Annotated in this window: 53 protein-coding genes; 35 read left to right on the forward strand and 18 right to left on the reverse strand. The window is 68.1% G+C overall.

Annotated elements, in window-relative coordinates; genetic code table 11:
• A partial coding sequence (locus FSZ13_RS18360) for a hypothetical protein (RefSeq protein WP_222116593.1) occupies positions 1-270 on the forward strand: 270 nt, incomplete at its 5' end.
• 50 nt (positions 271-320) lie between these two features.
• On the opposite strand, the gene FSZ13_RS04865 is transcribed toward FSZ13_RS18360, so the two are convergent.
• Entirely contained in the window at positions 321-779 is a 459-nt protein-coding gene (locus tag FSZ13_RS04865; RefSeq protein ID WP_145478552.1) for a copper chaperone PCu(A)C, read from the reverse strand.
• A gap of 34 nt (positions 780-813) precedes the next feature.
• On the opposite strand from FSZ13_RS04865, the gene FSZ13_RS04870 reads away from it, so the two are divergent.
• The 4 genes from FSZ13_RS04870 to FSZ13_RS04885 all read left to right on the forward strand — a co-directional run bounded on the left by FSZ13_RS04870 (position 814) and on the right by FSZ13_RS04885 (position 4,697).
• Positions 814-1,593 (forward strand): enoyl-CoA hydratase/isomerase family protein, encoded by a 780-nt coding sequence (locus tag FSZ13_RS04870; RefSeq protein WP_145478256.1) that lies wholly within the window; start codon positions 814-816, stop codon positions 1,591-1,593.
• A gap of 213 nt (positions 1,594-1,806) precedes the next feature.
• Entirely contained in the window at positions 1,807-2,715 is a 909-nt protein-coding gene (tesB, locus tag FSZ13_RS04875; RefSeq protein WP_145478257.1) for an acyl-CoA thioesterase II, read from the forward strand.
• 6 nt (positions 2,716-2,721) lie between these two features.
• Positions 2,722-3,237: a putative signal transducing protein gene (locus tag FSZ13_RS04880; protein ID WP_145478258.1), complete on the forward strand. Its 516-nt coding sequence runs from the start codon at positions 2,722-2,724 to the stop codon at positions 3,235-3,237.
• 248 nt (positions 3,238-3,485) lie between these two features.
• Positions 3,486-4,697, forward strand: coding sequence for an RNA polymerase sigma factor (locus FSZ13_RS04885; protein WP_145478259.1), 1,212 nt, complete (start codon positions 3,486-3,488; stop codon positions 4,695-4,697).
• A gap of 88 nt (positions 4,698-4,785) precedes the next feature.
• On the opposite strand, the gene FSZ13_RS04890 is transcribed toward FSZ13_RS04885, so the two are convergent.
• The gene (locus FSZ13_RS04890; protein ID WP_145478260.1) at positions 4,786-5,352 is read right to left on the reverse strand and encodes an EF-hand domain-containing protein; all 567 of its coding nucleotides are present in this window, start codon (positions 5,350-5,352) and stop codon (positions 4,786-4,788) included.
• A 156-nt stretch (positions 5,353-5,508) separates the two neighbouring features.
• Between FSZ13_RS04890 and FSZ13_RS04895 the strand changes: the two genes are divergently transcribed.
• On the forward strand, positions 5,509-6,264 hold the full coding sequence (locus FSZ13_RS04895; protein ID WP_145478261.1) for an arginyltransferase: 756 nt from the start codon (positions 5,509-5,511) through the stop codon (positions 6,262-6,264).
• Positions 6,265-6,301: 37 nt separating this feature from the next.
• Positions 6,302-7,507: an endonuclease/exonuclease/phosphatase family protein gene (locus tag FSZ13_RS04900; protein ID WP_145478262.1), complete on the forward strand. Its 1,206-nt coding sequence runs from the start codon at positions 6,302-6,304 to the stop codon at positions 7,505-7,507.
• A gap of 305 nt (positions 7,508-7,812) precedes the next feature.
• On the opposite strand, the gene purT is transcribed toward FSZ13_RS04900, so the two are convergent.
• On the reverse strand, positions 7,813-9,000 hold the full coding sequence (gene purT, locus FSZ13_RS04905; protein WP_145478553.1) for a formate-dependent phosphoribosylglycinamide formyltransferase: 1,188 nt from the start codon (positions 8,998-9,000) through the stop codon (positions 7,813-7,815).
• Positions 9,001-9,215: 215 nt separating this feature from the next.
• Here purT and FSZ13_RS04910 point away from each other — a divergent pair, with 215 nt between their 5' ends.
• From FSZ13_RS04910 to FSZ13_RS04940, 7 genes are all read left to right on the forward strand, one after another.
• Positions 9,216-10,085 carry an SPFH domain-containing protein gene (locus FSZ13_RS04910; protein ID WP_145478263.1) on the forward strand — a complete coding sequence of 290 codons (870 nt, stop codon included), beginning with the start codon at positions 9,216-9,218 and terminating at the stop codon, positions 10,083-10,085.
• Between the two features lie 2 nt (positions 10,086-10,087).
• Positions 10,088-10,267: an Arc family DNA binding domain-containing protein gene (locus FSZ13_RS04915; RefSeq protein ID WP_145478264.1), complete on the forward strand. Its 180-nt coding sequence runs from the start codon at positions 10,088-10,090 to the stop codon at positions 10,265-10,267.
• Positions 10,264-10,440, forward strand: a complete 177-nt coding sequence (locus FSZ13_RS04920; RefSeq protein WP_145478265.1) for a DUF4177 domain-containing protein — start codon at positions 10,264-10,266, stop codon at positions 10,438-10,440. Before FSZ13_RS04915 ends, FSZ13_RS04920 begins: the two co-directional genes overlap by 4 nt.
• Position 10,441: 1 nt before the next feature.
• Entirely contained in the window at positions 10,442-11,728 is a 1,287-nt protein-coding gene (locus FSZ13_RS04925; RefSeq protein WP_145478266.1) for an alpha/beta hydrolase, read from the forward strand.
• The gene (locus tag FSZ13_RS04930; protein WP_145478267.1) at positions 11,725-12,261 is read left to right on the forward strand and encodes a PH domain-containing protein; all 537 of its coding nucleotides are present in this window, start codon (positions 11,725-11,727) and stop codon (positions 12,259-12,261) included. Before FSZ13_RS04925 ends, FSZ13_RS04930 begins: the two co-directional genes overlap by 4 nt.
• 9 nt (positions 12,262-12,270) lie before the next feature.
• A complete protein-coding gene (locus tag FSZ13_RS04935; protein WP_145478268.1) occupies positions 12,271-13,074 on the forward strand; it encodes a M15 family metallopeptidase in 804 nt (267 codons plus the stop codon).
• A 143-nt stretch (positions 13,075-13,217) separates the two neighbouring features.
• The gene (locus FSZ13_RS04940) at positions 13,218-13,727 is read left to right on the forward strand and encodes a hypothetical protein (protein WP_145478269.1); all 510 of its coding nucleotides are present in this window, start codon (positions 13,218-13,220) and stop codon (positions 13,725-13,727) included.
• A gap of 22 nt (positions 13,728-13,749) precedes the next feature.
• Here FSZ13_RS04940 and FSZ13_RS04945 read toward each other — a convergent pair whose 3' ends face one another.
• From FSZ13_RS04945 to FSZ13_RS04965, 5 genes are all read right to left on the reverse strand, one after another.
• A complete protein-coding gene (locus FSZ13_RS04945) occupies positions 13,750-14,424 on the reverse strand; it encodes a DNA-3-methyladenine glycosylase family protein (RefSeq protein ID WP_145478270.1) in 675 nt (224 codons plus the stop codon).
• Between the two features lies 1 nt (position 14,425).
• Positions 14,426-14,797 (reverse strand): DUF423 domain-containing protein, encoded by a 372-nt coding sequence (locus FSZ13_RS04950; protein ID WP_145478271.1) that lies wholly within the window; start codon positions 14,795-14,797, stop codon positions 14,426-14,428.
• 78 nt (positions 14,798-14,875) lie between these two features.
• Positions 14,876-15,955: an SRPBCC family protein gene (locus FSZ13_RS04955; RefSeq protein WP_145478272.1), complete on the reverse strand. Its 1,080-nt coding sequence runs from the start codon at positions 15,953-15,955 to the stop codon at positions 14,876-14,878.
• Positions 15,956-16,236: 281 nt separating this feature from the next.
• Positions 16,237-16,878, reverse strand: a complete 642-nt coding sequence (locus tag FSZ13_RS04960; RefSeq protein ID WP_145478273.1) for a response regulator — start codon at positions 16,876-16,878, stop codon at positions 16,237-16,239.
• Positions 16,878-18,077: a sensor histidine kinase gene (locus FSZ13_RS04965; RefSeq protein ID WP_145478274.1), complete on the reverse strand. Its 1,200-nt coding sequence runs from the start codon at positions 18,075-18,077 to the stop codon at positions 16,878-16,880. Before FSZ13_RS04965 ends, FSZ13_RS04960 begins: the two co-directional genes overlap by 1 nt.
• 137 nt (positions 18,078-18,214) lie before the next feature.
• Between FSZ13_RS04965 and FSZ13_RS04970 the strand changes: the two genes are divergently transcribed.
• From FSZ13_RS04970 to FSZ13_RS04990, 5 genes are read left to right on the forward strand one after another with little or no spacing between them, the layout of a single operon-like run.
• Positions 18,215-18,811, forward strand: coding sequence for a GNAT family N-acetyltransferase (locus FSZ13_RS04970; protein ID WP_145478275.1), 597 nt, complete (start codon positions 18,215-18,217; stop codon positions 18,809-18,811).
• A gap of 13 nt (positions 18,812-18,824) precedes the next feature.
• Entirely contained in the window at positions 18,825-19,607 is a 783-nt protein-coding gene (gene minC, locus FSZ13_RS04975; protein WP_145478276.1) for a septum site-determining protein MinC, read from the forward strand.
• 35 nt (positions 19,608-19,642) lie between these two features.
• Positions 19,643-20,452, forward strand: coding sequence for a septum site-determining protein MinD (minD, locus tag FSZ13_RS04980; RefSeq protein WP_145478277.1), 810 nt, complete (start codon positions 19,643-19,645; stop codon positions 20,450-20,452).
• Between the two features lie 2 nt (positions 20,453-20,454).
• Entirely contained in the window at positions 20,455-20,715 is a 261-nt protein-coding gene (gene minE, locus FSZ13_RS04985; protein ID WP_068850125.1) for a cell division topological specificity factor MinE, read from the forward strand.
• A gap of 46 nt (positions 20,716-20,761) precedes the next feature.
• A complete protein-coding gene (locus tag FSZ13_RS04990; protein WP_145478278.1) occupies positions 20,762-21,244 on the forward strand; it encodes a hypothetical protein in 483 nt (160 codons plus the stop codon).
• A gap of 182 nt (positions 21,245-21,426) precedes the next feature.
• Here the strand turns inward: FSZ13_RS04990 and FSZ13_RS04995 are convergent, their stop codons facing one another.
• The 3 genes from FSZ13_RS04995 to FSZ13_RS05005 all read right to left on the reverse strand — a co-directional run bounded on the left by FSZ13_RS04995 (position 21,427) and on the right by FSZ13_RS05005 (position 27,005).
• Positions 21,427-22,659, reverse strand: coding sequence for a DUF819 domain-containing protein (locus FSZ13_RS04995; RefSeq protein ID WP_145478279.1), 1,233 nt, complete (start codon positions 22,657-22,659; stop codon positions 21,427-21,429).
• A 140-nt stretch (positions 22,660-22,799) separates the two neighbouring features.
• Positions 22,800-24,863, reverse strand: a complete 2,064-nt coding sequence (locus tag FSZ13_RS05000; RefSeq protein ID WP_145478280.1) for an alpha/beta hydrolase family protein — start codon at positions 24,861-24,863, stop codon at positions 22,800-22,802.
• A gap of 174 nt (positions 24,864-25,037) precedes the next feature.
• Positions 25,038-27,005 (reverse strand): OPT family oligopeptide transporter, encoded by a 1,968-nt coding sequence (locus tag FSZ13_RS05005; protein WP_145478281.1) that lies wholly within the window; start codon positions 27,003-27,005, stop codon positions 25,038-25,040.
• Between the two features lie 246 nt (positions 27,006-27,251).
• Here FSZ13_RS05005 and FSZ13_RS05010 point away from each other — a divergent pair, with 246 nt between their 5' ends.
• The 3 genes from FSZ13_RS05010 (at position 27,252) to FSZ13_RS05025 (ending at position 33,298) form a co-directional block, all read left to right on the forward strand.
• Positions 27,252-28,400 carry a DUF1624 domain-containing protein gene (locus FSZ13_RS05010; RefSeq protein WP_145478282.1) on the forward strand — a complete coding sequence of 383 codons (1,149 nt, stop codon included), beginning with the start codon at positions 27,252-27,254 and terminating at the stop codon, positions 28,398-28,400.
• A gap of 236 nt (positions 28,401-28,636) precedes the next feature.
• Entirely contained in the window at positions 28,637-30,394 is a 1,758-nt protein-coding gene (locus FSZ13_RS05015) for a peptide MFS transporter (RefSeq protein WP_145478283.1), read from the forward strand.
• Between the two features lie 225 nt (positions 30,395-30,619).
• Positions 30,620-33,298 (forward strand): hypothetical protein, encoded by a 2,679-nt coding sequence (locus FSZ13_RS05025; RefSeq protein WP_186308836.1) that lies wholly within the window; start codon positions 30,620-30,622, stop codon positions 33,296-33,298.
• Positions 33,299-33,330: 32 nt separating this feature from the next.
• Here FSZ13_RS05025 and FSZ13_RS05030 read toward each other — a convergent pair whose 3' ends face one another.
• The 3 genes from FSZ13_RS05030 to FSZ13_RS05040 form a co-directional block, all read right to left on the reverse strand.
• Positions 33,331-35,274 (reverse strand): alpha/beta hydrolase family protein, encoded by a 1,944-nt coding sequence (locus tag FSZ13_RS05030; protein WP_145478286.1) that lies wholly within the window; start codon positions 35,272-35,274, stop codon positions 33,331-33,333.
• Between the two features lie 81 nt (positions 35,275-35,355).
• Entirely contained in the window at positions 35,356-37,341 is a 1,986-nt protein-coding gene (locus tag FSZ13_RS05035; protein ID WP_145478287.1) for a prolyl oligopeptidase family serine peptidase, read from the reverse strand.
• Positions 37,342-37,502: 161 nt separating this feature from the next.
• Positions 37,503-38,138, reverse strand: a complete 636-nt coding sequence (locus FSZ13_RS05040) for a LysE/ArgO family amino acid transporter (protein ID WP_145478288.1) — start codon at positions 38,136-38,138, stop codon at positions 37,503-37,505.
• Between the two features lie 132 nt (positions 38,139-38,270).
• Between FSZ13_RS05040 and FSZ13_RS05045 the strand changes: the two genes are divergently transcribed.
• From FSZ13_RS05045 to FSZ13_RS05105, 13 genes are all read left to right on the forward strand, one after another.
• The gene (locus FSZ13_RS05045) at positions 38,271-39,176 is read left to right on the forward strand and encodes a LysR family transcriptional regulator ArgP (RefSeq protein ID WP_145478289.1); all 906 of its coding nucleotides are present in this window, start codon (positions 38,271-38,273) and stop codon (positions 39,174-39,176) included.
• A 113-nt stretch (positions 39,177-39,289) separates the two neighbouring features.
• Positions 39,290-39,877 carry a hypothetical protein gene (locus tag FSZ13_RS05050; RefSeq protein ID WP_145478290.1) on the forward strand — a complete coding sequence of 196 codons (588 nt, stop codon included), beginning with the start codon at positions 39,290-39,292 and terminating at the stop codon, positions 39,875-39,877.
• A gap of 217 nt (positions 39,878-40,094) precedes the next feature.
• A complete protein-coding gene (mqo, locus tag FSZ13_RS05055; RefSeq protein WP_260844084.1) occupies positions 40,095-41,855 on the forward strand; it encodes a malate dehydrogenase (quinone) in 1,761 nt (586 codons plus the stop codon).
• A gap of 322 nt (positions 41,856-42,177) precedes the next feature.
• Entirely contained in the window at positions 42,178-44,370 is a 2,193-nt protein-coding gene (locus FSZ13_RS05060; protein WP_145478291.1) for a TonB-dependent siderophore receptor, read from the forward strand.
• Positions 44,371-44,532: 162 nt separating this feature from the next.
• Entirely contained in the window at positions 44,533-46,176 is a 1,644-nt protein-coding gene (mdcA, locus tag FSZ13_RS05065) for a malonate decarboxylase subunit alpha (RefSeq protein WP_145478292.1), read from the forward strand.
• 11 nt (positions 46,177-46,187) lie between these two features.
• Positions 46,188-46,508 carry a malonate decarboxylase acyl carrier protein gene (gene mdcC / locus FSZ13_RS05070; protein ID WP_145478293.1) on the forward strand — a complete coding sequence of 107 codons (321 nt, stop codon included), beginning with the start codon at positions 46,188-46,190 and terminating at the stop codon, positions 46,506-46,508.
• Positions 46,505-47,413, forward strand: a complete 909-nt coding sequence (locus tag FSZ13_RS05075) for a biotin-independent malonate decarboxylase subunit beta (protein ID WP_145478294.1) — start codon at positions 46,505-46,507, stop codon at positions 47,411-47,413. Before mdcC ends, FSZ13_RS05075 begins: the two co-directional genes overlap by 4 nt.
• On the forward strand, positions 47,410-48,120 hold the full coding sequence (mdcE, locus tag FSZ13_RS05080; protein WP_145478295.1) for a biotin-independent malonate decarboxylase subunit gamma: 711 nt from the start codon (positions 47,410-47,412) through the stop codon (positions 48,118-48,120). The genes FSZ13_RS05075 and mdcE overlap by 4 nt, the downstream gene beginning before the upstream one ends.
• Complete coding sequence (gene mdcG, locus FSZ13_RS05085) at positions 48,113-48,751, forward strand: malonate decarboxylase holo-[acyl-carrier-protein] synthase (RefSeq protein WP_145478296.1); 639 nt, start codon at positions 48,113-48,115, stop codon at positions 48,749-48,751. The genes mdcE and mdcG overlap by 8 nt, the downstream gene beginning before the upstream one ends.
• A complete protein-coding gene (gene mdcB / locus FSZ13_RS05090; RefSeq protein ID WP_145478297.1) occupies positions 48,748-49,602 on the forward strand; it encodes a triphosphoribosyl-dephospho-CoA synthase MdcB in 855 nt (284 codons plus the stop codon). Before mdcG ends, mdcB begins: the two co-directional genes overlap by 4 nt.
• Complete coding sequence (gene mdcH, locus FSZ13_RS05095; RefSeq protein WP_145478298.1) at positions 49,599-50,519, forward strand: malonate decarboxylase subunit epsilon; 921 nt, start codon at positions 49,599-49,601, stop codon at positions 50,517-50,519. Before mdcB ends, mdcH begins: the two co-directional genes overlap by 4 nt.
• A gap of 85 nt (positions 50,520-50,604) precedes the next feature.
• Positions 50,605-51,960 carry an SLC13 family permease gene (locus FSZ13_RS05100; protein ID WP_145478299.1) on the forward strand — a complete coding sequence of 452 codons (1,356 nt, stop codon included), beginning with the start codon at positions 50,605-50,607 and terminating at the stop codon, positions 51,958-51,960.
• Between the two features lie 63 nt (positions 51,961-52,023).
• Entirely contained in the window at positions 52,024-52,743 is a 720-nt protein-coding gene (locus FSZ13_RS05105) for a GntR family transcriptional regulator (RefSeq protein ID WP_145478300.1), read from the forward strand.
• Positions 52,744-52,755: 12 nt separating this feature from the next.
• Here the strand turns inward: FSZ13_RS05105 and FSZ13_RS05110 are convergent, their stop codons facing one another.
• From FSZ13_RS05110 to FSZ13_RS05125, 4 genes are all read right to left on the reverse strand, one after another.
• Positions 52,756-54,036: an MFS transporter gene (locus FSZ13_RS05110; RefSeq protein ID WP_145478301.1), complete on the reverse strand. Its 1,281-nt coding sequence runs from the start codon at positions 54,034-54,036 to the stop codon at positions 52,756-52,758.
• Between the two features lie 63 nt (positions 54,037-54,099).
• Positions 54,100-54,828: a DNA-formamidopyrimidine glycosylase family protein gene (locus tag FSZ13_RS05115; protein WP_145478302.1), complete on the reverse strand. Its 729-nt coding sequence runs from the start codon at positions 54,826-54,828 to the stop codon at positions 54,100-54,102.
• Positions 54,821-55,549 (reverse strand): DUF72 domain-containing protein, encoded by a 729-nt coding sequence (locus tag FSZ13_RS05120; RefSeq protein ID WP_145478303.1) that lies wholly within the window; start codon positions 55,547-55,549, stop codon positions 54,821-54,823. The genes FSZ13_RS05115 and FSZ13_RS05120 overlap by 8 nt, the downstream gene beginning before the upstream one ends.
• Before the next feature lie 9 nt (positions 55,550-55,558).
• Complete coding sequence (locus tag FSZ13_RS05125; RefSeq protein ID WP_145478304.1) at positions 55,559-55,993, reverse strand: pyridoxamine 5'-phosphate oxidase family protein; 435 nt, start codon at positions 55,991-55,993, stop codon at positions 55,559-55,561.
• Positions 55,994-56,028: the final 35 nt, after the last annotated feature.

The following is a 56,028-nucleotide window of genomic DNA, read 5'->3' on the forward strand; positions in this document are numbered from 1 at the left end:
CCGCGCCCGACCCGCATCACCGACGCGGCGGGTCCGCGCCCGACCCGCATCACCGACGCGGCGGGTCCGCGCCCGACCCGGATCACCGACGCAGCGGGTCCGCGCCCGACCCGTATCACCCACACGGCGGGTCCGCGCCCGACCCGGATCACCGACGCGGCGGATCCGCGCCCGACCCGCATCACCGACGCGGCGGGTCCGCGCCCGACCCGCATCACCGACGCGGCGGGCATGGCGCCGGTAGGGTCGGTTCCCAAACGACTGCACTGAACTCGTCTACGTGCGACGAACGCATGACGTTTCCCCGAGGCTAACGCTGTCTACCGCGCTGCCGGCCTGGGAGCGTCGGCACGGACGGCAAGCATCGCGTCCACCTTGCGGCCGTCTTCCAAACTCAAACGCAACGGCACCTGCCCGCCCTTCGCAAGCGGCACTTCCGGCTGCATCAACATCAGGTGCAGGCCGCCGGGCTTCAACGCTACACTCGATCCCGGCGCGATCGGCAGCCGCTCCACCGCACGCATGCGACTGACGCCGTCGACCAGCGTGGTTTCGTGCAGCGACACATCGCCGAACGCCTTGCTGCCCGCAGCCACCACCGCCACCGGCGCCTTGCAGCCGTTGTGGATCACGCCGTACCCGGCCGCCATGGGTGCACTGCCCGGCGGCAACCGCACCCAGCCCTCGCGCACCGTCACACACGACGCCTCCGCCGCTGTGGCCGATGCTGCGGCCGCACACATCGCCAACAATACGCACACGAATGGTTTGGTTATCATCGCCTCAGTTCCCTGCCCGCAACGAGACCGCAGCATGACGACGCTTATCGAGGTGATCAACCATGGCCCCATCCGCGAGCTGCGGCTGGCCCGCCCGCCGGTCAATGCGCTGGACACCGAGCTGTGCCGTCAGCTGATCCACGAGGTGGAGCTGGCCATGGCCGAGGACGCGCACGGGATCATCCTCTCTGGCAGCGAACGCATCTTCACCGGCGGCATGGACGTGCCGCACCTTCTGTCGCACGGCGAGGACAAGCACAAGCTGCTGGACAGCTGGAACGCGTTCTTCGGCGCGGTGCGCACCATCGCGCAGAGCCGCATTCCGGTGGTGGCCGCGCTGACCGGGCACGCCCCGGCCGGTGGCTGCGTGTTGGCGCTGTGCTGCGATTACCGGGTGATGGCGCGCAGCGTGGATCCGGCCAAGCCGTATGGGATCGGGTTGAACGAGGTGCAGGTAGGGCTGGTGGCGCCGGAGGGCATCCAGCGCCTGCTGCGCCGCGTGGTCGGTCCGCACCGGGCCAGCGTGCTGCTGACCACCGGCGCGCTGGTGCCGGCCGAGCAGGCGCTGCAGATCGGGTTGGTGGACGAGCTGGCCGACGGCGACCAGGTGGTGCCGCGGGCGTTGGCCTGGCTGCAGCGGCTGCTGGCGCAGCCGCGCCAGCCGATGCTGCTGACCCGCGCTACCGCCCGTATGGACCTGCATGAGGCGCTGGACCCGGAGCTGATCCAGCTGCACCGGTTCGTCGAGGCCTGGTTCGCGCCGGATGCGCAGAATGCCCTGCACGCGTTGGCGACGCGGCTGGGGAAGGGGTGAAAGCCCGGCGCCGGGCGCCGCCGCACGACCAACGGTCGTGCGCTACCCCGGTCGAACGACCAACGGTCGTGCGTCACCCCGGCCTGACGGCCTACGGTCGTGCGTCACCCCGGTCGAACGGCCTACGGTCGTGCGTCACCCCGGTAGGTGCCGACCGTTGGTCGGCACACCGCCCGGCTATAATCGGCGCCTGCTCCCTATTGGCCCCGTCCCTTGAACGACACGCACGAACCCGTCGTTTCCGAGCTGATCGACCTGCTCACGCTCGAGCGCCTGGAAGACAACCTGTTCCGCGGCCAGAGCCGCGACATCGGCACCAAGTACGTTTTTGGTGGACAGGTCCTGGGCCAGGCATTGTCGGCGGCGCAGGCCACGGTGGACAACGGTCGCCACGTGCATTCGCTGCACGCCTACTTCCTGCGCGCGGGCAACATCGACCACCCCATCGTCTACGACGTGGACCGCACCCGCGACGGTGGCAGTTTCTCGGTGCGCCGGGTCACCGCGATCCAGCACGGCAAGGTGATCTTCTTCTGCGCGGCCTCGTTCCAGCAGGCCGAGAGCGGCGCCGAGCACCAGCACAAGATGCCCGAAGTACCGCAGCCGGAAGACATCGAACCGAATCGCCCGCTGCCGCCGGAAGTGCTTGAGCGCCTGCCGATCAAGGTGCAGCGCTGGCTGTCGCGCGGCGGTCCGTTCGAGTTTCGCCACGTCTATCCGCGCGATGAGCTGCACCCGCCCAAGCGCCCGCCCTACCACCAGGTGTGGCTGCGCCTGAATGAAACGGTGGGCGATGCGCCCGAACTGCACCAGGCGCTGCTGGCCTATGCGTCGGACTTCCATCTGCTCGGCACCGCAACCTTCCCGCACGGCATCAGCTATTACCAGCCGCACGTGCAGATGGCCTCGCTGGACCATGCGATCTGGTTCCATCGCCCGTTCCGCGCCGACGACTGGCTGCTGTATTCGCTGGACAGCCCCAGCGCGCAGGATTCGCGCGGGCTGGCGCGCGGCCAGTTCTTCACCCGCAACGGCATCCTCGTTGCCAGCACCGCGCAGGAAGGATTGATCCGCGTGGTGGATGACAGTGCCGCGGCCGCCGCCGTACCGGCCAAGGAATAATTCGATATGCGCCAGATCTTCACCAGCCAGCGCGTGGAAACCGTGGAAGGCGTGGCCCAGCTGCTGCGCGATGCCGGCATCGAGGTGCGCATCACCAACGGCCGTTCGTACCACAGCAAGCGCGGCAGCCAGTTCAGTTACCTGGACACCAGCAAGGCCAGCACCCACCCGACCCTGTGGGTGGTGCATGCCAACGACCAGCCGCGCGCGCGCGAAATCCTGCGCGACGCCCGCCTGCTGGAAACCACCCGCCGCGACCATCCCACCGCCGAATTCGCCTTCCGCGACCAGGTCGACGACGTGGCCCCGCGCCGCAACTGGGCCTGGCGCATCCGCATCGGCCTGCTGCTGGTCATCGCCGCGGTCGCCATGGTGGTGATGATGCGCCACCGCAGCGCCCCGACGGCTGCGCCGGTGCCGACGCAACAGGCACAGCCCCAGGCCCCGGCAGCCGAACCGGCGCCTGCGCAGGAAGAAGAAGAGGTCCGGGTTCGGATCACACCTCCCACCCAACAACCGTGAGCCGACACGACGTATCCGGATCTCCCTGCGCCCGTATCTGACGTATCCGGATCTCCATGCGCACGTAAAAATCCGTAGTGCCGACTGTTAGTCGGCAACCGCGCGCCAGCGCGGCCCAAACGTCCGAAGACCGGCCGGCACCCTGCCGATCGCGTTTCCGGGGTTCAATCGATCCGAAGACGTCCGCAAGGCGGTCACATTCCCCGCTCCATCCCGTCATGATGTCACCACCCACCGGGACCGACGCCATGACCACGCTGCTGCTCGACACGCTGGACCGCGACCTGCCTGCCGCCGCTGGCGGCTGCCAGCAGTCGTACGGCCGGATCGTGCAGGCCTGCCAGAACACGGTGACCGCCATCGCGCTGGCGATCACGCGCGACGTGCAGGCCAGCGAGGACATCGCCCAGGAAGCCTTCATCAAGGCCTGGCAGCAGCTCAACCAGCTCAACAGCCCGGCCAGCTTCCTGCCCTGGCTGCGCCAGATCACCCGCAACCTGGCCCGCGACTGGCTGCGCGCCAACCGCGGTCGCCCGCTGTCGGGCGAGGCCGCCGAGATCGCGATCAGCATGGCGGCAGACCCCGGCCCGAGCGCGCCCGATTACCTGCAGCGGGTGGAAGAAGAACTGGCCGCCGAAGAGATCATCTCGGCGCTGCCCGAAGACAGCCGCGAGACCCTGCTGCTGTATTACCGCGAAGGCCAGCGTTCGCAGCAGGTGGCCGATCTGCTCGGGCTGAGCGATGCCGCGGTACGCAAGCGCCTGTCACGCGCGCGGGCCAGCGTGCGCGAGGAAATGCTGCGCCGGTTCGGCGAGTTCGCCCGCGGCAGTGCGCCGAGTGCGGCGTTTGCCACCACCGTGGTGTCGATGGTGATGGTGGCCGCGCCCGGCACCGCGAGTGCGGCGATCCTCTTCGGCACCAGCGTGGGTGTCGGTGGCGGCAAGCTCGGGCTGGGCGGCGCCAGCGTGTCCGGTGGCGCGGCGATGGGGTCGCTGGGCGCTGCCGCCAGCCAGACCCCCCTCGTCGGCCCGGGCATGGGCTGGAGCGTGGTGGTTGGCGCGATGGTGGGCGGTGTCCTCGGCAGCTACCTCGCCGGTCGCTACCTGCTCTGCTATACCGAAACGCCGACCGAGCGCGCGGCGGTGATGCGCTTCGTGCACTACAGCACCCTCACCGCGATGGCGTGCTGCATGACCGTGCTGCTGCTGACCCTGCTGCACGCGCCCCCGTACTGGGGACTGATTGCAATGGTGGTGGGCACCGGCCTGGTGAACTATCAGTTGATGGTGCCGCTGGAGCGGATCATGGCCCCAATGATCGCGCGCGATGCGGCGCGGAAGGGGCGCGCTGGACCGAGCTGGGTGTACCAGTCGACGTATGGACGGCCCGCATTGCTGGTGACCAACCTGGTGGTGATCGGGATGGTGCTGGCGATGGCGCGCACGCACGGGGTGCTTTGAGGGATGACGAAAAAGCGCCGGGCAGAGCCCGGCGCGATGTTGGTTGATCAAGCGTTTGCGTGGTTGACGGGCAGAGCCCGGCACTACGTCAGCGCGGCTTCTGCGGCATCGGCGGCTTGGCGCCACGCGGGCCACCGAACGGGCCCTTCGCCGCATCGAACTCGACCTTGCTCAGCTGGCCGTCCTTGTTGGTGTCGGCGGCGGCGAACCAGGCGTCACGGTGCTGCTTCATGCCCAGCTCGCGGTCGGTCTTGTCCAGGTAACCGTCCTTGTTGACGTCCATCTGGTCGAATCGGGCCGCCAGGCGCGGGTCGGCCTTGGCTTCGTCACGGCTGATCCGGCCGTCCTTGTTCGCGTCCAGCTTCTCCAGGCGCTCATGCCCACCCGGGCCACGACCGTGGTGCTTGCCGTGCCAGCGTGGCAGTTCCTCGCGGGACAGCTTGCCGTCCTTGTTGGTGTCCAGGCTGTCGAACTTCTCGGCCAGGCGCGGCGCCTTGGCGGCTTCGGTACGGTCGACGAAACCATCGCCGTTGGTGTCCAGCGTCGCGCGGGCCGGCTTGGCGGGCGTGGCCGGGGTATCGGCGGCCGCCGCCAGGCCGGCAGCGCCGGTGGTCATCAGCAGGGCCAGCAGCAGAAGGGGTTTGCGGTTGCGCATGGGTCACTCCGGGTGTTTGGGGGAATCCGCGTGCGGTGCGTTGGCACCCACGGGAGAGAAAACGCCCGGGCGTGGCCGGCGTTGACAGCGCGCCCGGCTGCGTTAATCCGGCAGACAGTCGCGGCGCCTGCGACGCCCCGGCGCTATGCTGTGGGCATGGCGATCCACACCGACCGCGACGACGAGCTGCGCCTGTTCCAGACCGGGGACCACCCCTGCGGCTACTGGCCGGAACGGGCTGCGCGCGACCTGGTGCTGGACCCGCACGACCAGCGCCTGGGCACGCTCTACCCCATGGCGCTGAGCTGGGGCTTCCGCCGTTCCGGCGACCTGGTCTATCGCCCGCACTGCGCCAACTGCCACGCCTGCGTGTCGGTGCGCGTGCCGGTGGCACGCTTCGCCCCGGACCGCAGCCAGCGGCGCTGCCTGGCGCGCAACGACGACCTGGAAGTCCGCATCGTCGCCGCCGAACAGACCGACGAGCAGTTCGCCCTGTACCACCGCTACCTGACCCACCGCCACGCCCAGGGCGGCATGGACGAACACGGTCCGCATGAATTCGACCAGTTCCTGATCGGGCAGTGGTCGCAGGGCCGCTTCCTGGAGATCCGCGGCCCGGCCGTGGACGGCCACCGTGGCCCGCTGCTGGCGGTGGCGGTCACCGACGTCACCCCCACCGGGCTGTCGGCGGTCTATACCTTCTTCGACCCCGAACACGCCCATCGCGGGCTGGGCACCTTCGCCATCCTGCAGCAGATCGCCTGGGCGCGGCGCGAGCAGCTGCCGCACCTGTACCTGGGCTACTGGATCCGCAACCACCGCAAGATGGACTACAAGCGCCGCTTCCGCCCGCTGGAGGCCTACGACGGCCGCCGCTGGCACGAGTTCGACGACGCCCGCGACGGCATTTGACCCGCCATTGCAACGCGCGCTTGTGCAGAATAGCGGGATGAAAGCCCATCCCCTGATCCTTGCCCTGGCCCTGCTCTGCGGCGCCTGCGCCCACTCCCCGACCCAGACCGCCGCCATGCCGGATGCCACCGCCGCACCGTTGCGGATCGCCACCTACAACACCTCGCTGTACAGCGATGAGACCGGCGGCCTTATCGCCGAGCTCGAAGGCGACAGCGCCCACGCGCGCAAGATCGCCGCCGTGCTGCAGCGGGTGCGCCCGGACCTGGTGCTGCTCAACGAATTCGACTTCGACGACGCCCACCGCGCCGCCGACCTGTTCCAGCAGCGTTACCTGGACGTCGCCCAGCCCGGCGGCGGTGAACCGCTGCACTTCGCCTACCGCTACCTGGCCCCGGTCAACACCGGCGTGCAGAGCGGCCTGGACCTGGACAACAACGGGCAGATCGGCGGCGACGGCCGCAACCGTGGCAACGACGCCTGGGGCTACGGCCTGCACCCGGGCCAGTACGGCATGCTGGTGCTGTCGCGCTATCCCATCGATGAAGCCAAGGTGCGCAGCTTCCAGCTGTTGAAGTGGAGCACCCTGCCCGGCGCCCTGCGCCCGATCGACCCGCGTACCGGCACATCCTTCTACAACGACCACGTCTGGTCGCAGCTGCGGCTGTCGTCCAAGTCGCATTGGGACGTGCCGGTGCGCACCCCCAACGGCGTGGTCCACGCGCTGGTCTCGCACCCCACCCCGCCGGTGTTCGACGGCCCGGAAAAGCGCAACGCCGCGCGCAACCATGACGAACTGCGGCTGTGGCAGGAGTACCTGTCGGCCGGCGACAAGCCCTGGCTGTGCGACGACCGCGGCCAGTGCGGCGGCCTCGCCCAGGACGCACGCTTCGTCATCCTCGGCGACCTCAACAACGACCCGGTGGACGGCGACGGTCGCCACGAAGCGATTGTCGAACTGATCGAAAACGCGCGCGTGCTGCGTTACCCGACCCCGCGCAGCGTGGGTGCCGAACAGACCAGCCTGGCCTATGCCGAAAAGGGCATCGTGCGGAAGGGTGCGCCGTTCCACGCCACCGGCGATTTCGGCCCGAAGTCCGGCACCATGCGCCTGGATTACGTGCTGCCGTCGGTGGGTTTCGAGTACGTCGGCAGCGGTGTGTTCTGGCCGGCCAATGAAAGCCCGGAGGCGAAGATTGCCGATGGCAGCGACCACCACCTGGTGTGGGTGGACGTGCGGTAAGAGCGTATCGACCAACGGTCGATACCTACCGGGGTGATGATTGCAATGCGTTATCGGGTGTTGGGGGGGTGAGGGCGGTCGTCTGGCGACCGACCCTACCGAACCAGCCGCGTCGAAGAACGTGCAACGCATGCCCTTCGTTCCGATCCGCGCAATCCATCGGGGGCGGCCGGCGGGTAGCCCCCGGAGGGACGCTAGAAAACATGGATGTTTTCTAGCAGCCTACAAGGACGTACTTGCGGCGTGTCCCGGAGCGGGGCTGCCCGACGGCCGCCCCAGCACGTAGAAACAAAGACGCCAACGCTTTACGCGCGCAACTCGATCGAAATCGCTTCCGCCGCCTCGCGCGCGGTCTTGCGTGCGTCGTCGATGGTTTCACCACGCGCCAGCGTCACACCCACCCGCCGGTGCCCATGCACGCTCGGCTTGCCGAACAGGCGCAGCGCAGTGTCAGGATGCGCCAGCGCCGCCTCGACGTTGCTGAAGACCGGTACGCCCTCGCCGTGCGCCAGCATCGCGCACGATGCCGACGGGCCGCTCTGGCGGATCAGCGGAACCGGCAGCCCGAGGATCGCCCGCGCATGCAGCGCGAACTCGCTCAGCTCCTGCGACGCCAGCGTCACCAGCCCGGTGTCGTGCGGTCGCGGCGATACCTCGCTGAACCACACCTCGTCGCCCTTCACGAACAGCTCCACCCCGAACAGGCCCCAGCCGCCCAGGTCATCGGTGATTGCCTGCGAAATCCGCTCGGCCCGCGCCAGCGCCGCCGGCGACATCGGCTGCGGCTGCCAGCTCTCGCGGTAATCCCCGTCCTTCTGCCAATGCCCGATCGGCGCACAGAACGACGTCCCGCCCGCATGCCGCACCGTCAACAGCGTGATCTCGTAATCGAAGTCGATGAACCCTTCCACGATGCAGCGGCCCGCACCCGCACGACCGCCGGTCTGCGCATACTCCCAGGCCGGCGCGATGTCCGCCTCGCTGCGCAGCGTGCTCTGGCCCTTGCCCGACGACGACATCACCGGCTTGACCACGCACGGCAGCCCGATCGCCGCCACCGCCGCCCGGTACTCCGCTTCCGTGTCCACGAAACGGTACGGCGACGTCGGCAGCTCCAGCGTTTCCGCCGCCAGGCGCCGGATCCCCTCGCGGTCCATGGTCAGCCGCGCCGCCCGTGCCGTCGGCACCACCCGTTGCCCGGTTTCCTGCTCCAGCTGGACCAGCGTCTCGGTATGGATCGCCTCGATCTCCGGCACGATCAGGTGCGGCTGTTCCTCCGCGATCAACGCCCGCAGCGCCATCGCGTCCAGCATGTCGATCACGTGCGAACGGTGCGCCACCTGCATCGCCGGCGCGTTGGCATAGCGGTCCGCCGCGATCACCTCCACCCCCAGCCGCTGCAGTTCGATCGCCACCTCCTTGCCCAGTTCGCCCGAGCCCAGCAGCAGGACACGGGTAGCGGAGGGAGACAGCGGGGTGCCAAGGGTGATCATCATGGAGTTCCGGACAACAGAGCGGGAGGGGAATTGTAGAGCCGCGCCGCATGACCCGCGTGCGCCTGTGCGATGAACGCGTCGCCAGGCGCCCGTGAATGGCCGCGTCGTTCTGATGATCGCTTCAGGGGGGGAGAAGATGCCGGGCAGCACTTGCAAACCTGATATCAAATTGATATCACTATTGGAAACCCACCCGCAAAGGATGCCCAACCATGAAAGAAAAGCCCGTCCCCTCCCTCTCCGGCATCCCCTTCCTGCTGGCCGTGCTGGCCCTGCTGGTGGTCGCCGCATGGCTGTTCTTCTCCGGCATCGAGCGCGGCAACGTCAACCTGCTGCTGGTCCTCGGCGGCGTGCTGCTTGGCCTCCTCGCCCTGTTCAGCCTGACCGGCCTGTATACCGTGCAGCCCAACCAGGCTGCCGTGCTGAGCCTGTTCGGCAAATACGTCGGCACCGTCAAGGACAACGGCCTGCGCTGGAACAACCCCTTCTTCAGCAAGAAGAAGGTCAGCCAGCGCGTGCGCAACTTCGAAAGCGGCAAGCTCAAGGTCAACGAACTGGATGGCAGCCCGATCGAAATCGCCGCCGTCATCGTCTGGCAGGTCGTCGACGCCTCCGAAGCCGTCTACAACGTGGACGACTACGAAAGCTTCGTGCACATCCAGTCCGAATCGGCCCTGCGCGCCATGGCCACCAGCTACCCCTACGACCAGCACGAAGATGGCCAGCTGTCGCTGCGCAGCCATGCCGCCGAGATTTCACAGCACCTCAAGGATGAACTGGCCGAACGCCTGGCCGACGCCGGCGTGCAGGTCATGGACGCCCGCATCAGCCACCTTGCCTACGCCCCCGAGATCGCCCAGGCCATGCTGCAGCGGCAGCAGGCCAACGCCGTGATCGCCGCGCGCACGCGCATCGTCGCCGGTGCCGTGGGCATGGTCGAAATGGCGCTGAACGAACTGCAGAAGAACAACGTGGTGCAGCTGGATGAAGAGCGCAAGGCGCAGATGGTGGGCAACCTGCTCACCGTGCTGTGCTCCGACCGCGGCACCCAGCCGATCGTCAACGCTGGTTCGTTGTACTAAGCATGAGCGACAAGAAAGCCTACCCGCTGCGCATCAATGCCGACGTACTGGCGGCGGCGCAACGCTGGGCCGACGACGAGCTGCGCAGCCTCAACGCGCAGATCGAATACGTGCTGCGCGACGCATTGCGCAAGGCTGGACGCCTTCCCAAACCCGCACCTGATCCGGAGAGCAAGGAATGAGCAAGCGCTGGAGCTATCTCACCGTGGAAGTGAAACCCTCGTGGACCGGCCTGAAGCCGGAGGACCTGCAGGCCGAGCTCAACCGCCAGGGCCAACTCGGCTGGGAGCTGGTGAACGTGCTGCAGGGCACCCCGATGGGCGTGGCATTGCTGTTCTTCAAGAAGGAGCTCTGACATGCCGCACTGGAGGAGCCTCCTGATCGCAGTGGCGCTGTCGACCGCCACCTGGGCGGCCAGCGCGGCCAGCCCCGAGCAGACCGCCCACCAGCTGCTGGAGCGGCTGCAGGCCGGTGACATGACCGGTGCCGAAGCCATGTTCACCCCGGACATGGCCAAGGCCGCGCCGGCCGCGTCGCTGCAGGCGCTCTGGCAGTCGCTGGGAACCGTGCAGAAAAGCGGCAAGGCCCGGGTGGTCGAACAGCAGGGGATGCAGATCGTCGTGCAGCCGCTGCAGGTTGCTTCAGGCCCGGTCAATGCGGTCATCGCCGTGGATGCGCAGGGACGCGTGGCCGGGCTGTCGCTGCAGCCTCCCGCCGCGCCGGCCGCAGCACCGCCGGCCGACGCCCGCTACAGCGAACGCGAGCTGCAGATCGAGGCCGGCAAGGGTCCGTTGCCGGCAACCCTGACCGTGCCGAACGGCGCCGGCCCGTTCCGCGCAGTCGTACTGGTGCATGGTTCGGGACCGCTCGACCGCAACGAGACCGTCGGCCCCAACCGGCCGTTCCTGGACGTGGCGCGTGGACTGGCCGCGCAGGGCATCGCCGTGCTGCGCTATGAAAAGCGCACCCGCGCGCGCCCGCAGGATTTCCGCGGCGACTTCACCATGGATGACGAAACCACCGACGACGCGGTGGCGGCCGTCGCCCTGCTGGCACGGACGCCGGGCATCGATCCCAAGCACGTCTACGTCATGGGGCACAGCCAAGGCGGCATGCTGGCCCCGCGCATCGCCGCGCGTTCCGGCAAAGTCGCGGGGCTGGTGTTGTGGTCGGCACCGGCACGTTCGCTGCTGACCCTGCTGCCCGAGCAGAACCGCTATCTGTTCAACCTGGATGGCCAGATCAGCGCCGACGAGCAGGCGGCACTGGATCGCCTGGACGCGCAGATCGCCAGCGTGCGCGGCACCGCCGCAGTGGAGGCGAAGGACCTGCCACTCGGCCAACCCGCCAGCTACTGGCGCGCATTCGACCCGATCGACCCGGTGGCCGATGCCAAGGCCTTGGCCCAGCCGATCCTGCTGCTGCAGGGCGGACGCGATTTCCAGGTGACCGATGCCGACTGGCAGCGCTGGCAGCGTGGCCTGACGGAAGGCCCGAAGGCGCGCTTCCATCGCTACCCGGCATTGAACCACCTCGGCATCGCCGGCGAAGGCCCGGGCTCGCTGCAGGAGTACGGCGTTGCCGGCACCGTCGCGACCGCATTGATCGACGATGTCGCTACCTGGATCAAGGCACAGCCATGAGCCGGCCGACCTCGACCCGCACCGGATTCGCGGTGGCGCCCGCGCCGATCTGGCGCGTGCTCTGGTTGTGGCTGCCGCTGTTGGGCGTAGCCGTGCTGCTGGTCGCCACCCACCTGCAGGAACAACGCACCCCGATGGACATGGCCATCACCGTGCCGTTCCTGCTGGCATTGGGCGGCGTGCTCAGCTGGGCGTTCTTCCGCCGCCGCATCGTGCTGGAAAACGGGGAACTGGTGGTGACCTCCACCTTCTACCGCCGCCGCACGGCGGTGTCGTCGCTGCAGCTGGACCAGGCACGTATCGTCGACTTGGCCGAGCACGCCCAGTTCAAGCCGGGCATGAAGATCAACGGGTTCGGCATGCCGGGGTTCCAGTCCGGCCACTACCGCCTGGGCAAGCGCAAGGCGTTCTGCCTGGTAACCGACGCCAGCCGCGTGCTGTACCTGCCGACGCGCGACGACCGGGTGCTGCTGCTCAGCCCCGAGCACCCGCGTGCCCTGCTGGATGCACTGAACGCGCAGGCCACGCGCTAAGCTGGGCACATGCGCCGTTACCCTGCCCTGCTGATCAACACCGCCGACATCGAACTATGGCCCGGCGGCCTGCTGCGCGCGCGCAGCAATGCCGACGCGCGTGCGTTGGCGAGGGCGCGCTGGGTGCTGCGGCGCAAGCGCGACGGCCAGTACCTGGCGGCCGCGACCGCGCACGGCCTGCTGCCGCTGGTCCCGCACCTGATGCGCGAACCGGGCGTCGAGGAAGCGCTGGATGCGCTCGACCAGGCGTTGCACGGCACGCAGCGCGGCCACGCCACCGATGTGGTGCTGCCGCTGAGCGGGCTCGAGCAGCGGCTGCAGGCGCTGGGCATTGATGCCGCGCGCTATGAGGACGATACCGGTCTGGCCCTGGAAGCCGAACCAGCGCGTCTGGCCCTGGCCGGCTTCGATTGTTACCGCCGGCCGCTGTGGCTACAGCCGGGCGCAGCGTTCGGCTGGCAGCGCATGCAGCAGCATGCCGCCCGCGACGGCGTGGTGCTGGAGGCGATCTCCGGCTACCGCAGCCACGACTACCAGCTGGGCATCTTCGCGCGCAAACGTGCACGGGGATTGGCGGTGGCTGACATCCTGCAGGTGAACGCCGCGCCGGGCTACAGCGAACACCACAGCGGGCGGGCGCTGGATATCAGCAGCCCCGGCGAGCCACCGGCCGAAGAGAGCTTCGAGGGAACAGCCGCGTTCGTTTGGCTGACGGCAAATGCGGCAACGCACGGGTTCCGGCTGAGCTACCCCCGCGACAACCCGCACGGCATCGTCTACGAACCCTGGCACTGGTACTGGCACGCCCGGTAGAGCCACGCCCTGCGTGGCTGCGCGGTATCCGGGTGGTTCGCAGCCACGCAGGGCGTGGCTCTACCGGGGTGTCCGCCGGAAAGGCTGTAGCGCAACCATACATCTGCCGTTAAGCTTCGCAGAACCATCAAGGAAGCGTCGTCATGGAAGACCAGAGCCCGTACCAGGCCAGCCGGGCGACGCCCAGCGCCGTGCGTACCGACCGCCGCGATGAGGCCCCGCGCGCGATCACCAGCCCCATCATGCACATGTGGGTCCTGCTGGCGCTGGGGGCCGTGCTCACCGGCTTCGGTACGGCAGTACTACTGCTGACCAACCCGCGCGACAACATGTTCCTGCTGGCCGTGATGGGTGTGTCGTTCGCGTTTTATGCCGGTGCCGCCTTCGGGGTATACAAGCGCAGCCGTGTCGTGGCGTGCATGGCCTTGGCGATGTCCGCCGTGGGCGGACTGGGCACGCTGCTCAACATCGCCAATGGCCAGGGCACCTTGTCCGGCGTCGGCTTTACGGCGGTGCTCCTGTTCGTCAGCATTCGCGGCACCCTCGCCACCTTCCGTTACCACCGCCACCTGCGCGACGTGCGCAGCCGCCCGCCGCGCCCGCGCATCAGCGATGATCCGGCATTCGCGCCGAAGGTCGACATCCTCGGGTAGAGCCACGCCCTGCGTGGCTGCCTCACCCCTGCGAACGGTTCGTCGCGGCCTTCGGCGTTTCGCTGAAATCGGCTATCCGCCACAGATACAGGCTGGCATAGGTCCGGTAAGGCCCCCACTTCTCGCCGCGAAGCGCAAGCTCTTTCGGGGTGGGCATCGCCTCGGCCTTGTCCACCCGTTGCGCCCCCCTGCGCACGCCCAGGTCGTCGATCGGCAGGATATCCGGGCGGCCGAGCCGGAACATCAGCATCATCTCCACCGTCCAGCGGCCGATGCCGCGGATCGGCACCAGCGCGTCGATGATCGCGTCATGCGGCATCACCGACATGCGCCGCAGGTCGGGAATCTCACCGGCCGCCTCGCGCCGTGCCAGGTCGCGCAGTGCCAGCGCCTTGTTGCCGGACACCCCGCACACGCGCAGGCCGGGATCGTCGATGCGCGCCAGCGTGTCCGCGTGCAGGCGCGTACTGCCGATGGCCGCTTCCACCCGTCCCACGATCGTCGACGCCGCCTTGCCGCTGAGCTGCTGGAACAGGATCGCGCGGGCCAGCGCGTCGACCGGGTCGAAACTGCGCGCCCAGCCCGGGGGCGCGTCGATCGGCCCCAGCCGTTTCATCCACGCGCCCAGCCGGCGGTCGCGCCGCGACAGCCAGTCGTGCGCCTGTTCCACGTCGAAACCGCGCCGGAAGCGGGGCATGTCAGCGCCTCAGCGCGTTGAAGCCGTAAACCACCCAGCCCAGCATCAGCGCGGTGCCGCCCACCGGGGCCAGCCCGGTGCTGAACCCCCACAGCGCACCCACGACCAGGCTGCCGGCAAACAGCAGCGTGCCCAGCAGCAGCACGTACAGCGCCAGCCTGCCCACCCCGTTCTGCTGGGTTGGGCCCAGTACCGCCAGCGCCACGCCATGCCCGAAGGCGAACAACGCGGCGGTGTTGACGTGCGACTGCGCCAGCGGTTCGCTGATGCCGTGCGAAGCATAGGCCGACAGGCCCACCGCGGCGGCAGCCAGCAGCCCGCCCAGGCAGGCCAGCAGCGAAGGTCTACGCGCGCGTCGTTCCAGGTTGAGCATGCTGCATCCTCCAAAAAAAAACGCGCCGCAGGAAGCGGCGCGTTTTCTGTTCTGCGTTACATCAGGGCAACCGTCGGATTACTTCACGGCCCAGTAGATGTCGTAGGTCGCTTCCGGCGTGAACGACTTCTCCACGCCCGCGTTCCAGGACTCGTACGGACGGTCGATCACTTCGTTGCCACCGGTCACCGACCAGGCGCGCAGGGCGTTGCGGGCGATGTCCAGGCCAGCCATGTGGCCGGTGTACTTCGCATGCGCGCTGCGGTGCGGTGCGGCGTGCACGTACTTGACCGGGGCGCCACCGTCGATCTTCACCGTCAGCGGTTCAGCCGAAGCGCCGTCGGTGCCCTTCTTCTTGACCGGCTGGGCCACGTCGAAGGCGTACTTTTCCTGGCCGAAGTCGGTGGTGATGATGCGGAACGGACCGGCGGCTTCGAGGTCATTGGCCTCCATCACGCGCTTGATCCACTCCTGGTTGTCCTTGATCGACTTGGTGATGGTCGCTTCGCCACGGTCCACGTTACCGGCGGTGACCACCAGCAGGTCTTCGGCCGGGACATCGACGATGGCCAGGTCGGTCAGCGGGGCTTCGGCGGTGCGGTAGTCGACGTTCGGCACGGTGGCCAGCATGTTGGCCATGCGCGACAGACCCAGCTTCAGGTCGTCACCGACGTGACGGCTCACGTACAGGCCGGCGTAGCGGCCGAACAGGTTGAAGCCGTACTTGACGCTGTAGTCCTGGCTGATCTTGACGTTGCGGCCACCCTTGCCGGTCGGCTCGAGGGTGAAGGTCGTCGACTTGTCGTGACCCTTGGTTTCGTCTTCGATGGCGATGGCGACGCGCTTGTTCGGCTCGGACTCGGTGATCACCCAGCTGCCCTGGCCCAGCGACGGTTCCTTGGACGAGTAGTCCAGGCGTGCGCCGACGCCGGCGGCGGGGCCGGAGTGCTTCAGTTCAACGGCGGGATCGCGCAGGACGAGCGGGTTCCAGTCCTTGAAGCGGCGCAGGCTGTTGACCGTGTCGTACACGATCGTCATCTTGCGGTTGGTCTCGATGCTTTCGGTAATGTGTCGCTCGCCCGGCAGCACAACGCCAATGATGACGAACAGGCCAGCCACGATCCCCAAGGCGATCAGGAACTCGATAATACGGGTCATTCAGGAGTCTCCGGGGCCGATCCCACGGCCGGGTTGATTGAAGCGAAGCGCCAATCCTAGCAGGCTTCGCGGGTGTTATGGATCAGGATTGGCGCACCGGTTTCCATACCGGCAGCGGTTTGCGAAGGGCAAGGAGCGGAAAGATAGCGCATCGCGTGGGCCCGCATGTGTCCGTGAGCGATATTTATTTGCCGGTTTCGGCAATTGGGCCCGCCGCGACTCCCGCAGCCCTTGCGCCACAACACTTTCAACTGGCGTTCATTTTCAAGTCACGGACCTCCTCACACCAGCTGCAGCTCGAAGGCCTTCAGCACCGCGCGGGTGCGGTCGCGCACGCCGAGCTTGGACAGGATGTTGGAGACATGGTTCTTGATCGTGCCCTCGGCCACGCCCAGCGAATTGGCGATCTCCTTGTTGGAGAAACCGCTGGCCATCAGGCGCAGGATCTCGGTCTCGCGGTCGGTCAGCGGGTCCGGCCGGTCCAGGCTCACGAACTCGTTGCGCATGTGTTCCAGGCCCGACAGCAGGCGCTGGGTCACCGCCGGCTGGACCAGCGAGCCGCCCTCGGCCACGGTACGGATGGCACCGACCAGCTGCTCCAGGGTCACGTCCTTGAGCAGGTAACCCTTGGCGCCGGCCTTGAGCCCGGCCAGCACCAGCTGGTCGTCGTCGAAGGTGGTGAGGATGATGGTCGGCGGCAGCTGGTTGAGCCGGGACAGCATCTGCAGCGCCTCCAGCCCGGACATCACCGGCATGCGCATGTCCATCAGCACCACGTCCGGGCGTACCCCGGGGATCAGCTCGACGGCCTGGCGCCCGTCGGCCGCCTCGGCCACCACCTCGATCCCGTCATCCAGTGCCAGCAGCGAGCGGATCCCCTGCCGCACCAGGGTTTGGTCGTCGACCAGGCAGACGCGAATCATCAACGCACTCCTTCCAGGATGGCACCCAGCATCAGCACTGGCACGCCGGGGACCGAGGCGCGCAGGCGGAAGCCCTGGCCCCGATGGGTTTCAATCTGCAGCTCTCCGCCGCATTGTTGCAGGCGTTCGCGCATGCCGCGCAAGCCATTGCCGATCACGATGCCGTCGGCACCCACCCCGTCGTCGTACGCCTGCACCACCACCTGACCCGGCGGCTCGCGCTGCACCTGGATCCACAGGTTGCGCGCGCGGGCATGGCGCACCGCGTTGGTGATGATTTCCTGGGTGCAGCGCAGCAGCACGTGGGCCTGTTCAGGGTCCTCCACGCTCAGCGGTTCCTCGATGTCCAGGTGGATGACCAGCGAGGGCACCTGTTCGGTCAGCGGCCGCAGGGCCGCGGCCAGGTCGATGGCGCCGCTGTCGCGCAGCTGGCTGACCGCCTCGCGCACGTCGGTCAGCAGCAGCTTGGCCAGGGTATGCGCCTGGTGCACGTGCTCCTGGGCCTGGCCTTCGGTGATGTGCCCGGCCACTTCCAGGTTGAGGCTCAGCGCGGTCAGGTGGTGGCCCAGCAGGTCGTGCAGTTCGCGCGAGATGCGGGTGCGCTCGTTGACCCGGGCGCTCTCGGCGAGCAGCACGCGGGTGGCGCGCAGTTCGGTATTGAGCCGGCGCTGCTCTTCGCGGGCGTCGGTCTGCTGCCGGGCAACCAGGCTGGTCACGAAGATGAACATGGAGAAGCCGCCGTACAGCAGCGACTGCATCACCGCCTCGAACAGCGAAAACGGCAGGAACAGGTAGTACACCGGGGCGACCGCGAGCTGGCTGACCAGCAGCCAGATCACCCCGAACCGGGCCGGCAGCATCCACGGGATGACCCCGGCCGCGACCATCATCAGGATGCTGCCAAGCCCGGAGCCGCTCAGGAAGCTCACCCCCAGCGCGGAAATGGTCAGCAGGACCAGAATGGCGCGGTCGTACCAGGCCGAATGGCCGCCGCCGTCGCGCAGGCCACGGGTCAGCCACAGGTAGCCGCCGCCGAAGGCCAGGTAGGCCACGAACAGCAGCACGGTCGGCAGGTCGAGCCCGCCCCCGCGCCGGACCAGCGCCTCGTACTGGGAATACACCAACGGCAAGCCCAGCATGACCCAGGTAAACAGGCCGGCCAGTCGCAGTACTCGGGTTTGGCTGAGGTATCCCAACATGCACGCATCTTAGGCTGAACCTGTGCCGCTGGACCCGGACATAAGTCATGCCTGGCCCGTGCCCTGCCCGCCCACACATGTAATAATCGACCGCAGGGCCCTGCGAGGGGCCAACCGCGTTACCCCACGGAGTCACAATGTCGATTGTCATCCGCGACGTGCGCGAGCACGAGCTCGATTCCGTCCTGGCCCTGAACAACAACGCCGGCCTGGCCATCCTTCCGCTGGATGCCGCCCGCCTGCGCCTGTTCTTCGATACCGCTGAATATTTCCGCGTCGCCGAGCGCGACGGCAACCTGGCCGGCTTCCTGATCGGCTTCGGCAGCGACAGCCAGCACGACAGCAGCAACTTCGCCTGGTTCCAGCAGCACCTGACCCGGAAATTCTTCTACATCGACCGCATCGTGGTGGCCAGCCGCCGCCGTGGCGGTGGTGTGGGCCGTGCGTTCTACGCCGATGCGCAGAGCTACGCCGAACTGCGCTACCCGCAGCTGACCTGCGAAGTGTTCCTGGACCACGGTGCCGATGCGGCGCTGCTGTTCCATGGCAGCTTCGGCTTCCGCGAGGTCGGGCAGAACAACATGCCGCACGTGGACGTGCGCGCCAGCATGCTGCTCAAGGACCTGTGCAGTTACCAATGGGTGCACGACACCTACGGCGACACGCTGCCCGACGTGCCCTGGGTGGGCCACCGTCGCGAACTGCAGCGCGCGCCTCGACCGACGGGGACCTGAAGTGGCGGCGAACATGGATTTTGAACAGGCCGGTGAACTGAAGATCGGCCAGGTGGGTATCGCCAACCTGCGCATCCGTACCCTCGATGTGGAACGCCTTACCCGTGAAATGCACGACCGCGTGGCCCGCGCGCCGAAGCTGTTCGGGCGCGCCGCGGTGATCCTGGACTTCGGCGGTTTGAGCCAGATGCCGGACGTGGCCACGGCGCAGGCGCTGCTCGACGGGCTGCGCAGCGCCGGCGTGCTGCCGGTGGCCCTGGCGTACGGCAGCAGCGATACCGACCTGCTCTCGCAGCAGCTCGGCCTGCCGCTGCTGGCCAAGTTCCGCGCGCAGTACGAACGCGCCGACGCGGAACCGGCGGCCGTCGCGCCGCCCCCGCCGCCCGCGCCGGAACCGGCCCGCCGCGCGCATGCCGCCGCCCCGGCCACGGCCACGGCCGCACCGGTCGCCAGCGGCGGGGCGCCGCAGCCCGGCCGCATGCAGACCAGCAACGTGCGCTCCGGCCAGCAGCTGTATGCCGAGAACTGCGACCTGACGGTCATGGCCACGGTCGGCGCCGGTGCCGAGGTGATCGCCGACGGCAGCATCCATATTTACGGTACGCTGCGGGGCCGTGCCCTGGCGGGTGCCCAGGGCAATACCACGGCGCGCATTTTCTGCCGTGACTTCCACGCTGAACTGGTCGCCATTGCCGGCCACTACAAGGTACTGGACGATGTTCCGGACACCCTGCGCGGCAAGGCCGTGCAGGTGTGGCTGGAAAACGACCAGATCAAGATCGCTGCGCTGGACTGAGCCAGTGCACCAACAGAATCATCAGGAGAAGTCCTTTGGCTGAAATCATCGTAGTCACTTCCGGCAAGGGTGGCGTCGGCAAGACCACTTCCAGCGCAAGCCTGGCCTGCGGCCTGGCACGCCAGGGCAAGAAGGTGGCGGTGATCGACTTCGACGTCGGCCTGCGCAACCTCGACCTGATCATGGGTTGCGAGCGGCGCGTGGTGTACGACTTCGTCAATGTCGTGCACGGCGAGGCCACGCTCAAGCAGGCCCTGATCAAGGACAAGCGCTTCGATAACCTGTACGTGCTGGCTGCTTCGCAGACCCGCGACAAGGATGCGCTGACCCAGGAAGGCGTGGGCAAGGTGCTCAAGGACCTGGCGGCGGACGGCTTCGATTACATCATCTGCGATTCGCCGGCCGGCATCGAGAAGGGCGCGTTCCTGGCGATGTACTTCGCCGACCGCGCGGTGGTGGTGGTGAATCCGGAAGTGTCGTCGGTGCGCGACTCGGACCGCATCATCGGCCTGCTGGATTCGAAGACGCACAAGGCCGAATCCGGCCAGAGCGTGCCGGCCTTCCTGCTGCTGACCCGCTACAGCCCGGTCCGCGTGGAGTCGGGTGAGATGCTGAGCATCACGGACGTGGAAGAGGTACTGGGCCTGAAGGCGATCGGCGTGATCCCGGAATCGGGCGATGTGCTGAACGCATCCAACAAGGGCGAACCGGTGATCCTGGACCCTGAGTCTCCCGCAGGCCAGGCATACGATGACGCCGTCGCACGCATCCTCGGGCAAGAGCGCCCGATGCGCTTCACAAACGTGGAAAAGAAGGGCTTCTTCAGCAAGCTGTTCGGAGGGTAAGCATGGGCCTGTTCGATTTCCTCAAGACGAAGAAGACCACCGCCGAAACGGCCAAGAACCGCCTGCAGATCATCATTGCGCAGGAACGCAGCCACCGTGGCGGCCCGGATTACCTGCCGCTGCTGCAGCGCGAGCTGCTGGAAGTGATCAAGAAGTACGTCAACATCGACGCCGACGCGGTCAAGGTGGACCTGGTCAAGGACGGCGAGCACGACGTGCTGGACATTTCGGTGGCACTGCCGGAAGGCCCGCAGCAACCCTGACCCGCCCTGCCCCTTCCTGCGGGAAGGGGCGCAAGACGCCCGCGCCATGACCGCCACCGCTGAAGCAGAACCGCAGGTCACCCGCGTGGGCGACATCGATTTCGACGCCGCCGCAACGTTGCTGGCCGGGCATGCGCTGCGCCTGCACCGGGTAGCCGACGGCGCGCCGATTCCCGGCAGTTACTGGGGCGAGCCCGAGGCGGGCATCATCGCCAGCGATGTGTACGTGCGCAACGACACGCCGGTGCACTCGATGCTGCACGAAGCCTGCCACCTGATCGTGCTGCCGCCCGAACGCCGCGCGCTGGTGCACACCGACGCGACCGATTCGGTCCCCGAAGAAGACGCCACCTGTTACCTGCAGATCGTGCTGGCCGGCCAGTTGCCCGGCGTAGGCAGCGCGCAGCTGATGACGGACATGGATGCCTGGGGCTACACCTATCGCCTCGGCTCCACGCGCGCCTGGTTCGAACAGGACGCCGAAGACGCAAAAGCCTGGCTGATCGAACGCGGCCTCCTCGCCGCGTAAAACGGCGTACGAGCCCACGCGTGCATGAGCGCGGTAGGGTCGGTCGTCAGACGACTGCCGATACCAACGATCAGCACGGCGACGCATCGCGCCTCGGCGGAAAAGCGCTCTCGACGGTTTTGCATCCACGCGTAAAGCGCTGGCTGTTCGGTTCTTCCCGCGCGGTGCGAGGGCCGGAGAACTCAGCCGCCTGCCAAAGCGCGCAACGTAATGCCAACGATGTAGGCGAGATATGTACCAGTCGCATACCCCATGGTCCCGAGCAGCACGCCAACGGGAGCAAGGGACGGATGGAAGGCAGCCGCAACCACGGGAGCAGAAGCCGGGCCGCCGATGTTGGATTGCGAGCCGATCGCGAAGTAGAAGAACGGCACCTTCAGCGCCATCGCCAATGCCAGCAGCAGCAGGATGTGCACCGCGATCCAGATCAGCCCCAGCGCGAACAGCCACGGCCGTTCCAGCAGCGCCAGCAGGTCCATCTGCATGCCGATGCACGCGATCAGGAAGTACAGCAGCAGCGAGCCCAGCTTCGAAGCGCCCGCGCCTTCCAGGTTGCGCGCGCGGGTGAAGCTCAGCGCCAGCCCGCAGGTGGTGGAAATCACCACCACCCACACGAACGGCGCGTCCAGGCTGAACTGCGACGCCCAGGCCACGTGACCCTTGAACCACGCCGACACCGGCCCGGCGATGGCGTGCGACAGCCCCACGGTACCGAACGCCACCGCCACGATCAGCATCAGGTCGGTCAGGCTGGCCACGCGCTCGTGCTCGGCCTGGAATTTTTCGATACGCAGCTTCAGCTCGTCGATGGCCGACGTATCGGCACCGGTGCGCGCATCGATCTTCGCCGCGCGCCCGGCCATGAAGATCAGCACCGCCATCCACACATAGCCCACGCCCACGTCCACCACCGCGAACTGGCCGAACGTGGTTGCGTTGACATCGAACACCTCGCGCATCGCCAGCATGTTGGCCCCGCCGCCGATCCAGCTGCCGGCCAGCGCCGCCATGCCCGACCACGTGTCGCCGGCCACGGTTTCCGGGTGCACCCACTTCATCAGAACAAACGCCACCACCGCACCGATCATGATGCTCAGCGACGCCCCCAGGTACATCACGATCAGTTTCGGACCCAGCCGCAGGATGCCCTTGATGTCCACCGCCAGGGTCAGCAGCACCAGCGCCGCCGGCAGCAGGATATCGCGCGCGATCGGGTTGTACAGGCGGGTGTTTTCGCCGTCGATCAGCCCGACCGTGTTGTAGATGCCGGGGATCATGTAGCACAGCAGCAGTGCCGGCACGAACGTGTAGAAGCGCTTCCATGGGCCCGTTGGGCGTGAGGCAGTCCAGAACACGGCGCCCAGGGTCGCGGCGATCAGGCCGAAGACTACGATGTCGTTCTGGATCAGGGGCATGGGCGAAAGGTCGTCTGGGGGATGGTCGAGGGCCGGCCAACGGCCGGCGCTACCGGGAGGGTCGATTCCCTGGGTAGCGCCGGCCGCTGGCCGGCCCATGCAATGCGCGAACGCCGCCCGGAAAGGCGGCGTCCGTTTGCTTACTGGCCGATGTGCTGCTTCAGCCAGCCGTTCACCGTGTCATGCCACTGCACGCTGTTCTGCGGCTTGAGCACCCAGTGGTTCTCGTCCGGGAAGTACAGGAACTTCGATTCGATGCCCTGGCGCTGCGCCGCGGTGAACGCGCCCAGGCCCTGCTCCACCGGAATGCGGAAATCGAGCTGGCCGTGGATGATCAGGATCGGCTTCTTCCAGTCCGCCACGTGGTTGACCGGATTGAACTTCTCGTAATTCTGCGGCTTGGCGAAGGGCGTGCCGCCCTGCTCCCACTCGGTGAACCACAGCTCTTCAGTGGCGTAGCCCATCATGCGCTGGTCGAACACGCCGTCATGGTTGACCAGGCACTTCCACGGCTCGTTCCAGTTGCCGGCGATCCAGTTGACCATGAAGCCGCCGTAGCTGGCACCCAGCGCACAGGCCTTGTCGCCGTTGAGGAACGGATACTGCTTCTGTGCCGCCGCCCAGCCCTTCTGCAGGTCTTCCAGCGGGCGGTCGCCCCAGTGCTGGCTGATCGCATCGGTGAAGGCCTGGCCGTAGCCGGTGGAGCCGTGGAAATCGATCATCACCACCGCGTAGCCCTGGCCCGCGTAGGTCTGCGGGTTCCAGCGGTAGCTCCAGCCATTGCCGAAGCTGCCCTGCGGGCCGCCGTGGATCAGGAACGCCACCGGATAGGTCTTGCCTTCCTGGTAGTTGTACGGCTTGACCACGTAACCGTGCACGGTTTCGTTGTTCCAGCCCTTGAACTGGAACTGCTCGTAATCGCCAAAGGCCACGTCCGGCAGCATCTGGCCGGCGCTCGGCGTGATCTCGCGCGGGCTGCTGCCGTCGGCCTGCGCCACCACGATCTGGTCGCCGCTCTTCAGGCTGTTCTTCGTATAGGCCAGCGTGCTGCCGGCGATCACCGGCGAACCGATGCTGCCGCCTTCGGCGACCACGGTCGCCTTGCCGGTGGCGATGTCGATGTTGAACAGGCGGTGTTCGCCCAGGTCATCGGCCGCGGTGTAGAAGCTTTTGCCATCCTGCGCCAGCACCACTTCACCGGCCGAACGGTCCCACGACGGCGCGATCTCGCGGGTCTTGCCCGAAGCCAGGTCGAGCGCGATCACGCCGAAGCGGTCCGCCTCGAAGCCAGGGCGCTTCATCGCGCGGTAGTACAGGGTGTTGCCGTCGGCGCTGAACACCGGGCCAGCGTCCCAGGCCGGGTTGGCCGCGGTCAGGTTGACCGGCGCCTGCTTGCCCTCGGCGTCCAGGCGGTACAGGTCGAAGTTGGTCGACCAGGCTTCCTCGCGACCGGCCACGCGGATGCTCGCCACCACGCTGCGGCCGTCCGGGGACCAGGTGAAATCGTCATTGCCGCCGAACGGCTTGGACGGCGCATCGCCGGCCAGCGTCGCGCTGATCGCCGAGGCACCCTTCACCGCAGCGGCCTTGGCCGCCGGCAGCGGCGCCACGAACAGGGTGTTGCGGCGACCGTCGTTCCAGGTGTCCCAATGGCGCACGAACAGACTGTCGAACACCTCGCCGGTGTTCTTGCGCGCCTTGTGCGCGTCCAGCTTCTTCGCCGTGCAGGCCAGGTCCGAACCGCAGTCCTGGAACACACCGGCGCTGAAGGCCACGCGGTCGCCCTGCGGCGAGATCTGGAAGCTGTCCACGTCGACCGCGAAGTCGGTCAGCTGGCGCGGGGCGCCACCGGCCAGCGGCATCGCATACAGCTGCTGGCTGCCACCCTTGGCGCTCAGGAAATACACGGTCTGGCCATCGTCCGACAGCGCGGCCGAATTGACGTTCCAGCCGGCCGGGGTGAGCGGCCTGGGCGGAGCGGCGTCGCGGGTGCGCAGGTTGCGGATGAACAGCCCGGTGCTGGCCTTGCTGTCGCTGCCGACCACGCGCTTGGCGAACACCACGTTGCCGCCGTCGGCGGTGAGCAGCGGGGCCGAGACCCGGTCCAGCGCGATCATGTCGCGCACATCCAGGCCACGGGTGGCGGCGGCCGCGGGCAACGCGGTCAACAGGCACAACGGCAGCAGGGCGTAACGAAGCTTCATCGGGGTCTCCGCGGAACGGCAAAACGCCGATGGTAATGTCGCCAATGGCCTACGCGCTACGGCCACTGGTCATGCCGTAGTGCCGGGCCCTGCCCGGCAAACGCGGATTCTGGACACCCTGGAACGACAAAACCCCGCCATGGCGGGGTCTGTCGGGTTCAAAGGGGTCTGGAATCAGACCGTGCCGGCCTTCTTGCCGGTGCGGTAGATCAGCCAGCCCACCAGGAACAGGACCGCCAGCCCGATCCATTGCGCGGCCGGCAGGTGGAACGGCACGGCCAGCACGTCGGCGCGGCTGCTGAGCACGATCGGCACGGCGATGGCGATGCCCATCAGCGCCTCACCGGTGATCAGGCCCGCGGCGAACAGCACGCCCGGCTTGTGGATGCGGTCGCGGCCCTCTTCATCGTCGGCGCGGACCCTGTGGAACCGCTCGACCAGGTAGGAAATCAGACCGCCCAGGAAGATCGGCACCATCAGTTCCAGCGGCAGGTAGATGCCGATGGCGGCCGCCAGCACCGGCACCCGGAAGCGTGCGTTGCGCGACTTCAGCCAGCTGTCGAACGCGATGATCGCCGCACCGACCACGGCACCGATGCCGATGAAGGTCCACGGCAGTTCACCGCCGAACAGCCCCTTGGCCACCGAGGCCATCAGGTTGGCCTGCGGTGCGGCCAGTGCGTTCGGGTGCAGGTCGGACTTGACCCCGATGCCGTACGCGGTGGCCAGCAGGTTCAGCACCGGCGCCATGATCAGCGCGCACGAGAACGCGCCGATGCCCAGCATCAGCTGCTGCTTCCACGGCGTGGCGCCGACGATGTAGCCGGCCTTGAGGTCCTGCAGGTTGTCGCCGCCCACCGCCGCGGCGCAGCACACCACCGCGCCGATCATGATCGCGGCCACCGCACCGAGCGGCGCGCCGCCGATACCCACCGGGGTCAGGCCGTCCTTGCCCAGCAGCAGCACCAGCACCGCCGAGGCGAACAGGATGGTGGAAATGGTGATGCCCGAGACCGGGTTGTTGGACGAACCGATCAGGCCGGCCAGGTAGGCCGAGACCGAAACGAACAGGAAGCCGGCCACGATCATGATCAGGGTCATCGGGATGGACACGTGCCACTGGCCGACGATGGCCTGGTACAGCGCCAGCAGCGGCAGGGTGAACACCACCAGCGCCACCAGCATCCACTTCATCGGCAGGTCGCGTTCGGTGTGCGCCAGTGCCGGGCCGCCGCTCTTGCGCGCAGCCGCGAAGCCGCTCTTGACGCCGTTGAGCAGCGACTTGCGCAGCGAGATCAGGGTCCAGACGCCGCCGATCAGCATGGCGCCCACGCCGAGGTAACGCATCTTCGCGCCCCAGATGGCGAACGCGGCCTCGGTCGAGGACGCCGTCGCAATTGACGCGGCCAGGGCCGGATCGGTATTCATGAAGAACGCCTGGTACAGCGGGATCGCGATGTGCCAGGTGAGGATCGAGCCGGACACCACCACGATGCCGACGTTCAAGCCGACGATGTAGCCCACGCCCAGCAGGGCCGGCGAGAGATTGGTGCCGATGAACGCGGTGACCTTCGAACTGCCGACGTAGGCCGACGTGGCCCAGGCATCGGGGATCAGGCGCATGCCGCTTTCCGCGGCCAGCTTGACCACTGCGCCGATGGCGGCCGACACCGCCAGGATCTTCAGGCCCGGGCCCGGGTTTTCACCGGCCTTGAGCACCTCGGCCGCGGCCTTGCCTTCCGGGAAGGGAAGCGGGTCTTCGACGATCATCGAGCGCCGCAGCGGCACCGAGAACAGTACGCCCAGCAGGCCGCCCAGCCCGGCGATGCCGAGCACCCACCAGTACTTGAAGTCCGGCCAGTAGCCCATGATCACCAGCGCCGGGATCGTGAAGATCACGCCCGCTGCGATCGACGAACCGGCCGATGCGCCGGTCTGCACGATGTTGTTTTCCAGGATGGTGCCGCCGCCGAGCAGGCGCAGCACCCCCATGGAAATCACCGCCGCCGGGATGGCCGTGGCGATGGTCAGGCCTGCGAACAGACCCAGGTAGGCGTTGGCCGCCGACAGGATCACCGCCAGCACGATGGCAAGCACCACCGCGCGGAAAGTGAGCTGTTTGGGCGCAGCGTCGTTGTTCATGGAAGCCCCTGCTGTAAAAATCCCGTCAAACCTAGCCTTCATGCAGATGCAAGGCAAGCCGTGCCAACGGCACGGCGTATCGCCGAAGGCGATACCGGGGCGCCAAAGGCGCCCCGCGTAGCCCCGGCCGTTGGCCGGACCAGGTAATGCCCACCCCCAACCACCCAAACCAGCAAACCCGGATCCGCAACCCGGACAACCCATTTGTAATGTTATATCCTGTCGCACCACCCTTCCCGTGTCCCAGTGGCCCCCACACTCCCCCGCCTGACCTCCATCGACCAGCTGCGCGGCACCGTGATCGTGCTGATGCTGCTGGACCACGTGCGTGAGACCTTCTATCTGCATCAGCAGGTCCCCGACCCGATGGCGGTCGACCAGGTCGAACCGGCCCTGTTCGCCAGCCGCCTGCTCGCCCACCTGTGCGCCCCGGTGTTCGTGCTGCTCACTGGCCTGTCGGCCTGGCTGTACGGCAGTTCCCAGCCCGACCCGCGCCGGGCCGCCTCGGCGTTCCTGCTCAAGCGCGGCCTGTTCCTGATCGCGCTCGAACTGACCGTGGTGAACTTCGCCTGGACGCTGCAGTTCCCGCCGAGCGTGATCTACCTGCAGGTGATCTGGGCGATCGGCATCAGCATGGTCGCCCTGGCCTTCCTGCTGTGGCTGCCGCGCGGCGCCCTCGCCGCCCTGGCGCTGGCGGTGATCGCCGGCCACAACCTGCTGGACGGCGTGCACGCCAGCGGCGACGGCCCGCTCGCCGTGCTCTGGAAGATCCTGCACCAGCGCGACTGGATCGCCGTCGGCGATGCCCTGCGCCTGCGTACCTCGTATCCCGTCCTGCCGTGGATCGCGGTCATCGCCCTCGGCTACACGCTTGGCCCCTGGTTCGCCCGCAATGGCGACCCTGCTCTGCGCCGGCGCCGCCTGCTGTGGGCGGGCGGCGGCGCCCTCGTCGCGTTCGCCCTGCTGCGTGCCGCCAATGTCTACGGCGACGCGCCGTGGCAGGCGTCCGGCAGCAGCATGCAGACCGCGATGAGCCTCCTCAACGTCACCAAGTACCCGCCGTCGCTGCTGTTCCTGCTGCTCACGCTTGGCATCGGCCTGCTCCTGCTGCGCCTGTACGAGCATCCGCGCGTGGCCCGCGCACTGGCTCCGCTGGCCAACGTGGGCGCCGCCCCGATGTTCTTCTACCTGCTGCACCTGTATGTGCTGAAGGCGCTGTACGTCGCCGCCGAGGCGCGCTGGGGCCACACCCATGGCGCGTATTTCGGCGTGGACCACGTGTGGCAGCTGTGGTTGATCACCGCCGCGCTCGCGCTGGCGCTGTATTGGCCGACGCGCGCTTTCGCGCGGCTGAAGGCGCGGCGGAAAGACCTTGTCTGGTTGCGGTATCTGTAGAGCCACCCCATGGGTGGCTGCCGGGTACACCGCGAAGAGCAAGCCACGCATGGCGTGGCTCTACGCGGCATTTCGTTCCGACATCGCAGCCCTTGAGGGGCGCGGGGCGGTCGGCATAGCGCCAACAGCGTACCGACCAACGGTCGGTACCTACCGGGAGGCCGATGTGGAACGGGCGGCAGCCAGCAAGCGTTGGTCGAGCGATAATCGCGAACTGTTTTGTCGCCTATCGCCTGATGACTGCTACCGCCCTGCCCGCTTCCGACGACTTCCTTGGCCACCCCAAGGGCGTTTACGTCTGCTTCTTCACCGAAATGTGGGAGCGCTTCTCCTTCTACGGCATGAAGGCGCTGCTGCTGCTGTACCTCACCAAGTACCACCTGTTCGGCGACAAGGCCGGGCTGGACCTGCTCGGTGCCTACGGCGGCCTGGTCTACTGCATTCCCGTGTTTGGCGGCCTGCTCGCGGACCGCTGGCTGGGCATGCGCAAGGCGGTGGTGTTCGGCGGCGTGCTGCTGGTGCTGGGCCACCTTGGCATGGCCTTCGAAGGCCACGCCGCCACCCGCATCGACGGCCAGGTGGTCCGCGACGATGCCGCGCTCGGCGTCACCTACCTCTCGCTGGCCCTGATCATCATGGGCGTGGGCTTCCTCAAGCCCAACATCTCCACCATCGTCGGCAAGCTCTACCCCGAGAACGACCCGCGCCGCGATTCCGGCTTCTCCCTGTTCTACGCCGGCATCAACCTCGGCGCCCTGTTCGCCTCGCTGGTCTGCGGCTTCCTCGGCGAAGCGTATGGCTGGAAATACGGCTTCGGCGCCGCCGGCATCGGCATGGTGGTCGGCCTGGCCATGTTCCTGTGGGGCCAGAAGTACCTGCACGGCCACGCCGAACCCACCGATCCCGCCGCGCTGCGCCAGCCCGTGTTCGGCCTGCGCCGCGAATGGCTGATCTACGCCGCCGCCGTGCTCGGCGTGCTGCCCGTGGCCGCATTGATGTGGGCCGCCGCCAACGGCGCGTTCGCCCTTGGCGGCGAAATCAGCCTGGCGCTGATGCTGATGATCGTCGTGCTCGGTGCCGTACTGGTCTGGTTCGCCTGGTTCACCGGCACCCGCTGCACCCCGGTGCAGGGCCAGCAGATGATCGCCCTGATGGCACTGATCTTCATGGCCCTGGTGTTCTTCACCCTGTACGAGCAGACCTACGGCTCCTGGGTCACCTTCACCGACCGCATGCTGACCAAGGACCTGGTGCCCGCACTGGTGATCCAGGGCGGCACCCCGCTGCCGTGGTCGATCGCCTCGTTGCTGCTGGCCCCGCTCGGTTTCGTGGTCGCCGCCCGCCTGTCCGAACGCAACCCCGGCTCCAGCGCCCCGCGCACCCTGTTCATCGCCATCGTCGCCCTGATGCTGGTGCTGCTGGTCCGCGACTGCCTGGTGATTCCGCAGACCGCCGGCTCGCTCACTTACCTCGGCGGCCTGTTCCTGGTCGTGCTGGCGCCGCTGTTCGCCCTGCTCTGGGCGTGGCTGGACAGGCGCCGGCTGGACCCCTCCAAGCCGGTCAAATCCTCGCTCGGCCTGGTGTTCGGCGCCCTCTCCTTCATTCCACTGGCGCTGGCGGCGCAACAGGTCGGCGCCACCGGCCAGATGGCCAGCGTGTGGTGGCTGGTCCTGGCCTACCTGGTGCTGGAAATCGGCGAGATGTGCCTGTCGCCGGTCGGCCTGTCCGCGGTTACCCAGCTCGCCGCCCCGCGCGTGGTCAGCCTGATGATGGGCACCTGGTTCCTCGCCACGGCCTTCTCCGAAACGCTGGCCGCCCTGTTCGGCAAGCTCGCCGCCATCGAGGTGCCGGAGGGCGAAACCATGAACATCGCCACCGCCGCCGCCAGCTACGAACACCTGTTCTGGCTGTTGATGTGGATCGGCCTGGGCTGCGCCGCCGTCGCGCTGGCCAGCGCGCCGTGGTTGAAACGGATGATGCACGGCGTGAAGTGACACCCCGACGGCACCTACAGGTGCCGTTGTCGTTTCTGGCGCGGAACAATTCCGGCGCCTTGCATATAAACGGTTCTTAACACCATCCGACCGGGTCACACTTCCTGGTCGTTGAAACTAGTTGTAGTTACTCCCGAACGACCGCTCACCACCATGGCGCTCCCCCGCGTGCAGACCTGTCCGAAGCAGGTGCATGCCTTCCCTGATGCGTCCATGGAGTGTCCAATGACCCCCGCAGTTCCGTCCCGTCGGCCCCTGGCCGCGTTCATCGCCCTTGCCCTCTGCACCACCTTCGCTGCCCCCGTGCAGGCTGACGACACCTCGGACTGCGAGGCCACGCCTGACGAACTCCACTGCGACGACAGCGAGGCCGGGTCGCGCGGCGTAAGCGGCTGGCTGCTGGGCGGCCTGGCCCTGGCCGGCGGCGCTGCAGCAGCGGCCGGGGGTGGCGGTGGCGGTGGCGGTGGCGGCAGCAGCGGCGACGGTGGTGGTGGCGGCGGCGGTGGCGGCACCGTGCCCGGCAGCGAAGGCGGCCAATACAGCGGCAACCAGCAGCTGGCCGCCCCCGGCACCGATATCAGCTGGGACCGCAACGTGGAAACCCGCGTGGTCGGCAACGCGCGCAATGAAGGCACCCTGCAGATCAGCGCCGGCACGCTTGCGGTGCGCAACGACGGCCAGCTGCGCAACAACGGCACGTTGCGCATCGGCCAGGCCGCGCGCCTGCTGCTGGAAAACGACGGCGAGCTGGACAATTACGGCCACCTCGAACTGCAGGGCCAGCTGCAGCTGCAGCGCGATGGCAGCCTGGAGAACCATGGCACCCTGTCCGCGCGCGGCGCCGCCATCCGCATCGACGGCGATTCGGAGCTGGAGAACCTGGGCCGCATGGAGCTGCGCGACACCCTGGTCACGCTCTCCGGCGAAAGCGAATTCGACAACGGCGAGCGTCGCCGCAACGCCAGCCTGTTCATCGAGGGCGGCGGCTTTGTCCTCGGCGGCATGGCCGAGTTCGACAACCACGGCAGCGTCACCGCCAGCGGCAGCTTCAACCAGGGCGCACTGGTGCACGCGGTAACCGCCCGCGTCGGCAACGAGCGCGACACCATCGAAGCCTTCGACAACCACGGCCAGCTCAGCCTGGACGGCAACGCGCGTGTATTGACCCTCGTCGCCGACAGCCATGCCAGCACCGGCATCAACCGCCGCGGCGCGCAGATCACCAGCAACGCACGCAACCACGCCGCCCTGCACGCCGAAGGCAGCTACGCCACCCTGCTCAACCAGGGCACGCTCACGGTGACCGGTGATGGCGCGGTGGCGATGTCCGGCGCACGCGGTGCCACCCTGATCAACGACGGCGTGATCAACCTCGGCGTGGCCGGTGGCAGCAACGGCCAGAACCTGGTGGCGATGCAGTCCGATGGCTCGGCCACGCTCAACAACCGCCGCGGTGGCGTGATCAACATCCACGCCGACAACTCGCACGCGTTCCGCATGGGCGCCAGCGGCGGCGGGCGCCTGATCAACAACGGCCAGGTCAATGTGTACGGCAGCGGCAGCGGCGTGCATGCCGACCTGCCCACCCAGGGCGCCGATCGCCCGGCACCGGACCTGGGCTGGCAGGCACCGCGTGGCATCGGTGGCTATACCGTGGGCACCAACGCCGACGGCAGCGCCGGGCAGATGGTGCTGCATGCCGGCGGCGACCTGTCCGATATCGACGTCGATACGGGCTTCACCCGCGGTACCGATGCCTCGCAGGTCCGGCTGGAGGGCGTCTTCCTCGGTGCCGACGGCGGTGAGCAGAACATCCGCAGCGCCACCGTGGTGTGGCAGGCCCAGGCCGAGCGCGACGACGCAGGGACGGTCGACGTGGTGATGACCCGCAACGATTACCGCGACCTGGCCGACGCCGGCACCCACGGTGTCGCCTCGGCTCTGGAAGCCGGCTACGGCAACAACGCGCTGTACCACAGCCTGGAAGTGTCCAGCGCTGCCGAGTTCAACCACGCGCTGACCCAGCTGTCCGGCGCCGGGCTGGCCATGGCCGGGCTGCGCCTGGGCGCCAATGGCGAAGCCTTCTGGTCGAGCCTGGCCCGTGCCACGCCGGCCAGCGGCTATCGCATGGTTGCGTTTGGTCCGGGGTCGGCCAGCGCGTCCGGCGTGCAGGGCGTGGGCACCGGCATGCAGATGGCGATGTCGCTGGGCGGCGGGCGCCAGCTGCAGCTGAGCACCGGCCTGCTGGGCTCGGACTTCGCCACCGACGGCGGCCAGACCCGCTCGCAGTCGCGCTTCGCGGGTATCGGCATGGCCCAGGCGCTGGGCGCGTTCACCCTGCAGCACACGCTGGGCAACGAATGGCACCAGACCGACGGCCAGCGCCAGCTGCAGTGGGGCGGCACGCGCATGCGTGCACACAGCCAGCGGGCGCTGTCGCGCACGCGGCTGGGCAGCACGCTCAGCACGGCGCTGGCGGTTGCGGGGCTGGACTGGCAGCCGCGACTCGGCGCCACCGCCTGGCATGCGCGCGAAGGCGCGTTCCATGAAGTGGGTGCCGATGCACTGGGCCTGTCCGTCGGCGACGGTACGCGCAGTGGCATGCAGCTGGAACTGGGCAGCTCGGTCAGCGGCTACCTGGGCAACGGCTGGTCGCTGCGCGGCGACGCCGCGCTGTATCAGTCGCTGGCGCATCGTGCCAGCGTGCGCAGCGCCACCCTCCACGGTGCAGGCGACCACGCCTTCGCGGTGCCGGGACTGGCACCGTCAGGCATGGACTACCGCGTGATGTTGGGCGCGGACTACCGCTACCGCCGCACCCACCTGGGCGGCGCGGTCATGGCCGAGCGCCTGCTCGGGGTGCGCGACGTGCAGGCGCAGATGCAGGTGTCGATGGCGTTCTGATCGACCGCGGTGCCGCCACGCAGGGCGTGGCGCTACGGTTGCGCAGCCGGGGTGGCAGTGTCGCCGCCCAGGCTGCGCGACAGGAACGCCAGCAGGCGGGTGTAGTACTCACGCCGGTGCGCCGGCGTGTAGAAACCGTGCCCCTCGCTGGCGAAGTACAGGCTCTCGACCGGGGTGCCGGCACGCTTGAGTGCCGCCTCCATGCGTTTGGTGTGCTGTATCGGGGCGCGCTTGTCCTCGCCGCCCGCGGCCAGGAACACCGGCACGCGCACCTGTGCGGCCAGGTTCACCGGCGAATGCGCCGCCACCACCTCCGCCGGCCCCAGCCAGTCGCGCAGATAGGTCACTCCGGAACGGTCATCCTGGATGTCGCCGCGCTGGTACATCAGCGGCAGGTCATAGATGCCCACGTACCCGGCCGCACACTGGTACAGCCCGGGTTCGCGCACCGCTCCCATCATCGCCGCGTAGGCACCATAGCTGGCCCCGTAGATGCAGATACGCCTGGCATCGGCAATGCCCTGGGCGATCGCCCAGCGCGTGGCGTCGGTGACGTCGTCCTGCATGCGCAGGCCCCACTGATGCTTGCCGGCCACGGTGTGTGCGCGTCCGTAGTTGGACGACCCGCGGAAGTTCACCTGCAGCACCGCGTAACCGGCCGCTGCCAGCAGCTGTGTTTCATGCTCATAGGCGCCCTCGTCAAACACGCCGATGGGTCCGCCATGCGGCAGCACCACCAGCGGCAGCTGGCGTGCTTCCCTGCCGTGCGGAACGGTCAGGAACCCGTGCAGTGGCAGGCCGTCACGCGCGGCCAGCGCGATCGGGCGCACCTGCGCACTCTGGCCGGGGTCGATCCAGCTGCTGCGGCTGGCCAGCAGCGAGGCCTTCTTCTGCACCGTGTCGTAGCGATAGAAGTCGCCCGGGTTGCTGCCCGACCAGGTCTGCACCAGCACGGTGCGGCCATCGCGGGTGCTCGAGGTGATGTACACCGGCCCCTTCAGCGCCGCCTGCAGCGTGCGGTACATCCGTGCGGTGCTCGAAGTGTCGTCGAAGAAGCGCGCGCGCGGCACGTCGCCGAAGTACAACGCACCGACCGGAATGCCCGTGCCCGGCTGGTAGATGATCCGGCCGGGGTCGACCACCGCGTCGCGCAACAGCGGCTGCCGTTCGTTGGTCTGCGGGTTCCAGCTCACGATCGCATCAGGGCCTTCGGTCTGCTCTACCCACAGGTAGGCAAGGCTGCCGTCGGCAGAGAAACCCAGTGGCTTTTCAACCCGGTGGCTGACCGACTCGTCGTTGATCAGCACCCAGTCCTCGCCACGCTGCGCGCGGTAGTACAGCTTGGGTACGTTGTCCGAACCGGCACCCAGCGCGAAGCGCACCTCGCCGGTGTTGTCGGTGGTGAAGTCCGCGCGCTGTACCGGCGAGCGGGCCACGATCACGCGCCGTCCGGTGACCGCGTCCATGCGCTCGACCCGGGTGAACGGGTTTTCGGCGAACGGCCACACCGCGACCAGGACGTTGCGGTCGTCGCCAGGCAGCTCATCGGTGAGATAGGCAGCGACCTGCGATTCGTTGAAGCCCCCTACCCGGTAGCCCACCAGCAGTTCGCCGGCCTTGCCGTCGGCATTGATGCCATACAGTTCGCCGGTGGCGCGCGGGCGGTCCAGCCGTCCCAGCTTCTGCGCCAACCCGATCACCAACCGTTCGTTGCTGACCCAGTCGAAGCTGCCGGCATGATTGTGCCGCGGGGGACGGAACGAGCCCACCATCGACATGTCGGCGCTGCGCAGGATCGCCACCGCCGTGGCGTCTTCCAGCGGCACGGTAGCGGCCACATAGGTGCCGTCGGGGGAGATCTTGATCGTGTTGAACGATTCTTCGCGCAGGAAGCGGTCCAGTTCGACCGCGCCCGCGTGTGCCGACAGCACAGCACAGGCCGCGCCAAGCAGCGCGGCCATGATTGAAGTACGCATCCTTCCCCCCCTGGGTCCCGGACACCCTGTCCGGGTCGCCGATTCTAGGCAGAAGCCCCGGGAAAAAGAACGTGCGCCGGGTCAGGGCGAGGCCGCAGCCGCGCCACCGGCGGTCTTTCCGCCCAGGTTGGCGGCAAGGAACGCCAGCAGCCGGGTGTAGTACTCGCGGCGGTGCGGGTCGGTGTAGAAGCCGTGGCCTTCGGTGGGGTAATACAGCGATTCCACCGGTACGCCGGCCTTCTGCAGCGCTGCTTCCATCCGCCGGGTGTGCTGGATGGGCGCGCGTTCGTCTTCGCCACCGGCGGCCAGGAACACCGGCACCTTGATCCGCTCGGCCAGGTTCACCGGCGAGACCTCGGCCAGCTGCTTCGGGTCGCCCAGCCATTCCTTCAGATAGGTGCTGCCCGAGCCACTGCGCTGGATGTCGCCGGTGGTGTGCATCATCGGCAGGTCGTACACGCCCACGTATCCGGCCGCGCAGCGGTACAGGCCGGGTTCGCGGGCCGCCCCCATCATCGCCGCGTAGGCGCCATAGCTGGCACCGTAGATGCAGACTTTCGACGCATCGGCATGGCCCTGGGCGATCGCCCAGCGGGTAGCATCGGTCAGGTCGTCCTGCATGGCCGCGCCCCACTGCTTCGCACCGGCGCTCCGATAGGCGCGACCGAAGTTTCCGGAACCGCGGAAGTTCAGCTGCAGCACCGCGTAGCCCGCGTCGGCGAGCATCTGCGCCTCTGCGTTGTAGCTGCCATCGTCGAATACACCGAACGGGCCGCCATGCGGCATCACCACCATGGGCGGCCGGGTGCCGGCACCGGGCGGCACGGTGAGGTAGCCATTCAGCGCCATGCCGTCGCGTGCCTTGAATGCGAAAGGCTGCACCACGGCGCGACGCTGCGGGTCGATCCAGCTGCTGCGGCTGATCAGGTGGTCGGCCGACTTGGCCACGGTGTCGAAGACGTAGAAGTCGCCGGGATTGCGGCCGGACCAGGTCTGCACGAGTACTTGGCGCCCGTCGCGCGTGCTGGAGGTGATCAGCACGGCTTCGCCGGCGAACGCCGCTTCCAGGCTGCGGTACAGGCGTGCATCGGCCGATGCTTCATCGAAGAACCGGGTCCGCGGCTTTTCGCCCAGGTACAGCGCCCCCACCGGAACCCGGGTGCCGGGGCGGTACAGGAGCTGGTCCGGGTCGACCAGCGGATCGCGCAGCAGGGTCGCCCGCGCGTCCGTGGCGGGGTCCCAGCTTACGATGGTGTCGGGGCCGTCGTTCTGCTGCACCTGAAGGTAGGCGATGCTGCCATCTTCGGAGAAGCCGAGCGCGGTCTCGATGCGCTTGGACACCGCCTCGTCGTTGACCAGCTTCCAGCCTTCGCCGCTGGCGTCGCGGTAATAGAGTTTGTTGACGTTGTCGACGCCGGCGCCATGGGCGAAGCGGATCCGCCCGGCCGGGTCGCTGACGAACCCGGCATTGCGTACCGGCGAGCGTGCCACCGTCTGCCGGCGGCCGCTGGTGATGTCCAGGCGGTCCACGCGCGTGAACGGGTCGCTGGAGAACGGCCACACCGACACCAGTACGTTGCGCTCCTCCTGCGGCATCGAGTCGATCAGGAAGGCGGCGACCGCCTCGACCTTCTTGGGCTGGATGCGCGTCCCCGGACCGTTGCTCTCCACGCGGTAACCCACCAGCAGTTCGCCGCGGCCGGAACTGGCGCTGAGCGCATACAGCTCACCGGTGGGCTGGGGCTTGTCCAGCGACCCGAACTTCTCGGCCAGGCCGATCAATACGCGGTCGTCGCTGGCCCAGTAGAAGGTGCTCGCATGGTTGTTCTTCGGCGGTACGAACGAGCCGACCACCTTGCCACCCTCGCGGGCGAGGATCGCCAACGCGGTGCGGTCCTCCATGGGAACGGTGGCCGCGTAGTACTGGCCGCCCGGCGACAACTTGATGTCGTTGAACGTGTCGCGCTTGAGATACTGCTCCAGGTCCAGCCCTGCCGCGGCCGCCTGTGCAACCGGCCCGCACAGCAGGACCATGACGACCCACGCCGCCCACTTCGAATGACGCATCCTTCTCTCTCCGTCCGGACACCCTGTCCGTGAGCGGCGATTCTAGGCGTATCGCATCAGCGCGCGCCAGTTACGACACGCGACGTCGCTTTGCTGCCGAAAAAGAAAATGGCACCGCGAACGGTGCCATTTAGACGTGCATTGACGGAGAGAGAGAAAGATCAATGCACGCCGCGGAACGCCAGGCTCAGGGCCAGGATGGAGAGGATCACGGCGATGGTGCCGTCGAGGATCCGCCAGGTTTTCGGTTTGGTGAACAACGGCGCCAGCATCCGCGCGCCGAGGCCCTGCGCGGTCAGCCACAGGCAGCTGGCGGTGACCACGCCGGCGGCGAAGGCCATGCGCGCGTTGCCGAAGTTGTCGGCGATGGAGCCGATCACCATCATGTCCAGCCAGAAATGCGGGTTGATCAGCGAGAAGCCGACCGCAGCGGTCAGCACCGCGCGGCGCGAGCTGTTGTCGCTGTCGTCCACCTGCATGCCGCCGGTACCGGCCAGCGCGCGGCGCGCCGACTGCCAGGCGTACCAGGCCAGGAAGGTGACGCCGCCCCACAGCACTACGGTGGTCAGCCACGGCAGCGCGCGGGTCAGCGTGCTCAGCCCGGCCACGCTGGCGAAGATGAAGATCGCATCGATCGCCGCACAGGTCGCCACCACCGGCACGATGTGCCTGCGCAGGATGCCCTGGCGCAGGATGAAGGCGCTCTGCGCGCCGACCACGGCGAACAGGCCGATGCCGGCGGCGGCGCCACTGAACCACGCGGCCAGACCGGGGCCGCCGGAAATGATAGAGAACATGGGTTGCTACCTGTCTTGCGGGGGAGCGGTGCCTCGCCAAGGCGTACAGCACCGGATGGCGCGTATTGTCGCGCCGCAACATGAAAAAGTAGAGCTAAACTTACTTAACCATCTTTAGCGGAACTTAAGACCATGCGCATCGACCATGCCCAGCTGCGTGCCCTGGCGGCGGTGATCCGCGAAGGCAGCTTCGAGCGCGCCGCGCAGTCGCTCAATGTCACCGCTTCGGCCGTCTCGCAGCGGGTCAAGGCGCTGGAAGACCGCGTGGGCCGGCTGCTGGTCAAGCGCGCCTCGCCGGCGGTGGCCACGCCGGAAGGCCAGGTGCTGGTGCAGCTGGCCGAGCAGACCGCGCTGCTGGAACACGACGCCCTGCACCGGATGGGCATCGCCGACGAGGACCTGCCGCATGCCAGCATCCCGGTGGCGGTCAACCACGACAGCCTGGAGACCTGGTTCACCGATGCCGAGCTGCGCTTCGCCGGGCAGACCGGCACCACCCTGGACCTGCGCCTGGAAGACCAGGACCATACCGTGGCCCTGCTGCGCCAGGGCGCGGTGCTGGGCGCGGTGACCACGCTGGACGAACCGGTGCAGGGCTGCCAGATCCATCCGCTGGGCAGCATCCGCTACGCCGCCACCTGCACCCCGGCCTTCCATGCGCGCTATTTCGGCAAGGGGGTCAACGCGCAGTCGCTGGCCCAGGCCCCGGTGCTGGTGTTCAACCGCAAGGACGACATGCAGGCGCGTTTTGCCCGCCGGCTGGCCGGCGAAGACCTGCCGATGACCGCGCCGACCTGGTGGATCCCATCCACGCGTGCCTTCGTGCAGGCCAACCTGGGCGGGCTGGGCTGGACCATGAATCCCCTGCCGCTGGTGAAGCGGCACCTGGAGGCGGGGCGGCTGGTGTTGATGAAGCAGCGCGCGTGGGAAGACGTGCCGCTGTACTGGCAGCACTGGAAGGGCGACGTGCAGACCATGGCCTTGTTGACCCAGGCGGTGCTGGCCGCATCGGCAACGCTGGTCCGCCGCAAACGGTAGGTACCCACCGTTGGTGCGTACGCATCCGGGTGCGGCGGACCCAGTGCCGACCAACGGTCGGCACCTACCGGGCGCATCTGGCAGGATCGGGGCAACCAACGCTGGGGCGTTCCATGGAATCGGATCCGGTCTACCTGCATATCCGCGTCGTGCTCAGCATCATCCTGGGCCTGAGCATCACCACCCTGGTGAAGGGGCTGGCCTCGATCATCGAACACCCGGCCCGGCGCGGCGGCTGGTCCGGCATCCACCTGTGCTGGGTGCTGTGGACGCTGGTGTCGGTGGTGACCTTCTGGTGGTGGGAATTCCGCCTGGCCGAAGTGCGGCAGTGGACCTTCGGCCTGTACCTGTTCGTGATCGGCTACTGCGCCAGCTGGTACATGCTGTGCGTGCTGCTGTTCCCCGACGACCTGCGCGAATACGGCAGCTACGAGCAATACCTGCTGCAGCGCCGCGCCGGCTTCTTCGGCATGCTGGCGCTGGTGACCCTGCTTGACCTGGGCGACACCGCGATCAAGGGCCACAGCCGCTGGCAGATGCTGGGCGAGGCGTATCCGGTGCATACCGGGGTAATGCTGGTGATCGGCGGAGTGGGTATCGCCAGCCGCTCGCGACCGGTGCATCTGGGATTGGGGATCCTGGCCTTGGTGTACCAGTGCGGGTACTTCCTGGCGGAGTACTTCACGATGGGAGCGGATTGATCGGGGCAGCCACGCAGGGCGTGGCTCTACACCGGCCCGATCGTATCGAGGACGGCGACCAGACGGTGGTAAACGCTCGCGGGAATGCTGCGTTGCACCAAATCCGTACCGGAAAGGGCTAAAATCGGGGTCTGGATGCGCCAAGAGCTTGTTTCTTCACGTTTCTTCCCCGAAGCGTCGTCATCCTGCCCCCATCTCACCAAAGAAGAGAACTCCCATGACGACACCGTCTGGAACGACGTCGGACGTCGCAGCGCAACGTTCCGCAGCCGGCCCCGCCAAGCCGCGCCGGCGCCGCACGGTTGCCAAGACCCTCCTCGCCCTGTTCGCCCTGCTGCTGATCGCAGCGGCCCTGTTCCTGTTCTGGCCGCTGCACCAGCGCTCGGTCCCGGCAGCCGCGAATGACAAGCCGGTCGACGTCGTGCTGGTTGGCGGCGGCATCATGAGCATCACCCTGGCCACCTTCCTGCAGGAACTGCAGCCGGACTGGAACATCCAGGTGTTCGAACGCCTGGACGGCGTGGCCCTGGAAAGCTCGGACGGCTGGAACAACGCCGGCACCGGCCATTCGGCGTTCGCCGAACTCAACTACACCCCGGAACTGCCGGACGGCAGCATCGAGACCAAGCGCGCGGTCGGCATTGCCGAGCAGTTCGAGATCTCGCGCCAGTTCTGGTCGCACCAGGTCAAGGAAGGCCGCCTGAGCCAGCCGTCGGACTTCATCAACCCCACCCCGCACATGAGCTTCGTCTGGGGCGATGACAACATCGCCTACCTGCACAAGCGCCAGCAGGCGCTGGTCCGCAACCCGCTGTTCTACGGCATGCAGTACTCCGAAGACCCCGCGCAGATCAAAGCCTGGGCACCGCTGCTGATGGAGGGCCGCGACCCGAACCAGAAGGTCGCCGCGACCTGGATGCCGCTGGGCACCGACGTCAATTTCGGCGTGATCACCCGCCAGCTCACCGCCGGCCTGCAGCGCAACCCGAACTTCAGCCTGCACCTGGAACACGAAGTCCGCGCCCTGCGCCAGAACGATGACAAGACCTGGAACGTCACCGTCAAGGACCTCAAGGCCGGCACCGAATCCACCCTCAAGTCGCGCTTCGTCTTCATCGGCGCTGGTGGCGCCGCACTCAAGCTGCTGCAGCTCTCGGGCATTCCCGAATCGAAGAACTACGCCGGCTTCCCGGTCGGTGGCCAGTTCCTTGCCTTCCAGGCCCCGGAAATCGCCAACCGCCACAGCGTCAAGGCCTACGGCATGGCCGAAACCGGCTCCCCGCCGATGTCCGTGCCGCACCTGGACGCGCGCAAGCTCGACGGCAAGCCGGTGGTCCTGTTCGGGCCGTTCGCCCTGTACAGCACCAAGTTCCTCAAGCACGGCTCGTGGTTCGACCTGTATTCCTCGGTCAACCACAACAACGTCGCCGGCATGCTCGACGTGGGCCTGGAAAACCTGGACCTGGTGAAGTACCTGATGGGCCAGGCCCGCCTCAACGACGACGACCGCCAGGCCGAACTGGTCAAGTACTTCCCCACCGCCAAGCGTGAAGACTGGACCCTGGTCACCGCCGGCCAGCGTGTGCAGATCATCAAGCGCGACCCGGAAAAGGGCGCGGTGCTGCAGTTCGGCACCGAGATCGTCACCGACCAGGACCACACCCTGGCCGCCCTGCTCGGCGCCTCCCCCGGCGCCTCGACCTCGCCGCCGATCATGCTCGACCTGCTCAAGAAAGCCTTCCCCGAGCAGATGGCCGCCGGCTGGGAAGCGCGCCTGAAGGAAATCGTGCCGTCCTATGGGCGCAAGCTCAACGACAGCGCCGCGCTGACCAACGAGATCCGCCGCCAGACCAGCGACACCCTGCGCCTGCCGTTCCTGGACGTGCCGGCCGAGACCAGCCCGGCGGTGATGATGACCCCGCCCCCGGCAGCGCCGGTGGAGAAGCGTAATAAGGATGAGGAGTTGCAGGCGTTGTAAGCATGCAGCGAAGGGCAGCGGGGCAGAGCCCCGCTCTACAAAAAACCGGCTTCGGCCGGTTTTTTTTTTGCTTTCCCTGCCGCCATCGGAGTGTGTCGGGCGGGCGGGTCGGTGTGGGGTAGCGGGGCCTTGAGCAGCAGGAGCTGCGAAGAGCTCCATGGATGGATTCACGCGTGCCCCGCTACCCCACACCGACCCGCCCGCCCTCGCGACAGCAAGGAGACGCCACCGCTCCACCCCCGCGTTAAATTATTGTAATTAGAATACGAACGATTTACATTTGCGTCCCGTTGTGCACCCCCACCTGCCGCTGAGACCGCGTATGTCCTTCCGTTCCGTGCCCCCCGCTTCCGTCCGCCGTGCCCCGCTGGGCGTGGCACTGCTTGCCGCGCTGTCGCTGGCCTCGCCGCTGGCCCTCGCCGACAGCCTCGACGCCGCCAACGACGCCAAGACCCTGGACAAAGTGAACGTGGTCAGCACCCAGCGCGCCCCGTCCAGCACCACCCGCCTGCCGATCAGCCTGCAGGAAACGCCCCAGTCCTCCACCGTCCTGGGCCTCGACCGCCTGCAGGACGAAGCGCTGTTCAGCATCAACGACGTCCTGCGCAATGTCACCGGCGTCAGCGTCTCCTTCTACGACACCCAGCGCCCCCTGTACTACGCGCGCGGCTTCGCCATCACCGACTTCCAGGTCGACGGCATCCCCACCTACAGCGGCTCCACCAACCAGGAATACGACACCGCCTTCTACGACCGCATCGAAGTCATCCGCGGCGCCAACGGCCTGCTCAGCGGCGCCGGCATTCCCTCCGCCACCGTCAACCTGCTGCGCAAGCGCCCCGGCAAGGACTTCGACGCCTCCTTCGCCGTCAGCGCCGGCAGCTGGGACTTCCGCCGCATGGAAGCCGACGTCAACGCCCCGCTGACCGCCGACGGCCGCTTCCGCAGCCGCGTCGTCGCCGCCTACACCGACCGCGAGCTGTATTACGACCGCTACAAGGAAGACAAGATGGCCGGCATGGCCGTCCTCGAAGGCGACCTCACCGACAGCACCACCCTGAGCGTCGGCTACCAGACCCAGGACAACAACCCGGTCGGCTCCACCTGGGGCACCGTCCCGTTCTTCGACAGCCAGGGCAATTTTGCCCACCTCCCGCGCGAAACCAACCTCTCGCCCAAGTGGAGCTACTGGCAGCGCGAAACCAGCACCGCCTTCGCCAACCTCGAACAGCGCTTCGGCGAAAACTGGCTGCTCAAGATCAACACCGCCTACACCCGCGGCAACGTCCAGAACGTCCGCCTGTACGGCACCGGCAACCCCGACCCCGTCACCGGCGCCGGCATCTTCCTGCGCGCCGCCGCCGGCGACTCCGAAGACACCCGCCGCAACGTCGACGCCTACCTCAGCGGCACCTTCCCCCTGTTCGGCCGCGACCACGACCTCACCGTCGGCGCACAGTGGGCCGACCTGGAAAGCACCACCAACACCATCGCCCTGAGCTACCCCACCGACTGGGCACGCTGCGGCACCGAGCGCTGCTACTACATCCCCAACGTGTATGGCTGGAACGGCGACATCTCCGAAGTCACCTATACCCGCACCGGCGCCCGCCGCGTCGCCCACACCACCCAGAGCGGCTTCTACCTCGCCACCCGCCTGCGCCTGGCCGACCCGCTGTCGCTGATCGCGGGCGCCCGCCTCAGCCGCTGGGAGACCCTGACCCGCGCCTACAACGCCGCCGGCGCCTATACCGCCACCAGCGGCGCCTACAAGGTCAGCGACGAAGTTACCCCCTATGTCGGCCTGGTCTACGACATCACCCCGAACGTGTCCGCCTACGCCAGCTACACCGAAATCTTCAACCCGCAGAACTTCAAGGACCGCAACGAAAACCTGCTGGCCCCGGTGCAGGGTTCCAACCTCGAAGCCGGCGTCAAGACCCAGTGGTTCGACGGCCGCCTGACCGCCAACGCCGCCTTGTTCGAAGCCAAGCAGGACAACTACGCCGTGCGCGACATGAGCGTGCCCGACAACTCGCTCAGCGACGGCAGCTCCGCCTACATCGGCGTCAACGGCACCAAGGCGCGTGGCTGGGAAATGGACATCAACGGCGAAGTGATGCCGGGCTGGACCGTCAATGCCGGCTTCACCCACGTCAAGGTGACCCGCGCTCCCACCGACATGCTCTACGCCAACCCGCCCGAAGACCTGCTGCAGCTGAACACCAGCGTACGGCTGCCCGGCGTGCTCGACAGGCTGACCGTCGGTGGCGGTTTCTCCTGGCAGAGCGAAGTGGAGGGCTACAACATCCCCTACCCGCTGGGTGGCACCCGCACCGTGAAGCAGCCGGCCTACATGCTGGTCAACCTGCACGCCAACTACGCCATCAACGACAGCTGGACCGCCTCGCTGAACGTGCGCAACGCCTTGGACAAGACCTACTGGGCGAACCTGGATTACAACAACTACGGCGAGCCGCGGTTTGTTTCGGCCAGCCTGCGCTGGAAGTTCTGACCCGGGGCGGGGAAAGGTCCGGAAACGTCCGGAACGGTAGCGATATCCGCACGACGCAAAAACAGGGTCCGCCGTCAGGCGGGCCCTTTTTTGTTGCGGTGCGGGTTGCAACCGGTTTCGTAATTATGGCGTAATTACCGAAACGCCCTTCGGAACCCCGCCATGACCCCCACCTGGGACACCCGGCAACGCGGTCGCCACGCCCGGCTTGAACGGGCCGCCCCCTTCGCGCACGGCCGCAGCGTTGCCGCCGGGGACGTCGGCGACCTGCTGCACGCGCTGCTCGAACCCGGCGACAAGGTCTGCCTGGAAGGCAACAACCAGAAGCAGGCCGACTTCCTCGCCCAATGCCTGGCCGAGCTCGACCCGGCCCGCGTCCACGACCTGCACATGGTGCAGTCGGTGCTCTCGCTGCCCTCGCACCTGGACGTGTTCGAACGCGGCATCGCCTCGAAGCTGGATTTCTCCTTCTCCGGCCCGCAATCAGTGCGGCTGGCCAACCTGGTCGCCGAAGGGCGCATCCAGATCGGCGCCATCCACACCTACCTGGAACTTTTCGGCCGCTACTTCATCGACCTGACCCCCCAGGTCGCGCTGGTGGCCGCGCAGGCCGCCGACCGCCACGGCAACCTCTACACCGGCCCCAATACCGAAGACACCCCGGTGATCGTCGAAGCCACCGCCTTCGGCGGCGGCATCGTCATCGCCCAGGTCAACGAGATCGTCGACACCCTGCCGCGTGTCGACATTCCCGCGGACTGGGTCAACTTCGTGGTGCAGGCCCCGCGCCCGAACCACATCGAACCGCTGTTCACCCGCGACCCGGCGCAGATCTCCGAGATCCAGGTGCTGATGGCGATGATGGCAATCAAAGGCATCTACGCCGAGTACGGGGTCAACCGGCTCAACCACGGCATCGGCTTCGACACCGCCGCGATCGAACTGCTGCTGCCCACCTACGCCGAATCCTTGGGCCTGAAAGGAAAGATCGGCCAGCACTGGGCGCTCAACCCGCACCCGGCACTGATTCCGGCGATCGAATCGGGCTTCGTCAAATCGGTGCACTCGTTCGGCTCCGAGCTGGGCATGGAGCAGTACATCGCCGCACGCAGCGATGTGTTCTTCACCGGCGCCGACGGCACCATGCGTTCCAACCGCGCCTTCTCGCAGACCGCCGGGCTGTACGCCTGCGACATGTTCATCGGCTCCACCCTGCAGATCGACCTGCAGGGCAACAGCTCCACTGCCACCCGCGACCGCATCGCCGGCTTCGGCGGCGCCCCGAACATGGGCTCGGATGCACGCGGCCGCCGCCACGCCAGCCCGGCCTGGCTCAAGGCCGGCCAGCAGGCCGCGCGCCCTGGCGACATGCCGCGCGGACGCAAGCTGGTGGTGCAGATGGTGGAGACATTCCGCGAACACATGGCCCCGGCCTTCGTCGACCGCCTGGATGCCTGGGAGCTGGCAGAGCGCGCCGCCATGCCGCTGCCACCGGTGATGATCTACGGCGACGACGTCAGCCACGTGCTCACCGAGGAAGGCATCGCCAACCTGCTGCTGTGCCGAAGCCCCGAGGAGCGCGAACAGGCGATCCGCGGCGTGGCCGGCTACACCACCGTCGGCCTGGGACGCGACCGCGCCATGGTCGAGAACCTGCGCGACCGTGGCGTGATCCAGCGTCCCGACGACCTCGGCATCCACATGCGCGACGCCAGCCGCGACCTGCTCGCCGCGCGGTCGGTGAAGGACCTCGTGCGCTGGTCCGGCGGCCTGTACGACCCGCCCAAGCGCTTCCGCAACTGGTAAGGGAACCGGACATGGAAACCCTCGACTATCGATTCAACGGCACCGAACACGTCCGCTTCCCCACCGACGCGGTGCTGGTCGGCGTGCTGGCCTCGGGCAACCTGGAGATCCTGCTGGAACCGGCCGCACTGGACGGCGCCATGGCGGTGCGCATCATCACCGCCGCGCGCGGTTTCGGCACGATCTGGGAAGCGGTGATCGGCGATTTCGCCCGCCGCCACCCGCTGTGCGATGTGCAGGTCTCGATCAACGACGCCGGCGCCACCCCGGCCGTGGTCAGCCTGCGCCTGGACCAGGCGGTGGAAAGCCTGCGCGCCGGAGGCAACGCATGAGCACCGCCCGCCGCCACAGCTACTACGAAGCCGACGCACGCGAGCGCATCGCCGGGCTGCTCGACACCGGCAGCTTCCGCGAACTGCTTGGCCCTGCACAGCGCGCGATCAGCCCGCACCTGGCGCAGCTGGACCAGCCGGCCGCGTTCGACGACGGCATCGTCGTCGGCGAAGGTCGCCTGCGCGGCAAGCGCGTCCTTGTGGCCGCGCAGCAGGGCCAGTTCATGGGCGGCGGCGTCGGTGAAGTGCACGGCGCCAAGCTCACCGGCCTGCTGCAGCGTGCCGCCCGCACCGGCGCCGACGGCGTGCTGCTGCTGCTCGACACCGGCGGCGTGCGCCTGCACGAAGCCAACGCCGGGTTGATCGCCATTTCCGAAATCATGCGCGCCACCCTCGCCGTCCGTGCGGCCGGAATTCCGGTGCTGGCGCTGATCGGCAGCGGCAACGGTGCGTTCGGCGGCATGGGCATCGTGGCGCGCTGCTGTACCACCGTGATCATGTCCGAGGAAGGTCGGCTGTCGCTGTCCGGCCCGGAGGTGATCGAAACCGTGCGCGGGGTGGAAGAGTTCGACGCGCGCGACCGTGCACTGGTGTGGCGGGTCACCGGCGGCAAGCACCGCTACCTGATCGACCAGGCGCAGGTGCTGGTGCCCGACGCGATCGACGCCTTCGCCGAGGCCGCGTTCGATGCGCTGCAGCCGGACACCGACGGCGACGACACCGAGCGCGCACTGACGGCCCTGCAGGCTCGCCACGCAGCGCTGAAGGCCCGCGCCCAGGCGTGGAGCGGGTGCCGCGACGGGCTGGAAATCTGGGCGCAGATGGGTATTCAAGAGCCGCAGCGGCTGCCGTTGCTGGACACCGCTGATTTCCTCGCCGCCACCGCGCAACGGAGCCTGCCATGACCGCGCCGCTCAGCGACCTGCTCGACGCCCTGTTCCCGCGCGGCCACGCCATCACCGTGTCCGATGCCGTGCTGACCGGCACGGCCCACACCGACGACGGCGAGGTCACCGTGATCGGCACCGCCGACAAGCTCGAAGTCGGCGTGGACCATGCGCTGGTGCTGGCCGAGACCGTGCTGGCCAGCACCACGGCCACCCCGCAGCGCCCCATCGTAATGCTGGTCGACACCGCCGGGCAGCGCCTGGCACGCCGCGACGAGCTGCTCGGAATCAACGGCTACTTCGCCCACCTCGCCCAGTCGTTGGACCTGGCGCGCCGCCGCGGCGCGCGCCTGGTCACGCTGGTGTACGGCGAGTCGGTGAGCGGCGGCTTCCTCTCGTTCGGACTGATGGCCGACCACATCCATGCGCTGCCCGATGCGCAGGTGCGGGTGATGGACCTGCGCGCGATGGCGCGGGTGACCAAGCAGCCACTGGAGAAACTGCAGGCGCTCAGCCAGAGCTCGCCGGTGTTCGCACCGGGGGTTGAAAACTACGTCGCCATGGGCGCGGTGGAATCAGTGTGGAACGGCGACCTCGCCGCCCACCTGCTGCAGGCGCTGCGCGCGCCCGCCGATGGCGACCGCCGCGCGCAGCGCGGTGCCGAGCGCGGTGGCCGCACCCTGGCCGCACGCGTGGCTGCCCAGGTCGCCGCCGGCGATGCCTGACCGGCCCGCCCGCCACACGCTGGCCTGGCTGTCGGCGCACGCCGACTGGCGGGCCGACGTGGCCGCGCACGACAGCCGCCTGGCGGAGTGGTTCGCGCGTGGCTGGCCGGCCGTGGTGGCGCGCCGCGCCGCCGATGATCCCGACCCGCGCGTGCGCCTCGGCGTTCCCCTTCCCCCCGCCGAGGGCAAGCAACGGCTGGCACTGCGGGTGCCGCTGCACGACATCGCGCGGCAGGCGCCGCCGCCGGCACTGGCCGGGCTGGTGGAAAGGACGGACCTGCCGCCGGCGTGGCGGCTGCCGTTGCAGGCGCTGCTGGCGATCGCGCCGGCGCGGGTGTTCGGTGCGTTCGCCTGGCAGGCGCTGACCGGACTGGCCTATGTGCATGAGCGCTCGGATGTGGACCTGTTGTGGGAGGTCGGTGAGGCCGACGCTGCCGCACACCTGGTGGCGCAGCTGAAGGCGTGGGAACGCACGTTCGGACGGCGGGTGGACGGCGAGCTGTGCCTGCCCGACGGTGCGGCGGTGAACTGGCGCGAATACGGCGGCGCCGCGCGGGAGGTGCTGGTGAAGCGGGTGGATGGCGCGATGCTCGCGGCGCGCGACCACTTGTTCGAAGGGGCGCGTGCATGAGCGCGGTGCTGCAGGCGAAGGCTGTGCCGGTGCCGCGTGCGGTGGTCGCCCGGTTGGGCAGGCTGGCCATTGCCAGCCTGCATGCAGAACTGGCGCTGGCGCCCAAGCCCGGGCTGGTGACACCGTTCGATGCGGGCAGCCATGCGGACATGGATGCTGCTACGTTCCTGCGCAGCCTGTTCGCGCTGCGCCATTACTATCGCGACATCGCGCAGGCCGGTGCGGACGCGGCGCCGTTCGCCCGGCTGCGCGCGCACGGCATGGACGCCGAAGCCGCCATGCTGCGCGCGACCGGCGGCATCAATACCCACCGCGGTGCGATCTTCAATCTTGGACTGCTGGTCGCCGCCGCAGCCGCCTGCAGGCGTGTGGACGCTGCGCCGCGTGGCGAGCAGGTCTGCCTGGCCGTGCAGGGCTGGGCGGACGCGCTGCAGGCCGCGCCGCTCGATCCGGACAGTCCCGGCCAGCGCGCCCGGGCGCGGCATGGCGTTGCCGGTGTGCGTGAGCTGGCCGCTGCCGGCTACCCGGTGCTGCGCACGCACGCATTGCCTGCCCTGCGCGATGCGCTGGCGGCAGGATTGCCGCGCGAGGCGGCGCTGTGCCACACCCTGATGACGCTGGTGGCAGAGCTGGAGGATGTGAACCTGCTGCACCGTGGTGGCGCCGACGGCCTGCGCTGGGCCCGCGCCCAGGCCGCCGCCTTCCTCGCCCACGGCGGTGCATTCGCACCGGACTGGCGCGTGCACCTGCAGCGGCTCAGCGCTGCCTTCGTGGCCCGTCGGCTCAGCCCGGGCGGCAGCGCCGACCTGCTGGCGTGCAGCTGGTTCCTGTTACGGCAGGAGGCGATGTGAGCCTGGCCCTGCTCTGCCCCGGGCAAGGCGCGCAGCACCCGGCGATGTTCGACCGGCTGCGCGATGTGCCAGCCGCGCGCGAGGTGCTCGATGCCTGCCGGCGCGTGCTGGATCGCGATCCGGTGGACGCCGCCGCGGCGGATGATCGATTCGACAACGCGCAGGCGCAGCCCCTGCTGTGCGCGGCCAGCGTGGGCCATTGGCTGGCGCTGCGCGAGCGCCTGCCGGTGCCGACCCTGGTCGCCGGCTACAGCATTGGCGAAGTCGCCGCACACTGCGTGGCCGGCAGCATGGGGCCGGCCACCTGCCTGGACCTGGCCGCGCAGCGGGCGCAGCGCATGGACAATGCCAGCCCGCGCGATGCCGGCCTGCAGGCCGTGCTCGGCCTGCAGCGCGCACCGCTGCAGGCGTTGTGCCAGGCCCATGGGGTGTACATCGCCATCGCCAACGGCGCGGACCATTTCATCGTCGGCGGCAGCGGCGAACGACTGCAGGCACTGGCCGGGGCCGCGCGTGCCCTGCGCGCAGAGGTACGCCCACTGCCGGTGCACGTGCCCGCGCATACGCCGCTGCTGGCCAGCGCGGCCGAGAGCTTTGCACGGGTGCTGGCGCAGGCGCCGCTGCAGGTGCCGCGCCTGCCGGTGCTGGCCGGCATCGATGCGCGCCCGGTGCGCGATCGCGCCGCGGTGGTGCACACGCTGTCGGCGCAGCTGGCGCAGACCATCGAGTGGGCCCAGGTGATGCGCCAGCTGTTCGAGCGTGGCGCACGCGTGTTCCTGCAACTGGGGCCCGGCACGGCGCTGGCGCGCATGGTCGCGGCCGACTACCCGTGCTGCGAGGTCCGCGCGGTCGAAGAATTCCAGCACCTGGACGGTGCGGCGGACTGGGTGCACGGCGCCCTGGACCGCGTGCGATGAGCGGTTGGCTCCACCTGCAAGCGTCAGCCCGGGGATGGCGGGTTTCCATCCGTGCAACAGCTGCATCACGTGTCTGGGAGGGCGCATGAGTCCACAAATTGCAACGATCATCGGTCTGGTGATCATGTTCATCATCGCCACCGCATTACCCATCAACATGGGCGCGGTGGCCTTCGCGCTGGCTTTCATCATCGGCGGCATCTTCGTCGGCATGGAAGGCAAGGAAGTGCTCGGCGGGTTCCCCGGCGACCTGTTCCTGACCCTGGTCGGCATCACCTACCTGTTCGCCATCGCCCAGAAGAACGGCACCATCGACCTGCTGGTGCACTGGGCGGTACGCGCGGTGCGCGGGCGCATCGTGGCCATCCCTTGGGTGATGTTCGTGGTCACCGCGGTGCTCACCGCCTTCGGTGCACTGGGCCCGGCAGCCGTGGCGATCATCGGCCCGGTCGCGCTGCGTTTCGCCAAGCAGTACAACATCAATCCATTGATGATGGGGCTGCTGGTGATCCACGGCGCGCAGGCCGGCGGCTTCTCGCCGATCAGCGTGTACGGCAGCATCACCAACGGCGTGGTGCAGAAGGCCGGGCTTGAAGTCACCGAAATGGCGGTGTTCCTGACCAGCCTGGGCTTCAACTTCATGATGGCGACGATCTGCTTCTTCGCCTTCGGCGGCATTGCGCTGATGCGTCGTGGTGCGGTGACCGTTGGCGGTGGCGAACCTGCCCTGGCCGGAGGCCCGCAGGCCTCGTCGCGGCAGTTCGCGATCGAGGGCCACGGCGCGCTGGTCTCGGCCGGCGGCGGCACGCTGTCGAACGATCCCGATGCGCTCGAGGCGGTCGGCGTCACCCGCGAGCGTCTGTTCACCCTGGTCGGCCTGCTCGGCCTCGGGATCGCCGCGCTGATCTACAACCTCAATGTGGGCCTGGTATCGATCACCGTGGCGGTGGCGCTGGCGTTGCTGTCGCCGAAGAGCCAGAAGGGTGCGGTGGATGGCATCAGCTGGTCGACCGTGCTGCTGATCTGCGGCGTGGTCACCTACGTGGGTGTGCTGGAGAAGGCCGGTTCGGTGGACTTCATCGGCAACGGCGTGTCCAACATCGGCATTCCGCTGCTGGGGGCGCTGCTGGTGTGCTACGTGGGCGGCATCGTCTCGGCCTTCGCCTCGTCGGCAGCGGTGCTGGGCGCGACCATTCCGCTGGCGGTGCCGTTCCTGCTGCAGGGGCACCTGGGCGCGGCCGGGGTGATCTGCGCGCTGGCGGTGTCCTCCACCATCGTGGACGTCAGCCCGTTCTCGACCAACGGCGCGCTGGTGGTGGCGTCGGCGGCGAAGGAAGAACGCGAATCGCTGTTCCGGCGGTTCCTGGTGTACAGCGGGCTGGTCGTCGTGTTCGGACCGCTGCTGGCCTGGCTGCTGTTCGTGGTGCCTGGCTGGATGTAATGGGATGACCGGGGTGCCGGCCAATGGCCGGCGCTACCGGTGACGACCGTCTACAATCTACTCATGGCTATTGCCCCTGCCCCGCGTTCTCCGAAGAAGCGTGCCCCTCTTTACGAAGAGGTGGCCGAACGCGTGCGCGAGCAGATCTACGACTACCGGCTGCCGCCGGGCGAGTGGATCGACGAACCGGCACTGTGCGAGGAACTGGGGATCAGCCGCACGCCGCTGCGCGAAGCGCTGAAGCTGCTGGCGGCCGAGGGCCTGGTGCAGATCGACGCCGGGCGCGGTGCCCGCGTCACCCGGCTGACCCTGGAAGACCTCAACCAGCTGTTCCCGGTGATGGCGATGCTGGAAGGCCGCTGCGCGCACGAGGCGGTCACCCACATCGACGATGACGGCATCGCGCGGCTGGAAACCCTGCACGCGGCGATGGAAGCGGCAGCGGCGGACGGCAACATCGCCGACTACTACCGCAACAACTACCTGATCCATGAAACCGTGCAGCATTACGCCGGCAACCCGTGGCTGATCCGCATCACCCACGACCTGCACCGCATCCTTAAGATGCACCGCGGGCGGCAGCTGCTCACCCCGGGACGCACCGCGCAGTCGCTTTCCGAGCACCGTGCGTTGATGGACTGCTTCCGCCGCCGCGACGCACACGGGGCCGAGCGCACCATGGAGAAGCACCTGCTCAGCCAAGGCCAGGCGCTGGCCGCGTACGTGGCGGCGGGCGGCTTGTTGAACGTGCCGGCCCCGCTGCCGACCGAAGGCGGTCTGTAACCGCCCGGGGCATCAGGTGGGGCGGGTTTCGCGCAGGCCCCACAGCACCGGCAGGACCAGCAGCGCCACCACCGCGATCATCGCGCCCGGGGCGGCAGCCCAGCCGGTGTGGCGCACCAGCAGTTCGGCCAGCAGCGGCGTGGCGCCGCCGAAGAACGCGGTGGCCATGGTCACCCCCAGCGCCAGCCCGCTCAGCCGGCCTTCGCCGGGGAACTGTTCGGCGGTGGCCGGTGCCGCCACCGCGCTGACCCCACCGGCCAGGCAGGCCAAGGCCACCGCGGCTGCGGCGATCACGCCGGTGCTGCCGCCGGCCATCCACGCGAACAGGCTCAACGGCAGCACCGCCGACAGCACCGCCAGGCCGATCAGCACCGGCTTGCGCCCGATCCGATCGGACAAGGCGCCGGCCAGGGGCGTGGCCACGATCACCGCCACCGCTGCCAGCGTGGACAGCCACAGCGCTTCGCCTTCGGCCATCCCGCCCGCCGAGCCCAGGAACGCCGGCACATAGGTGATACCGACGTAGTACGTGATCGACCCCAGCGCCGAGATAGCGAAGGTGCGCGCCACCGCGCCGCGATGGAAGCGCCAGGTGTCGCGGATCGGCGAGCGCGGCACCGTGCCGGCGCGCTGCTGGCGCTCGAACTCCGGCGATTCATGCATGGTCGAGCGCGCCAGCAGGATGCCGCCAGCCAGGGCCGCGCCGACGAAGAACGGGATGCGCCAGCCCCAGCCATCCAGCTGCGCGGTACTGAGCAGCGCCACGGTGAGCGCGGACAACGCCACCGCCAGCAGCGCGCCGACCTCGCTCGCCGCCGAGGCCAGCGAGGTGATCAGGCCGCGCCGTTTCAGCGGTGCCGTTTCCAGCAGGTACGCCACCACGCCGGTGTATTCGCCACCGACGGAAAACGCCATCACGCAGCGCAGCAGCAGCAACAGCACGCCCGCCGTCGCGCCGGCGGTGGCATGGGTCGGGAGCAGCGCGGTGGCCAGCATCGCCGCGGTCATCAGCGCCATCGAGGCGAGCAGCATGTAGCGCCGACCGAAGCGGTCGCCCAGGTGCCCGAAACACAGCGCGCCGAGCGGCCGCATCAGGTAGGACACCGCGAACCCGGCCAGGGTCACCAGCAGCGCATCGTCGCCCCCGCCGAAGAACACCCGCGACAGCACCGTGGCCAGGTACAGGTACAGGGTGAAGTCATACCACTCCACCACCGTGGACAGGCCCGCCACGATCATGGAGCGGGTGCGGGTCGCCGCCGGCAGGGTTGGCGAAGGGGGAGGTGCCGTCATGCGTCGCCCAGGACATGGTCAGGCCGTCACCCTACCGCAGCCGATGTGCAGGGCGTGCGGACCTCAGTAGCGGACCTGGCAGTTCGGGCAGAAGAGGGTCCGCCGCCTGCTCTTGCCTGGATAGGTCTTCGATACCGGTCCACCGCAGTTCGGGCAGGTCCGCCTGGTATGGATCTGCCAGTGCTTCTTCAGCTCGAAGGCACGCTTCCATTCAAGGAATCTGAAACTGTATTCGCGCGCATCTGCGATCACCTTGCCGAGCACGCGCGGCGGCAGGTCGCCCACCTTCGACTCGGGATGTACGCGCTGGCGGAACAGCACTTCGTTCTTGATGATGTTGCCGACCCCGGCGAACAGGTCCTGGTCCAGCAATGCATCGCAGACCAGGGTGTCCGGCTCCTGCTTCAGGCGTCGCCGGGCAAGGCGCGGATCCCAGGCATCGTTCATCACGTCGGTGCGCCAGTCGTAGCTGGCGTCCAGCGGACCTTCGACGTATTTCAGCGAGGAGGCGTAGATGTTGAGTTCGCCGTTGTCGAACTGCAGCGACACCCGTGGTGGCGAGGGCTTGCGCTCGTCGATGCGGTAGCTGCCGAACATCAGCATGTGCACGCGCAGGCTGAAGCCGCTGAATTCGATCAGGAAATGCTTGCCCCAGCTGCGCAGCGCCTTCACCCGCCGGCCTTCCATGCGGGTCAGGTCCAGGCTGCTGTTGCCGATCGCGCGGCGCACCGTTTTGCCGCGGAACTTCGCTGCCGCTTCGCGCAGGATGACGATGGAAGGACCTTCAGGCACGCAGCAGCTCCTGCAGCCGCGCGGCATTGGCCACGGCGAAGCCATGCGCGGTGTTGTCGAAGATCACCCAGCGCGGGCCGCGCACCCGCTGCACCTCTGCGGCGAGCGCGTTCAATGCGGCATCGTCGTAATCGCTGTAGTAGACGCGCGGTGTGCCGTGCCAGCGCCAGTAGTGCCACGCCGGTGCGCCGCCGGGGTGCGCCGCGGCAGGAACGCGCGCCGGATCGGCACCCGCCCGCGAAACGTCATACCGCTGGAGCAGGGCATCCGCAGCGTCGGTGAACCAGCTGGCATGGCGCGGTTCGCAGACCAGGGGCACGGTGCTGCGCCTGCGCAGGGCACGGAAGAAGCTGGAAGCCCGGCGGGCGTCCAGTTCGAGCGACGGTGGCAACTGCAGCAGCAGGCCGCCGAGCCTGGCGCCGAGCGCGCCGGCCTCACCGAGGAAACGGTCAAGCAGGGGCCCTGCCCCGACCAGCCCCGAGTCATGCGAGATCGTGCGCGGGATCTTTACCGAGAACCGGAAACCGGCGGGCACGCTGGCCGCCCACCGCTCGTAGGTGGCGGGCTTGTGCGGCCGGTAGAACGAGGAATTGATTTCCACCACCGCAAAGCGGGTGGCGTATCGCGCCAGCATGCTTTCACCCGGGCCGAACAGATCGGCATGGCGGGTTGGAATGGACCAACCTGCACAACCGATCTGCGGGGCGCGGGCAGCAGGCATGGCCCCAGGTCAGACCTGGATCTCGCCCTGGTCTTCGCCGTCCCAGTAATGGATGCGGTGGGCGTGGACGTGGATCAGGACCAGGCCGGGGGTGTCCACGCCCTGCTCGAACCAGCGCTCCAGGCTCTTCTGCCAGTGTTCGCGCATCACCTCCTTGTCGCGGACGATGCGCGCCTTGCCCTGCACGAACACGAACAGCGGCGGCTTGCCGAGCAGGCCCTTGCTGCCGGTGAAGCTGAGCGCCACCTTGGGTTCGGCCTGCAGTTCACGCACCATGTCGGTGCTGTCCAGCGAGAAGAACCAGCTGTCGCCGTCATAGTCGACATCGCCATTGTTGCTCATCGGGCGACCGGCGATCTCGCCGTTGTCGGCGAAGGTCTGCAGCATGGTGAAGTCGATGCCGGCCATTTTCTTGGCCAGGTCGTGCAGGGTCAGCGTGGTCATCGGCGCTCCGGTGGCAGGGGTCTGCCACCAGAGTC

Source organism: Stenotrophomonas rhizophila (genome assembly GCF_007667275.1).
GTDB lineage: Bacteria > Pseudomonadota > Gammaproteobacteria > Xanthomonadales > Xanthomonadaceae > Stenotrophomonas > Stenotrophomonas maltophilia_AE.

Excerpts from the sequence above, each read along its gene's own strand:
- FSZ13_RS04940 (WP_145478269.1), top strand. The coding sequence starts at position 13,218 with ATGGAAGACCAGAGCCCGTACCAGGCCAGCCGGGCGACGCCCAGCGCC.
- mdcG (WP_145478296.1), top strand. The coding sequence starts at position 48,113 with ATGCCTGACCGGCCCGCCCGCCACACGCTGGCCTGGCTGTCGGCGCAC.
- FSZ13_RS05045 (WP_145478289.1), top strand. The coding sequence starts at position 38,271 with ATGCGCATCGACCATGCCCAGCTGCGTGCCCTGGCGGCGGTGATCCGC.
- FSZ13_RS04915 (WP_145478264.1), top strand. The coding sequence starts at position 10,088 with ATGAGCGACAAGAAAGCCTACCCGCTGCGCATCAATGCCGACGTACTG.
- FSZ13_RS04870 (WP_145478256.1), top strand. The coding sequence starts at position 814 with ATGACGACGCTTATCGAGGTGATCAACCATGGCCCCATCCGCGAGCTG.
- FSZ13_RS05025 (WP_186308836.1), top strand. The coding sequence starts at position 30,620 with ATGACCCCCGCAGTTCCGTCCCGTCGGCCCCTGGCCGCGTTCATCGCC.
- FSZ13_RS04945 (WP_145478270.1), bottom strand. The coding sequence starts at position 14,424 with ATGCCCCGCTTCCGGCGCGGTTTCGACGTGGAACAGGCGCACGACTGG.
- FSZ13_RS04935 (WP_145478268.1), top strand. The coding sequence starts at position 12,271 with ATGCGCCGTTACCCTGCCCTGCTGATCAACACCGCCGACATCGAACTA.
- FSZ13_RS05005 (WP_145478281.1), bottom strand. The coding sequence starts at position 27,005 with ATGAACAACGACGCTGCGCCCAAACAGCTCACTTTCCGCGCGGTGGTG.
- minC (WP_145478276.1), top strand. The coding sequence starts at position 18,825 with ATGGATTTTGAACAGGCCGGTGAACTGAAGATCGGCCAGGTGGGTATC.
- minE (WP_068850125.1), top strand. The coding sequence starts at position 20,455 with ATGGGCCTGTTCGATTTCCTCAAGACGAAGAAGACCACCGCCGAAACG.
- FSZ13_RS04930 (WP_145478267.1), top strand. The coding sequence starts at position 11,725 with ATGAGCCGGCCGACCTCGACCCGCACCGGATTCGCGGTGGCGCCCGCG.
- FSZ13_RS04865 (WP_145478552.1), bottom strand. The coding sequence starts at position 779 with ATGATAACCAAACCATTCGTGTGCGTATTGTTGGCGATGTGTGCGGCC.
- FSZ13_RS04890 (WP_145478260.1), bottom strand. The coding sequence starts at position 5,352 with ATGCGCAACCGCAAACCCCTTCTGCTGCTGGCCCTGCTGATGACCACC.
- FSZ13_RS04960 (WP_145478273.1), bottom strand. The coding sequence starts at position 16,878 with ATGATTCGCGTCTGCCTGGTCGACGACCAAACCCTGGTGCGGCAGGGG.
- mdcB (WP_145478297.1), top strand. The coding sequence starts at position 48,748 with ATGAGCGCGGTGCTGCAGGCGAAGGCTGTGCCGGTGCCGCGTGCGGTG.
- FSZ13_RS05105 (WP_145478300.1), top strand. The coding sequence starts at position 52,024 with ATGGCTATTGCCCCTGCCCCGCGTTCTCCGAAGAAGCGTGCCCCTCTT.
- FSZ13_RS05060 (WP_145478291.1), top strand. The coding sequence starts at position 42,178 with ATGTCCTTCCGTTCCGTGCCCCCCGCTTCCGTCCGCCGTGCCCCGCTG.
- FSZ13_RS04965 (WP_145478274.1), bottom strand. The coding sequence starts at position 18,077 with ATGTTGGGATACCTCAGCCAAACCCGAGTACTGCGACTGGCCGGCCTG.
- FSZ13_RS05000 (WP_145478280.1), bottom strand. The coding sequence starts at position 24,863 with ATGAAGCTTCGTTACGCCCTGCTGCCGTTGTGCCTGTTGACCGCGTTG.
- FSZ13_RS05030 (WP_145478286.1), bottom strand. The coding sequence starts at position 35,274 with ATGCGTACTTCAATCATGGCCGCGCTGCTTGGCGCGGCCTGTGCTGTG.
- FSZ13_RS05040 (WP_145478288.1), bottom strand. The coding sequence starts at position 38,138 with ATGTTCTCTATCATTTCCGGCGGCCCCGGTCTGGCCGCGTGGTTCAGT.
- FSZ13_RS04955 (WP_145478272.1), bottom strand. The coding sequence starts at position 15,955 with ATGACCCGTATTATCGAGTTCCTGATCGCCTTGGGGATCGTGGCTGGC.
- FSZ13_RS04880 (WP_145478258.1), top strand. The coding sequence starts at position 2,722 with ATGCGCCAGATCTTCACCAGCCAGCGCGTGGAAACCGTGGAAGGCGTG.
- purT (WP_145478553.1), bottom strand. The coding sequence starts at position 9,000 with ATGATCACCCTTGGCACCCCGCTGTCTCCCTCCGCTACCCGTGTCCTG.
- FSZ13_RS04900 (WP_145478262.1), top strand. The coding sequence starts at position 6,302 with ATGAAAGCCCATCCCCTGATCCTTGCCCTGGCCCTGCTCTGCGGCGCC.
- FSZ13_RS04990 (WP_145478278.1), top strand. The coding sequence starts at position 20,762 with ATGACCGCCACCGCTGAAGCAGAACCGCAGGTCACCCGCGTGGGCGAC.
- FSZ13_RS04885 (WP_145478259.1), top strand. The coding sequence starts at position 3,486 with ATGACCACGCTGCTGCTCGACACGCTGGACCGCGACCTGCCTGCCGCC.
- FSZ13_RS05110 (WP_145478301.1), bottom strand. The coding sequence starts at position 54,036 with ATGACGGCACCTCCCCCTTCGCCAACCCTGCCGGCGGCGACCCGCACC.
- FSZ13_RS04910 (WP_145478263.1), top strand. The coding sequence starts at position 9,216 with ATGAAAGAAAAGCCCGTCCCCTCCCTCTCCGGCATCCCCTTCCTGCTG.
- FSZ13_RS05015 (WP_145478283.1), top strand. The coding sequence starts at position 28,637 with ATGACTGCTACCGCCCTGCCCGCTTCCGACGACTTCCTTGGCCACCCC.
- mdcA (WP_145478292.1), top strand. The coding sequence starts at position 44,533 with ATGACCCCCACCTGGGACACCCGGCAACGCGGTCGCCACGCCCGGCTT.
- FSZ13_RS05035 (WP_145478287.1), bottom strand. The coding sequence starts at position 37,341 with ATGCGTCATTCGAAGTGGGCGGCGTGGGTCGTCATGGTCCTGCTGTGC.
- FSZ13_RS05100 (WP_145478299.1), top strand. The coding sequence starts at position 50,605 with ATGAGTCCACAAATTGCAACGATCATCGGTCTGGTGATCATGTTCATC.
- FSZ13_RS04925 (WP_145478266.1), top strand. The coding sequence starts at position 10,442 with ATGCCGCACTGGAGGAGCCTCCTGATCGCAGTGGCGCTGTCGACCGCC.
- FSZ13_RS04970 (WP_145478275.1), top strand. The coding sequence starts at position 18,215 with ATGTCGATTGTCATCCGCGACGTGCGCGAGCACGAGCTCGATTCCGTC.
- FSZ13_RS04950 (WP_145478271.1), bottom strand. The coding sequence starts at position 14,797 with ATGCTCAACCTGGAACGACGCGCGCGTAGACCTTCGCTGCTGGCCTGC.
- FSZ13_RS04995 (WP_145478279.1), bottom strand. The coding sequence starts at position 22,659 with ATGCCCCTGATCCAGAACGACATCGTAGTCTTCGGCCTGATCGCCGCG.
- FSZ13_RS05050 (WP_145478290.1), top strand. The coding sequence starts at position 39,290 with ATGGAATCGGATCCGGTCTACCTGCATATCCGCGTCGTGCTCAGCATC.
- FSZ13_RS05075 (WP_145478294.1), top strand. The coding sequence starts at position 46,505 with ATGAGCACCGCCCGCCGCCACAGCTACTACGAAGCCGACGCACGCGAG.
- mdcC (WP_145478293.1), top strand. The coding sequence starts at position 46,188 with ATGGAAACCCTCGACTATCGATTCAACGGCACCGAACACGTCCGCTTC.
- FSZ13_RS04920 (WP_145478265.1), top strand. The coding sequence starts at position 10,264 with ATGAGCAAGCGCTGGAGCTATCTCACCGTGGAAGTGAAACCCTCGTGG.
- mqo (WP_260844084.1), top strand. The coding sequence starts at position 40,095 with ATGACGACACCGTCTGGAACGACGTCGGACGTCGCAGCGCAACGTTCC.
- FSZ13_RS05125 (WP_145478304.1), bottom strand. The coding sequence starts at position 55,993 with ATGACCACGCTGACCCTGCACGACCTGGCCAAGAAAATGGCCGGCATC.
- FSZ13_RS05120 (WP_145478303.1), bottom strand. The coding sequence starts at position 55,549 with ATGCCTGCTGCCCGCGCCCCGCAGATCGGTTGTGCAGGTTGGTCCATT.
- FSZ13_RS04895 (WP_145478261.1), top strand. The coding sequence starts at position 5,509 with ATGGCGATCCACACCGACCGCGACGACGAGCTGCGCCTGTTCCAGACC.
- mdcE (WP_145478295.1), top strand. The coding sequence starts at position 47,410 with ATGACCGCGCCGCTCAGCGACCTGCTCGACGCCCTGTTCCCGCGCGGC.